The sequence below is a fragment of the Cyclobacterium plantarum genome (assembly GCF_011290685.1).
Classification (GTDB): Bacteria; Bacteroidota; Bacteroidia; order Cytophagales; family Cyclobacteriaceae; genus Cyclobacterium; species Cyclobacterium plantarum.
Genome location: NZ_JAANYN010000011.1, coordinates 1 through 57671 on the forward strand (window position 1 = coordinate 1; position 57671 = coordinate 57671).

At 44.3% G+C, this 57671-nt stretch carries 59 protein-coding genes (1 of these 59 running past the window's edge); 30 read left to right on the forward strand and 29 right to left on the reverse strand.

The window, feature by feature from the left end:
- Positions 1-237: 237 nt before the first annotated feature.
- The 11 genes from G9Q97_RS20295 to G9Q97_RS20345 form a co-directional block, all read right to left on the reverse strand.
- The gene (locus G9Q97_RS20295; protein ID WP_166150280.1) at positions 238-621 is read right to left on the reverse strand and encodes a hypothetical protein; all 384 of its coding nucleotides are present in this window, start codon (positions 619-621) and stop codon (positions 238-240) included.
- Between the two features lie 95 nt (positions 622-716).
- Complete coding sequence (locus tag G9Q97_RS20300; RefSeq protein ID WP_166150282.1) at positions 717-1292, reverse strand: OmpH family outer membrane protein; 576 nt, start codon at positions 1290-1292, stop codon at positions 717-719.
- Between the two features lie 15 nt (positions 1293-1307).
- Positions 1308-1838 (reverse strand): OmpH family outer membrane protein, encoded by a 531-nt coding sequence (locus G9Q97_RS20305; protein WP_166150284.1) that lies wholly within the window; start codon positions 1836-1838, stop codon positions 1308-1310.
- Between the two features lie 2 nt (positions 1839-1840).
- Positions 1841-4552 (reverse strand): BamA/OMP85 family outer membrane protein, encoded by a 2712-nt coding sequence (locus tag G9Q97_RS20310; RefSeq protein ID WP_166150286.1) that lies wholly within the window; start codon positions 4550-4552, stop codon positions 1841-1843.
- Between the two features lie 85 nt (positions 4553-4637).
- A complete protein-coding gene (locus tag G9Q97_RS20315; protein WP_166150288.1) occupies positions 4638-5381 on the reverse strand; it encodes an isoprenyl transferase in 744 nt (247 codons plus the stop codon).
- A gap of 71 nt (positions 5382-5452) precedes the next feature.
- Positions 5453-6217, reverse strand: coding sequence for a type IX secretion system protein PorG (gene porG, locus G9Q97_RS20320; protein WP_166150290.1), 765 nt, complete (start codon positions 6215-6217; stop codon positions 5453-5455).
- Positions 6218-6291: 74 nt separating this feature from the next.
- On the reverse strand, positions 6292-7167 hold the full coding sequence (locus G9Q97_RS20325) for an NAD kinase (protein WP_166150292.1): 876 nt from the start codon (positions 7165-7167) through the stop codon (positions 6292-6294).
- Positions 7168-7173: 6 nt separating this feature from the next.
- Positions 7174-7839 carry a CBS domain-containing protein gene (locus tag G9Q97_RS20330; RefSeq protein ID WP_166150294.1) on the reverse strand — a complete coding sequence of 222 codons (666 nt, stop codon included), beginning with the start codon at positions 7837-7839 and terminating at the stop codon, positions 7174-7176.
- A 129-nt stretch (positions 7840-7968) separates the two neighbouring features.
- The gene (locus tag G9Q97_RS20335) at positions 7969-8562 is read right to left on the reverse strand and encodes an anthranilate synthase component II (RefSeq protein ID WP_166150296.1); all 594 of its coding nucleotides are present in this window, start codon (positions 8560-8562) and stop codon (positions 7969-7971) included.
- Entirely contained in the window at positions 8546-9091 is a 546-nt protein-coding gene (locus G9Q97_RS20340; RefSeq protein WP_166150297.1) for a CvpA family protein, read from the reverse strand. The genes G9Q97_RS20335 and G9Q97_RS20340 overlap by 17 nt, the downstream gene beginning before the upstream one ends.
- A 13-nt stretch (positions 9092-9104) precedes the next feature.
- Positions 9105-9554 carry a GatB/YqeY domain-containing protein gene (locus tag G9Q97_RS20345; RefSeq protein WP_166150299.1) on the reverse strand — a complete coding sequence of 150 codons (450 nt, stop codon included), beginning with the start codon at positions 9552-9554 and terminating at the stop codon, positions 9105-9107.
- Between the two features lie 136 nt (positions 9555-9690).
- Between G9Q97_RS20345 and G9Q97_RS20350 the strand changes: the two genes are divergently transcribed.
- From G9Q97_RS20350 to G9Q97_RS20360, 3 genes are all read left to right on the forward strand, one after another.
- Positions 9691-10413 carry a pyridoxine 5'-phosphate synthase gene (locus tag G9Q97_RS20350; protein ID WP_166150301.1) on the forward strand — a complete coding sequence of 241 codons (723 nt, stop codon included), beginning with the start codon at positions 9691-9693 and terminating at the stop codon, positions 10411-10413.
- A 6-nt stretch (positions 10414-10419) separates the two neighbouring features.
- Entirely contained in the window at positions 10420-11181 is a 762-nt protein-coding gene (locus tag G9Q97_RS20355; RefSeq protein WP_166150303.1) for an alpha/beta fold hydrolase, read from the forward strand.
- Between the two features lie 475 nt (positions 11182-11656).
- Positions 11657-11956, forward strand: coding sequence for a hypothetical protein (locus tag G9Q97_RS20360; protein ID WP_166150305.1), 300 nt, complete (start codon positions 11657-11659; stop codon positions 11954-11956).
- Between the two features lie 345 nt (positions 11957-12301).
- Here the strand turns inward: G9Q97_RS20360 and G9Q97_RS20365 are convergent, their stop codons facing one another.
- Entirely contained in the window at positions 12302-12535 is a 234-nt protein-coding gene (locus G9Q97_RS20365; protein ID WP_246255798.1) for a DUF2905 family protein, read from the reverse strand.
- 11 nt (positions 12536-12546) lie between these two features.
- Here G9Q97_RS20365 and G9Q97_RS20370 point away from each other — a divergent pair, with 11 nt between their 5' ends.
- Positions 12547-13260, forward strand: coding sequence for an SAM-dependent methyltransferase (locus G9Q97_RS20370; RefSeq protein ID WP_166150307.1), 714 nt, complete (start codon positions 12547-12549; stop codon positions 13258-13260).
- 741 nt (positions 13261-14001) lie between these two features.
- On the opposite strand, the gene G9Q97_RS20375 is transcribed toward G9Q97_RS20370, so the two are convergent.
- From G9Q97_RS20375 to G9Q97_RS20395, 6 genes are all read right to left on the reverse strand, one after another.
- On the reverse strand, positions 14002-14562 hold the full coding sequence (locus G9Q97_RS20375; RefSeq protein WP_166150309.1) for a hypothetical protein: 561 nt from the start codon (positions 14560-14562) through the stop codon (positions 14002-14004).
- A 642-nt stretch (positions 14563-15204) separates the two neighbouring features.
- The gene (locus G9Q97_RS25420; RefSeq protein WP_222852042.1) at positions 15205-15363 is read right to left on the reverse strand and encodes a DUF4143 domain-containing protein; all 159 of its coding nucleotides are present in this window, start codon (positions 15361-15363) and stop codon (positions 15205-15207) included.
- A gap of 215 nt (positions 15364-15578) precedes the next feature.
- The gene (locus G9Q97_RS20380; RefSeq protein ID WP_166150311.1) at positions 15579-16889 is read right to left on the reverse strand and encodes a BF3164 family lipoprotein; all 1311 of its coding nucleotides are present in this window, start codon (positions 16887-16889) and stop codon (positions 15579-15581) included.
- Positions 16890-16949: 60 nt separating this feature from the next.
- Positions 16950-17195 (reverse strand): hypothetical protein, encoded by a 246-nt coding sequence (locus G9Q97_RS20385; RefSeq protein ID WP_166150313.1) that lies wholly within the window; start codon positions 17193-17195, stop codon positions 16950-16952.
- A gap of 157 nt (positions 17196-17352) precedes the next feature.
- Positions 17353-18066: a hypothetical protein gene (locus G9Q97_RS20390; protein WP_166150315.1), complete on the reverse strand. Its 714-nt coding sequence runs from the start codon at positions 18064-18066 to the stop codon at positions 17353-17355.
- Entirely contained in the window at positions 18067-19164 is a 1098-nt protein-coding gene (locus G9Q97_RS20395) for a BF3164 family lipoprotein (RefSeq protein WP_166150317.1), read from the reverse strand. It abuts the gene before it with no gap.
- Positions 19165-20198: 1034 nt separating this feature from the next.
- Between G9Q97_RS20395 and G9Q97_RS20400 the strand changes: the two genes are divergently transcribed.
- The 4 genes from G9Q97_RS20400 to G9Q97_RS20415 all read left to right on the forward strand — a co-directional run bounded on the left by G9Q97_RS20400 (position 20199) and on the right by G9Q97_RS20415 (position 24388).
- A complete protein-coding gene (locus G9Q97_RS20400; RefSeq protein WP_222852043.1) occupies positions 20199-21311 on the forward strand; it encodes a Fic family protein in 1113 nt (370 codons plus the stop codon).
- Between the two features lie 383 nt (positions 21312-21694).
- Positions 21695-22423 carry a (Fe-S)-binding protein gene (locus G9Q97_RS20405; RefSeq protein WP_166150319.1) on the forward strand — a complete coding sequence of 243 codons (729 nt, stop codon included), beginning with the start codon at positions 21695-21697 and terminating at the stop codon, positions 22421-22423.
- Between the two features lie 13 nt (positions 22424-22436).
- Entirely contained in the window at positions 22437-23813 is a 1377-nt protein-coding gene (locus tag G9Q97_RS20410; RefSeq protein ID WP_166150320.1) for a lactate utilization protein B, read from the forward strand.
- Positions 23810-24388: a LutC/YkgG family protein gene (locus tag G9Q97_RS20415; RefSeq protein ID WP_166150322.1), complete on the forward strand. Its 579-nt coding sequence runs from the start codon at positions 23810-23812 to the stop codon at positions 24386-24388. The genes G9Q97_RS20410 and G9Q97_RS20415 overlap by 4 nt, the downstream gene beginning before the upstream one ends.
- On the opposite strand, the gene G9Q97_RS20420 is transcribed toward G9Q97_RS20415, so the two are convergent.
- The 5 genes from G9Q97_RS20420 to G9Q97_RS20440 all read right to left on the reverse strand — a co-directional run bounded on the left by G9Q97_RS20420 (position 24385) and on the right by G9Q97_RS20440 (position 29442).
- Positions 24385-25338 (reverse strand): sugar phosphate isomerase/epimerase family protein, encoded by a 954-nt coding sequence (locus tag G9Q97_RS20420; protein WP_166150324.1) that lies wholly within the window; start codon positions 25336-25338, stop codon positions 24385-24387. The genes G9Q97_RS20415 and G9Q97_RS20420 overlap by 4 nt on opposite strands.
- Before the next feature lie 96 nt (positions 25339-25434).
- Positions 25435-26007, reverse strand: coding sequence for a pyridoxamine 5'-phosphate oxidase family protein (locus G9Q97_RS20425; protein ID WP_166150326.1), 573 nt, complete (start codon positions 26005-26007; stop codon positions 25435-25437).
- A gap of 7 nt (positions 26008-26014) precedes the next feature.
- Positions 26015-27949 carry a heavy metal translocating P-type ATPase gene (locus G9Q97_RS20430; RefSeq protein ID WP_166150328.1) on the reverse strand — a complete coding sequence of 645 codons (1935 nt, stop codon included), beginning with the start codon at positions 27947-27949 and terminating at the stop codon, positions 26015-26017.
- Between the two features lie 76 nt (positions 27950-28025).
- On the reverse strand, positions 28026-28694 hold the full coding sequence (locus G9Q97_RS20435) for a glycosyltransferase family 2 protein (RefSeq protein WP_166150330.1): 669 nt from the start codon (positions 28692-28694) through the stop codon (positions 28026-28028).
- Between the two features lie 118 nt (positions 28695-28812).
- Complete coding sequence (locus G9Q97_RS20440) at positions 28813-29442, reverse strand: peroxiredoxin (RefSeq protein WP_073095534.1); 630 nt, start codon at positions 29440-29442, stop codon at positions 28813-28815.
- 270 nt (positions 29443-29712) lie between these two features.
- Here G9Q97_RS20440 and G9Q97_RS20445 point away from each other — a divergent pair, with 270 nt between their 5' ends.
- The gene (locus tag G9Q97_RS20445) at positions 29713-30204 is read left to right on the forward strand and encodes a low molecular weight protein-tyrosine-phosphatase (protein ID WP_166150332.1); all 492 of its coding nucleotides are present in this window, start codon (positions 29713-29715) and stop codon (positions 30202-30204) included.
- Positions 30191-31066, forward strand: a complete 876-nt coding sequence (locus G9Q97_RS20450; protein ID WP_166150334.1) for a fructosamine kinase family protein — start codon at positions 30191-30193, stop codon at positions 31064-31066. The genes G9Q97_RS20445 and G9Q97_RS20450 overlap by 14 nt, the downstream gene beginning before the upstream one ends.
- On the opposite strand, the gene G9Q97_RS20455 is transcribed toward G9Q97_RS20450, so the two are convergent.
- Positions 31063-32346 carry an aspartate kinase gene (locus G9Q97_RS20455; RefSeq protein WP_166150336.1) on the reverse strand — a complete coding sequence of 428 codons (1284 nt, stop codon included), beginning with the start codon at positions 32344-32346 and terminating at the stop codon, positions 31063-31065. The two genes, G9Q97_RS20450 and G9Q97_RS20455, sit on opposite strands and share 4 nt — an antisense overlap.
- Before the next feature lie 55 nt (positions 32347-32401).
- Between G9Q97_RS20455 and fbp the strand changes: the two genes are divergently transcribed.
- Positions 32402-33418 carry a class 1 fructose-bisphosphatase gene (gene fbp / locus G9Q97_RS20460; protein WP_166150338.1) on the forward strand — a complete coding sequence of 339 codons (1017 nt, stop codon included), beginning with the start codon at positions 32402-32404 and terminating at the stop codon, positions 33416-33418.
- A gap of 6 nt (positions 33419-33424) precedes the next feature.
- Here the strand turns inward: fbp and G9Q97_RS20465 are convergent, their stop codons facing one another.
- Genes G9Q97_RS20465 through yihA form a run of 3 tightly spaced genes read right to left on the reverse strand, consistent with a single transcriptional unit; the run spans position 33425 to position 34855 of the window.
- Positions 33425-33748 (reverse strand): hypothetical protein, encoded by a 324-nt coding sequence (locus tag G9Q97_RS20465; RefSeq protein WP_317168790.1) that lies wholly within the window; start codon positions 33746-33748, stop codon positions 33425-33427.
- The gene (locus G9Q97_RS20470; protein ID WP_166150340.1) at positions 33745-34191 is read right to left on the reverse strand and encodes a DUF5606 family protein; all 447 of its coding nucleotides are present in this window, start codon (positions 34189-34191) and stop codon (positions 33745-33747) included. Before G9Q97_RS20470 ends, G9Q97_RS20465 begins: the two co-directional genes overlap by 4 nt.
- A 58-nt stretch (positions 34192-34249) precedes the next feature.
- The gene (yihA, locus tag G9Q97_RS20475; RefSeq protein ID WP_166150342.1) at positions 34250-34855 is read right to left on the reverse strand and encodes a ribosome biogenesis GTP-binding protein YihA/YsxC; all 606 of its coding nucleotides are present in this window, start codon (positions 34853-34855) and stop codon (positions 34250-34252) included.
- A 116-nt stretch (positions 34856-34971) separates the two neighbouring features.
- Between yihA and ubiE the strand changes: the two genes are divergently transcribed.
- From ubiE to G9Q97_RS20500, 5 genes are read left to right on the forward strand one after another with little or no spacing between them, the layout of a single operon-like run.
- A complete protein-coding gene (ubiE, locus tag G9Q97_RS20480) occupies positions 34972-35694 on the forward strand; it encodes a bifunctional demethylmenaquinone methyltransferase/2-methoxy-6-polyprenyl-1,4-benzoquinol methylase UbiE (RefSeq protein ID WP_166150344.1) in 723 nt (240 codons plus the stop codon).
- Entirely contained in the window at positions 35643-36422 is a 780-nt protein-coding gene (gene porT / locus G9Q97_RS20485; protein WP_166150346.1) for a type IX secretion/gliding motility protein PorT/SprT, read from the forward strand. The genes ubiE and porT overlap by 52 nt, the downstream gene beginning before the upstream one ends.
- 60 nt (positions 36423-36482) lie before the next feature.
- Positions 36483-37244, forward strand: coding sequence for an SDR family NAD(P)-dependent oxidoreductase (locus tag G9Q97_RS20490; protein WP_166150348.1), 762 nt, complete (start codon positions 36483-36485; stop codon positions 37242-37244).
- An 8-nt stretch (positions 37245-37252) separates the two neighbouring features.
- On the forward strand, positions 37253-38092 hold the full coding sequence (locus G9Q97_RS20495; protein WP_317168791.1) for a M15 family metallopeptidase: 840 nt from the start codon (positions 37253-37255) through the stop codon (positions 38090-38092).
- A gap of 39 nt (positions 38093-38131) precedes the next feature.
- On the forward strand, positions 38132-38902 hold the full coding sequence (locus G9Q97_RS20500; protein WP_166150350.1) for a ThuA domain-containing protein: 771 nt from the start codon (positions 38132-38134) through the stop codon (positions 38900-38902).
- 134 nt (positions 38903-39036) lie between these two features.
- Here the strand turns inward: G9Q97_RS20500 and G9Q97_RS20505 are convergent, their stop codons facing one another.
- Positions 39037-39810, reverse strand: coding sequence for a hypothetical protein (locus G9Q97_RS20505; RefSeq protein ID WP_166150352.1), 774 nt, complete (start codon positions 39808-39810; stop codon positions 39037-39039).
- 319 nt (positions 39811-40129) lie between these two features.
- On the reverse strand, positions 40130-41179 hold the full coding sequence (locus G9Q97_RS20510) for an amidohydrolase family protein (protein WP_394353001.1): 1050 nt from the start codon (positions 41177-41179) through the stop codon (positions 40130-40132).
- A 317-nt stretch (positions 41180-41496) separates the two neighbouring features.
- Here G9Q97_RS20510 and rnhA point away from each other — a divergent pair, with 317 nt between their 5' ends.
- From rnhA to G9Q97_RS20580, 14 genes are all read left to right on the forward strand, one after another.
- Positions 41497-41964 (forward strand): ribonuclease HI, encoded by a 468-nt coding sequence (gene rnhA / locus G9Q97_RS20515; protein WP_166150354.1) that lies wholly within the window; start codon positions 41497-41499, stop codon positions 41962-41964.
- 1 nt (position 41965) lies between these two features.
- Positions 41966-42679, forward strand: a complete 714-nt coding sequence (locus tag G9Q97_RS20520; RefSeq protein WP_166150356.1) for a tRNA1(Val) (adenine(37)-N6)-methyltransferase — start codon at positions 41966-41968, stop codon at positions 42677-42679.
- 251 nt (positions 42680-42930) lie between these two features.
- Positions 42931-45213: a glycosyltransferase family 4 protein gene (locus tag G9Q97_RS20525; protein WP_166150358.1), complete on the forward strand. Its 2283-nt coding sequence runs from the start codon at positions 42931-42933 to the stop codon at positions 45211-45213.
- Between the two features lie 29 nt (positions 45214-45242).
- Positions 45243-46262, forward strand: coding sequence for a glycosyltransferase family 4 protein (locus G9Q97_RS20530; RefSeq protein ID WP_166150360.1), 1020 nt, complete (start codon positions 45243-45245; stop codon positions 46260-46262).
- Positions 46263-46363: 101 nt separating this feature from the next.
- Positions 46364-47779, forward strand: coding sequence for a glycoside hydrolase family 130 protein (locus G9Q97_RS25315; protein WP_222852044.1), 1416 nt, complete (start codon positions 46364-46366; stop codon positions 47777-47779).
- Positions 47780-47936: 157 nt separating this feature from the next.
- Positions 47937-48170: a bestrophin family protein gene (locus G9Q97_RS20540; RefSeq protein WP_166150364.1), complete on the forward strand. Its 234-nt coding sequence runs from the start codon at positions 47937-47939 to the stop codon at positions 48168-48170.
- A 72-nt stretch (positions 48171-48242) separates the two neighbouring features.
- Positions 48243-49130, forward strand: coding sequence for an endonuclease/exonuclease/phosphatase family protein (locus tag G9Q97_RS20545; RefSeq protein WP_166150366.1), 888 nt, complete (start codon positions 48243-48245; stop codon positions 49128-49130).
- A 32-nt stretch (positions 49131-49162) separates the two neighbouring features.
- Positions 49163-49777 carry a bifunctional nicotinamidase/pyrazinamidase gene (pncA, locus tag G9Q97_RS20550; protein WP_166150368.1) on the forward strand — a complete coding sequence of 205 codons (615 nt, stop codon included), beginning with the start codon at positions 49163-49165 and terminating at the stop codon, positions 49775-49777.
- 449 nt (positions 49778-50226) lie between these two features.
- Positions 50227-51438: a hypothetical protein gene (locus tag G9Q97_RS20555; protein ID WP_166150370.1), complete on the forward strand. Its 1212-nt coding sequence runs from the start codon at positions 50227-50229 to the stop codon at positions 51436-51438.
- Entirely contained in the window at positions 51435-52049 is a 615-nt protein-coding gene (locus tag G9Q97_RS20560) for a hypothetical protein (RefSeq protein ID WP_166150372.1), read from the forward strand. Before G9Q97_RS20555 ends, G9Q97_RS20560 begins: the two co-directional genes overlap by 4 nt.
- A gap of 63 nt (positions 52050-52112) precedes the next feature.
- Complete coding sequence (locus G9Q97_RS20565; protein WP_166150374.1) at positions 52113-52844, forward strand: hypothetical protein; 732 nt, start codon at positions 52113-52115, stop codon at positions 52842-52844.
- Positions 52845-52918: 74 nt separating this feature from the next.
- On the forward strand, positions 52919-54004 hold the full coding sequence (locus tag G9Q97_RS20570) for a nickel-binding protein (RefSeq protein WP_166150376.1): 1086 nt from the start codon (positions 52919-52921) through the stop codon (positions 54002-54004).
- Between the two features lie 116 nt (positions 54005-54120).
- Entirely contained in the window at positions 54121-54507 is a 387-nt protein-coding gene (locus G9Q97_RS20575) for a group I truncated hemoglobin (protein ID WP_166150378.1), read from the forward strand.
- Between the two features lie 502 nt (positions 54508-55009).
- Positions 55010-57671 carry the 5' portion of a hypothetical protein gene (locus G9Q97_RS20580; protein WP_166150380.1) on the forward strand. 125 nt of this gene lie beyond the right edge of the window, so the window shows 2662 of its 2787 coding nt (coding positions 1-2662); its start codon is at positions 55010-55012; the stop codon falls past the right edge of the window.

The window sequence follows — 57671 nt, forward strand, 5'->3', positions numbered from 1 at the left end:
TCTCTTCTTTATCAAAAAGAACTGATTCAATTACGTCACCGGTAGGCTAAGCATTTAGAAAATACACCAATCAGGATCATATTGTTTGTTTTTCAACACATTGATTTAACAAACACGTCATCGGTAGGCTTTGAGGGTGGAAGCCATGTAAAACGGGAGGGTATCACCCAAGCTCCATAAAAGGAATCACAGTGACGAAATAGCCGGTTTCAAAGACGTTATTAAACTGAAATCACGTTACAAAATAATTTCCCCCTTCAGCTGGTTATTGCTTTTGTCCGCATCTTTGGTATGGATGATCAACCTGTATTTAAGTTTCTTTCCGGGTTGATTGGCCGGGATTTTTTCTCCTGAGGTATAAATCAATGATTTGCCTGCATCCAGGGCTGAGGTATTGATCTCAAAACTCTGCATCTTTCCATTGACTTTAAAAAAAACCCGGTAGCTACCTGCTGGAGCCGTCTTTTCTCCGGCATTTTTGACCGTAAACTTGAACTCCCTGAAACCTTCCTTTTCCACATCCAGGTACACCTCATCCGCAATCAGGTCAAATGAAGGTTCTTCCTGCCCGAAAGCAACAAACATGGGTAAAATCAAAAAAATTAAAGTGCGTAAAAACATACCCTTAGCAATTATTTGGTTGGCATAAAGATAAAAAAAGCCCGGAAGCTATAACAACCGGGCTTGATTTTTTTAGGAAAATAAATGACTTATTATCACGGAAGAGGGTTAGCATTTTGGATGGAAGGATTATCTGGTTGTCCTCCAGCCGGAGCCTCAAGTCCCAATTTACTTAATACCAAATCTGTAAAAGGATCATTGTCCTTGGTATAAAGGAGTACGGGAGCCTGTCCTGCGGATTCTGAGAAAACATGGGTATAGTTGTTTTCTGCAGCTACCGAATTGATGGCATTGTATACCTTGGTTTGCACGGGTTCCAGCAATTCCTGCAATTTTCTCTGATAAGAAGACTGTGCATCCTGTTGGAATTTTTGAATTTCCTGCTCCATGTTCTGCAGTTCTTGCTGCTTGGTCGCACGTGCTTCCTCAGTCATTGTTTGCGCTGCTTGCTGGTAGGTTTGTACCTGCTGCTGAAAACTCTGAGTTTTGGTCTGGATTTGCTGACCCAATTGATTGCTATAATCTTGGATATCAGCATCTATTTGCTCCATCTCCGGCATCAGGCTCATGATGTATTCTACATTGGTGTAACCGATCTTGATATCCTGTGCCTGGGCGACAAATCCAAAGCACAAGATGGCTATCGCTGATAAGATGATTCTTGCTTTCATAATTGTTAAACTTTGTTAATTTTGATTGTTTTCTTCTAAACCTAATTCTTCTATGATAAAATCCGAGTAATCATGTCTTGGATCTGTATAAATTATAGACGTGGGACTTGATGCCTTGTCGAATAAAATAGCCAACCCATTTCTTTTGGAAACCCGGTCAATCGCATCGTATATGGTCGATTGCAGGGGTTGAAGCAATTCGGATTGTTTTTGATAAAGCTGACCGTTTTCTCCAAATATCCTGTTATTGAAGGCCCTGGCCTCTTTTTGCTTCTCTCTGATCAGTTCCAGTCTTTCCTGGTACATTTCATCAGTGAGCAATACCTGTTCTCCCTGAAGGTCACTATACATCTGCTGAATCTCTTCTTCCAAATTTTGTGCCTCTTTTCTCCATTCCAGGCTAAGTGCTTCCATTTCATCCTGTATCTTCTTGTAATCCGGATGTTTGTTCAGGATATACTCGGTATCCACATAGCCCATCTTCTGTCCCATAAGGGCCATTGGCAAAAGGGAAAGCAAAAGTAACAATTTCAGTGATTTTTCCATAATTATCTGAACTGTTGCCCGATGGTAAAGTGGAACATGCCTCCACTTGGTCCCGGGTTTGGATTGCTTATAGAAGGGACTTCATCAAACCCGTAACCCCAATCTATACCCAATAATCCAAAAGCAGGCATAAATATCCTGGCACCAAAGCCTGCGGATTTTTTCAGGTCATACGGATTGTAATCGGCATAGTTGCCCCAGTTGTTGCCGGCCTCGGCAAAACCCAATAGGAAGATGGTGGCGGAAGGATTAGGTGAGACCAAAAACCGCAGCTCCATCACGTGTTTGTTATACACCACTCCTCCGTAGGGTACGGGGGCATTGGCCTGTCCACGAAAATCCCTACCTGGGGTGATGGACTGGTTTTCGTAGCCTCTCAGGCCAATGATTTCCTGGCCCAGGGCAAAGTTGTTCATGTTCATACCATCTCCTCCCAGTACAAAGCGCTCCAGAGGAATGATGCCAATACGATCTCCATAGGATCCAACGAATCCCAGGTGCGTTCGGGCACTCAATACCAGTTTGTTTGATCCGAATACAGGTGTGTATAGTGAGGCATCAAACATCCACTTGTGGTATTCCAGCCACTGGTATTTTTCCTCATCCGGAGATTCCGGATTGATCTCCTTATTCATGGAGGTGTATGGAGGAGTCAATGAGGCACTCAGCGTGATATTGGAGCCAAACCTGGGATAAATGGGATTGTCTATATTGTTTCTGGCAATGGTGGTGTTGAGCGCAATACTTCTGGCAGTACCGGTATTGTAGCTCAAACCGAAGAAATTACCATACTCATCAAAATCGTATACCTGAAACTGCAGGCTGTTGCTGACCTGAAAGTAATCGTCCGGCCAGGTAACCCTTTTGGCCAGACCTATGGTAGCACCCGTGATCTTGAACGCACCAAGTTCATTACCGAAATTATTGCGGTTGAAGAAATCAATTTGCCGCTGTACCGAATGGTTGAAGCTAAAGCTCAAGGCATTGGGTTTTTTGCCGCCAAACCAGGGTTCTGTAAAGGACATGCTGTAATTCTGGAAGCTACGGCCATTGGCCTGCACCCTGAGTGATACCTTCTGCCCGTCACCGACCGGCAGGGGTCTCCACTTGGAGAAATCCTTTATGTTTTTGATGGAAAAGTTGTTGAAAGTCAATCCCACGGTTCCTACAAAACCAAACAAACCACCCCATCCTCCGGAAAGCTCAATCTGGTCATTGGGCCTTTCTTCGAGCTTAAAGGTGATGTCCACGGTGGCATCCTCAAAGTTTGGCCGCATGTCGGGTTCTATGTTTTCAGGGTTGAAGTAGCCGATTTGGGAAAGCTCACGAATGGTTCTTACCAGGGCACTTCTGTCAAATTTCTGGCCCGGAAGAATCCTGATTTCGCGCATGACCACATGGTCACTGGTTCGCTCATTCCCTTCTATGGAAACAGAATTTACTGTCACCTGGGGTCCTTCGAAAATCCGCAACTCAACGTCAATGGAATCAGCCTTTACGTTTACTTCGACATCGTCTATGGTGAAAAACAAGTATCCGTTATCCTGGTAAAGCGAACTGACATCATCCCCTCTTTGGGGATCGTAGTTCAGTCTTTTGTCCATCTTTTCCTTGTTGTAGATGTCGCCTTTATAGATACCCAGTTTTGCCTGTAATTCGGCGTCAGTGTGGATGTAATTTCCAGAAAAGGTAATGTTTCGATAGTAATATTGCTGCCCTTCCTCGATGTCCAGGTCAATATTGATGCGACTGTCATCGAATCGATAGATGCTATCGGAGAGGATCTCCGCATCCCGGTAACCCCGGCTGTTATAAAAATCAATGACTGAGTTTTTATCATCGCGGTAGTCGCTTCGGACAAACTTGGAACCATTAAAGAAATTAAGTTTAAAATTTTTGTTGATGTATTCCCTGACCTGCTCATCCGTCACAGGATTACTTTTGGTGATGACATCTCCCAGGTTTTTGCCACTGAGGTTGAGAAAACGGGATACCAAATCTTTAAAAATATACACCCTCGCGTGTTCATTTGTCCCCTTCATTTTTTTCTTGATCCGGGGATCGGTGATATTTTCATTTCCGGATATACGAATTTCGTTAATACGTACCTTGCTTTTTTTCTCCACATCAAAGCGTAATTTCACGCTATTGGGCAGGGTGGTATCCCTTTCCTGGATGACTTTTACTTCTGCGTTGAGAAAGCCCTTATCTACAAAATACTCGCGGATATTTCTTTGAGCATTGTTCAGCACATCATCTCTCACGACCCTTCCACGGATATTGACTTTGTCCTTCAGCTCGCCCTCCTGGGTTTTATTGACCCCTGAAAATTCCACCCGGCTAAAACGGGGCCTTTCTGTCAGGTCCAGCAGCAAATAGATGTCATCTCCTTCAATTTTGGTCACCAGGATTTTCACATCTCCTATGATTCCCTGCGCCCAAAGTTTTTTCAATGCCCCGGAAATGGCATCACCCGGAACAGTAATTTCATCGTCCAGGCGCAGTCCTGCCAGGGAAATAATTGCCGTTTCATCTAAAGTGCTCAACCCAACAGCCTCAATGCCGGCAATCCGGTACGTTTTGGGATTGGAATAATCCAGATCTATAATATCTACCGGCTCCTGACGGGTATACCGGCTTTGCCCCAATCTGATCTGGGCCTCTGCCACTCCGGTTAACAGCAGCAAATAGATAATCAATAAATGTTTTTTCATTTCGAATGATAATTTTTAATCCATTGTCCTCAGGACTTTTGGATTGAACCAACCCGGATAACCCGGATTTTAATGGTGCCTGACCTTAAAATGAAGGCTTTATTTGAGCACCTGTTTTCCCGAATCTTCTCTCCCTTTTCTGGAAAGCCAATATGGCTTCATGAAGATGCTTTTTACGAAAATCCGGCCACAATACTTCTGTAAAATACAACTCCGTATAGGCCAACTGCCACAACATAAAATTACTGATCCTGATTTCACCACTGGTGCGGATCAGCAATTCCGGATCCGGAATTCCTGCGGTGTTGAGACAGGATGCAATCATTTCCTGGCTGACATCTGCTTCAGCAATTTCACCGCTGACTACTTTATTGACAATTTTCCTGACTGCCTGACTGATTTCCCAGCGGCCGCTGTAGCTTAAGGCAAGCACTACTGTCATGCCGGTATTGCCTTTGGTCTCTTCCTTGCCCATTCGCAGGTGTTCTCTGCAAGCCGGGGGAAGGCTATCCGTATCTCCTATAGTGGACAGGCGGATATTGTTTTTCATCATGGTGGGCACTTCATCGGTGATGGCCTGTACCAGAATTTCCATAAGCGCATCCACTTCTTCCTTTGGCCTGGACCAGTTTTCGGTAGAAAAGGCATACAGGGTGATGTATTTTACTCCCAGCTCCGCTGATCCTTCTATGGCATCCCTTACTGCAGCAATCGCATTGCGGTGCCCAAAGATCCGCATAGCACCTTTTTTCTGGGCCCAGCGTCCGTTGCCGTCCATGATTACTGCAATATGTTTTGGAATTTTTCCCTTATCAATCGCTTCCTTCATTCAAATGTATTCTACTGATTGGAATTGAATTACAAAAATGACACTTCTTTTTCAAAAATTCTATCCTGAGGTCAATTATTGTACGGATAGCATTTGACCTGGTGGAAGGAATAGCTGAGCGTAACACCTAAAAAATAGTACCAATCCCTGTCGGAATGGTTGCCAAAGTTGATGGCTGAGGGGTCAAGTACCTGATTTCCTGTACCAGGATCGGTCCTGAACCGGGGGAAATAATTGGCATCGGAACTGATCTTGTCCAGATGATCGGAGAAGGTAGCCTTAGCCCCACCCTCTACGGATAAAAACAATCGGTCTTTCAATTTGTATTTGATACCCAATCCAAAGGGGATGAGGGCTGTCCCAACCGAGTAACTTCCTGGTTGAGGATCAGCCGAGTAGGATTGCCCATTGCCGAAGAACATCCCATAACCCAAACCAAAAAACCCAAAAGGTGAAAACCTGGTATTGGACTGATGGCTCAGGTAATCCAGAAAGTGAAATTCCATGGTAGCTCCCAATTCAATCATGGTACCATTGAAATGTGCATCTCTGGCCAGGGCTACCGGGTCTATCGGCCGGATACTGTCTGCAGCATTGAGCCTTGCTACGGAAATGCCAGCCCTTAAGCTCCAGGCATTGTCAAAATTTCGTCTGCCAAATAACGTTCCCTGAATTCCCAGTTGGGTCGGATCTATGGTCCGGATGATATCTCCGGTATAGCTGCCTGCTCCCAATCCGATGCCTACCTCATATTGCTGAGCATTAGAAGTGCTGACTACACCTAAAATGGCCAGTATTACCGAAAGACATCTTGTATAAAACCTGGTTTTGTTCAAGTCGCTGCAATTTATAAACTACCCAACGAATAAAAAACCCATCGCAGTATATGCCGGGTTAAATATTGTTAAAACTAATTTCTCATGTCATATCCCCAGTTCAATTTCTGTCTCAGGGTGTCAAAGAAACTGTAATTGTGGAACTTAACCAGTCTGGCCACAAATTTTTCCTTTTTCACTTTTAAGGTTACCCTGGCATCAATGGGGGTGGACCGGGAATCTAAAGATACCAGAAATTTTTCGCTTCTCCCCTCAATTTTAAAGGAGATTTCGCTATCGTCTGAAACCACTATAGGCCTGACATTCAGGTTATGAGGACTAACTGGTGTGATCACGAAATTTTTGGCCAATGGGGAAATCAAGGGGCCTCCACAGCTTAAGGAATAACCCGTAGAACCGGTAGGGGTAGAAACAATCAGACCGTCTGCCCAGTAACTGTTCAGGTAATCCCCATCGATGTAGGTATGTACCGTAATCATAGAGGAAGTGTCCCGCTTGTGTATGGTAAATTCATTGAGGCCAAAATTCATGCCGCCAAAAAGGGGAATATTGGACTCCAGACAAACCAGGCTTCGGTCTTCCAGGGAATACCTGCCGGCCAGCAAGTCCTTTATGGCCAAATCGATTTCTTCTTTTGCGATGGTTGCCAGAAACCCCATCCTCCCGGTGTTGATGCCGAGTATTGGTGTCTGATGAGCCCCAATGAGGGAAATGGTATCCAGTAGGGTCCCATCTCCTCCTATAGAAAGCACAAAATCCAGACCTGAAACTGGTTCATTGGCGTTTAGTAATGGAGGCAAAGCATTTTTTTTTGCTCCTTTACCCATGCTTTGGTGGAGACTTTTGGTTATTACCACCCTGATCCCCTGCCTTTCTAAAGTTTGTATTAACTGCTGAATGTATGTTTGAAACTCCGGTAGGATATTGATGCCGTGAAGTAAAACGTTCATGTGGGTTTAAATATCTAAAAATCGCAACAAGTTGCCCAAACGGTCTTGTTCGCTGGTGATTCCTCCTTCTTCTTCGTAATGGTCGATGATTTTGTAACCAAAGCGCTCCAGGGTGGCTTTAATGTGCCGCAATTCCATCTGATCTATTTTAAGGGTGACCTTAATCTTACTGTCATCCAGGGGATCGTTAGAAATAAAACTGCTCAGTACTTTGGCATTTTCCGATTCCACTACCCTGGCAATATCATAAAGGCTGTAATCGGTCATAAGCATGGACAAAACCAACACGCCTCCGGGAGACTGAATGGAAATGGTATCTGTAAATGCCGTGATGGCGTCTTCCTCGGAAACCACCCCAAGGTATTTTTGATCCCTATCCAGGACAGCCACCATACTCACCTGGTTTTCCGAGGCTATTCTCAGCACCTCGTATATGTGCTTCTCCATCTGAACCACGCAGGAACTGGCAAGCAATTCTACCTCAGCTATGCTCAGGTCGGGATTATTGATCTCGTAGATGATCTCATCAGTGATAAAACCTTTGAAACTCCCTTTTTCCACCACAGGCAAAATATTAGTCCTGATCTCCTCCATCCAGGAAAGCGCCAGCCTCACCCTGTCCGTAAATTTCAGGGGTGGAATCAGATTATTGATAAAGTCATTTGCCCGCATATAGCTAAAGGTATTAAAAGGATTCGTAAAATAAAACGGCTTCTCGTCTTCCTTTGTTCAATTAGCATAAAATCGTACTGATATTTGTGAAAAAGGCAACAAATTTTTCCTAAATCTATCCTAATTCCCTTATTCTGTAAGCAATTTGCTGCTGTTTTCTAGTGCAAACAGCTTCACCCAGTTCCGGATAATTTTTTCTCCATATTTGGTGAGATGGGCCTCAGGATGGAATTGTAGTCCGATTACAGGTAGGCTTTTGTGACAAATCGCCATGACTTCACCCTGGTCTGTTTCCAAAACCACTTCCAGTTCAGGTGGAAGAGCCGTCAGTTCAAGGGAATGGTAACGGGTAACCTGAAACCTGCCAGGTACCTGCTGTAAAAAAGGTTGCGGTGATGTCTGATTAACCCAGGATACCTTGCCGTGCATGGGACGGATGCTTCTTTGCAAACCGGCACCGAAAAGGGTACCAATGGCCTGGTGCCCCAGGCAAACTCCCAATACCGGTACCTTGTCTACAAAATGTTCCAGTATTTGCATCAGGTTACCTGCATCTTCAGGTCTTCCAGGTCCGGGGGAGAGCACGAGCGCAGCAAATTCCAGATCAAACAAGGCAGTTAGCGGTACATCATTGCGGACCACCATGACTGCTTCCCCGGACCTTTTGAAATAATCTGCCAGGATATGGGAAAAAGAATCAAAATTGTCAATTAGAAGGATCACTACCTGCGTCGTTTACGAGTTCCCTAACGGTAGCTATGGCGGCGTCAATCACAGGGGTATAATCATCCAGAAGAGAAACCAAAGTAGGCGCGACCGGCACTACCAGTGGATACACTACTGCCCCCTCTTGCATTTCTTCCGGTACATCAAACTCAAATGAATGCGCTACCCAAATCAGTAAACTGATCATGATGGCCCATTTTGCAATCCCCAAAATACTTCCGGCAAAACTATCAAAAGTACCCAAAATGGTAAGGTTAAGGGCTTTTTTTACCAAATAGGCCAAAATCCGAATGGTGATGGTGACGGCTAAAAAAATAAGTATAAATGCCACAAATGGAAGCATAAAGGTCAGGCTTTCTACTCTATCTGCTAAAATTTCGGCTCCCCAATGCATGAAGCGAAACGCCAGAATGATGCCAATAAAGAAGGCCAGAATAGACAACAACCCTATAAACAGCCCCTGCTTGTAGCCGCTGAACGCCCCTACAGCGAGCATGCCCAATATGATGATGTCTACGGTACTCAAATCGGCCTATTTTTTAGTTTAGCATTTCCTTTACTTTTTGGGAAATGACCTTTCCATCTGCCTTGCCTGCCAGTTTTTTGGTAGCTGCTCCCATGACCTTTCCCATATCCTTGGGTCCATCTGCTCCCGTTTCAGCGATAATGGCTTTCAATTCGGCTTCCAGTTCCGCTTCGCTCAACTGTTTGGGCAGGAATTCCTGAATGACCTGCAACTCGGAATTTTCCAGAGCGGCCAGATCCTTGCGGTCCTGTTTCTCAAAAATCTCAATAGAGTCCTTGCGTTGCTTGGCGGCTTTGGTCAAGAGCTGGATTTCCTCCGCCTCAGCCAAACCTTTCTCTCCGCTTCCCTTTGTTTCTTCCAGCATTATCAGCGACTTAATGGCACGGAGCGCACGGAGCCTGTCCTTATCTTTGGCCAGCATGGCTTGTTTGATTTCTTTTTCTATGTTGATTTTTAAACTCATGGCTTTGAAATTTAGATTTTAGGTACCTTTGCTTCTCTGATTTCTATTTAAAATTAAAAACGCCTTACCTTTAACGGTATTACCAATGTTGCAGCAATATATTTAATTTAGTGCAAAATTAGCTGATATTTGGAACATGACGAAATTAAGTGTTAACATAAATAAAATTGCGACCCTCAGGAATGCCCGTGGTGCCAATAACCCGGATGTGGTCAAAGTTGCCCTGGATGCCGAGCGCTTTGGAGCCCAGGGCATCACTGTTCACCCCAGACCGGATGAAAGGCACATCCGGTACGCTGATGTGATGGAACTGAAAGACAAGGTACATACAGAGTTTAATATAGAAGGCTATCCCGATCAGCGGTATATGGAGATCATCCGGCTTGCGCGCCCGGCCCAGGCCACCCTGGTTCCTGATCCGCCTGAAGCCCTGACTTCCAATACAGGCTGGGACACCTTAAAACACCAGGATATGCTGAGGGATATTATCGCAGAATTGCATGAATATGGAGTAAGAACCTCCATTTTCATCAATCCGGAAGCCAAATACTTTGAAGCAGCCAAAGCCACCGGCACCGACCGGGTGGAGCTGTACACGGAACCCTATGCCAGCCTGTATCTTCAAGATAAGGAAATGGCGGTGGCCCCCTATGTGGAAGTGGCTAATTTGGCCCGGGAGCTTAACCTTGGCATTAATGCCGGGCATGATCTGGACCTGCATAACCTCAAATACCTGAAAGAAAAAATTCCCTTTCTGGACGAGGTATCCATCGGCCATGCCCTGGTTTGTGATGCCTTGTATTATGGCCTGGAAAACACCATCCAAATGTACCGGAGACAACTGGAAACCGAAAACTAAACACCAATGAAACTTAACTTTAAAAAAAGTGGGCAAGGCAAGCCACTGATCATCCTTCATGGACTGTTTGGCTCTGCGGATAACTGGATGGGAATTGCCAAAAGCCTGGAAGAAAACTATACCCTGTATCTCGTTGACCAGCGCAATCATGGCGATTCTCCCCATGCTGAAGAATGGAATTATGCGGCAATGGCAGCCGATCTCCATGAATTGCTGGAAGCAGAGGGTCTGGATCGCGTGTACCTGCTGGGGCATTCGATGGGAGGAAAAACAGCTATGAAAATGGCCCTGATGTACCCGGAAAGGGTTGAAAAATTAGTCGTGGCAGATATCGCCCCCAGGCCTTACCCCGTTCATCACCAAACCATCCTGGAAGCCCTGAATGCAGTACATCCCGGAAAACTGGCTTCCAGAAAGGAAGCAGAAGATATATTGGCCAAATACATCAGCGAAAAGGGTATCCGGCAGTTTTTATTGAAAAACCTGACCAGAGTGGACGGGGCTTTTGCCTGGAAGATCAACCTGCCGGTGATCACCCAACAAATAGAAAATGTAGGTGAGGCCATCGATTCGGACAAGCCTTTTGAAAAGCCCGTTTTGTTTATGGGAGGGGCCAATTCGGATTATATCAAAAACAGTGACAAAGAAGCTATAGAAAAGCTTTTTCCTGACAACCGGATTATTCACATCAAAAATGCAGGGCATTGGTTGCATGCGGAGCAGCCAGATGCAGTAGTGGCCACTTTGAAAGCCTTTCTTGACGCTTAGGGCATTCCGCCATTGAAAAAAAGCAGTAAAATTGGAAATGGGCCTCCGTATCCGTTCGGACTGTTGCGGGTGCGTAAGCTATTTTCAATAAGTTATACTATTTAATATCGCAGCCTACCGATGACAACACCTACCGTCATCACGAGCACAGCGGGCTTCGGCAGGCTCAGCCTAAAAAGCGAATCGATTCGGAGCGGCGGCATTAATCCATCGGGAAATGGGAATAGGATCGAAAGGTCGTCCACGTACCCCCCTCGGACTGCCGCGGGTGCATGGCTATTTCAGATTCCTTTTTATTCCCGTCTTCACCCTCTCAGAGACGACCAAACCCATCATTGGTAGACCTAACATTTTAAAAAACGCAGAAACTAGGAATGATTAAGAGCTTTTTGTAATATATGGGAATCCTCCAGGCGGATATTTTTTTAATTCCTTATCAATTGGTTACATTTAAAATATTCGCAAAAAAAGAATCATGAACGGCATAATTAAAAGCAGGGAACAGCTTAAGAAATGGAACATTCGTAGCAGTACGCTAACCCTGGCCATCTACATCCTTTATGGGGTCTTTTATCGCTTGGATCTGCCTTTATGGTATGAGTACTCCCTGATTGCCATTACCCTTTTTAACCTGCTGCTGGTAAGTATACTTCTTTACATTAGTTTGGTAAACAGGCAGCTGGTGGATCATTTAAAAACGGCTGTTTTTTTAGGTATTTTCAGATTGGCAATCAATTTGGTATTGTTGATGCTGATTGTGAATAATAGCTTTTAACCTGGGTTCTCTCAGTGACGTTGGAACCCCTCATTGCGAGACCTGACATTTTAAAAAACGCAGAAATCGGGATGACGGTGGATTTTCGACGGGGGTTATCATGTTGAAAATCAAATACCTAACAAATACGTCATCGGTAGCCCCGCAAAGCAATCTAAACCGGAGTGCTCACATAAGTTCATCCAAGAAAAACAGTAAAATCGGAAAATTTCCTGGCCTACGTTAATAACAGATGCCAAAGCGGGTAAAAGTGCATGTTTTTTCTGGGTGCGGGTTTTCCAGGGTCAGCAGAAGCTCATTTTTTTTATGAAGTATTCATTCGGGCAAATATTGTTCTTTGACCTATTATCCCCCAAATTTTCTCCACAAATAAATCAATAAGGTCAAGAGCAAACTAAGCAGAATACTTGTTCCCAGGGGAAAATAGAAGGTGAAATTTTCTCTCTTGAAGACCATATCTCCGGGTATGCCTTTAAAACCAGGAAATTTGGGCAGCCACCAGAGCAGCAATCCGGCGACCAATAACAGCAGTCCGACAAAAATAAGTACTTTTGCCAGTGAAGGCATTCCATTTTCCATAAACAAAAATAATGAAAGCTAAGGGAATATTATACCTGATACCAAATGTATTGGTGCTTGAAACAGGCCTTGATATGATGGCCCCGGTGGTCAAAAATGTAATTGCGGCCACTTCCTATTACCTGGTGGAGGATTTCCGGACAGTCAGAAGATTCATCAGCAGCCTGAAATTGGGACTTAATCTCGAAGAGATTCATATGGAAAAGCTGGACAAAAAGACGCCTGACCCTCAGGTTAGGAAACTCCTTGATCCTGTATTGAATGGACAGGATGCCGGAATTATTTCAGAAGCCGGTTGCCCGGGCATTGCCGATCCCGGGGCCAGGGCCGTGGCCTGGGCCCATCAGCTGGGCATCAGGGTGGTGCCTTTACCAGGCCCCTCGTCCATGTTTCTGGCGCTGATGGGCTCCGGGTTTAACGGGCAGGCCTTCACATTTAGTGGGTACCTGCCCATCGAGCGAAAAGAGCGGATCAAGGCCATCAAAGAACTGGAAACAAGGGCACTAAAGGAAAACACCACCCAACTGTTTATGGAAACTCCTTTCCGAAACAACCGCCTGCTGGAAGATTTGCTGGAGCAGCTGGATGCAAAGACCCTGCTTTGTATTGCCAGTGAGCTGACCGGGGAAGGGGAGATGATCCGTACCAGGAAAGTGGCGGACTGGCGTAAGGAAAAACCGGATTTGCACAAGATACCGGCGGTATTTTTGATTGGGTTGTCTTAAATAAAAACTAAAAATCGACCGCTACTGGGTGAAGCATGTCACTTCACCCTGCTATCTTCGCTGTTGTAAAAAGAAAAAAGCCGCCTAAAAGCCATTTGCAATGGCTGAACGTACATGTTTCCGGGAAAGAGTTTTAAACGGTCTGTCCAACGGATCCGGCATTACAAATGCCTCGCTGGCGTAAACTAAATACTACAAGGGATGTAGTTACACCTACACCCAGTCCTGGGAAAAGAATAGAGACTGGGTGAAGTATGCCACTTCACCCTGATATCTTCGCTATCGTAAAAAGAAAAAAGCCGCTTAAAAGCCATTTGCAATGGCTGAACGTACACGTTTCCGGGAAAGATTTTTAAACGGTCTGTCCAATGTATCCGGCATTACAAATGCCTCGCTAGCGTTAAAAATTTAATAAAAGGGATGTAGTTGCAAACTACACCCAGTCCCGTAAAAAGAATAGAGACTGGGTGAAGCATGTCACTTCACCCTGCTATCTTCGCTATCGTAAAAAGTAAAAAGCCGCCTAAAAGCCATTTGCAATGGCTAAACGTACACGTTTCCGGGAAAGATTTTTAAACGGTCTGTACAACGGATCCGGCATTACAAATGCCTCTTCGGCGTTAAAAAATAGGATAAAAGGAATGTAGTTACACACCCAGCCAAGGAGAGCTTCCGGATTTAATCACCTTTTTCGCTTTGTCGTAATAAAAGGGATCGTCCAGGTTCCGGTCGGAAAACCAATTAAAAACTCTTCCCTAAACTTATTCCTCCCCAAAGCGGAACAAATTTTCGGAATCCTTCATTATTGAAATCAAGCGAAATAAAGGGTGTATAGCCTATCCTGAAAAAGAATCCGCCCTCAGGTTTTTGGTACCTGTAGCCTACCCTCAGGGGTACCACCGCATCCAACGTAACTTTATCTCTGAATTCTGAAGTATTCTGATTTTGTTCACCGATTACCGTTAAATAGGTCATAAAGCCAGTACCTATTTCCAAATGATGGGAGGACCTGCCAAATAGGGCGTTAATTTCTAACGGTAGTGTGGGAAGCCAATGGACCGATTTGGATGTATTGTAAGGCAGTTCCGATCGGTCGTCTCGCCACATCGAAAAACCAGCACTGGCTGACAACTTAAGTTCTCCTTTTTGGTGAAAGATACGGGCATAGCTGGCCGCATACCTCCCCGCATTTCCTCCTACCTCGAGATAAACCGCATTTTTGGCGGTAAAGGCCTTGGAATCGGCTTGGGAGAAGCCTTCAAAGACAAAGGCAAATGTTAGCAATAGGAGAAAAAGTCGCATTTTGAATTTAACAAGAAGAAAATTATCCCCCCTCCATGGCGTTGGGCTTTTTCTGGATTCAGCGTATCAACTAGCTTCAAAGTGAGTCTGTTAGATAAATTAAAACGTTAATTCTAAAGTAAAACTAAAAGCCCAATAAAACAAATGGATCGACTTGATTTTTAGGCATATTATAAAAATACCAAGATGATTTATTATTATTTTATTCAAATAGGGATAATATAAATTTTAATTGAGTATAAATCTATTCATTCCAATAATTACAACGGTGATATCCTGATATATGCGGCATTAATCTGTTGAACATCTGGGTAATACGGTTCTTTATTAGTTTTAGGCCCTTGCAATGCCGGATTGCATTAGAAATGCGTAAATGGATAAGGATTTTTGAAAATGGATGTGCATAGCCAGTGCAAATGGCTTTTGGTCGGTACCATCAGGTTGACATCATCGAAAATACAAGGGTGAGGAGGCATACTCACCCAGCCAGAGATAAAATTTTACATTCAGCGTATGGGTGTAATTTTCACTTTTTCTTGTAAACCTATTTTAAATGGTTCTAAGGTATGGAATCGGCCTGGATAAAAACATATCCCGCCCTTCCAGGGCTTACGAATAATCGGCTATCAATTCACGATGGGCTTACACCCATCGCTTTGGTATTTCGCCCTTGAAGGGCTTGATCCAATTTTTAATGCCTAAGAGGTAATGAAGCTTTGCAGTATCCCGAAAATAAATTTTAGAAGATTTTACCAGTTGCTTTTTGACATTGATATGCCATGAGGGTAGTTCTGTTGTCAAAAAAGCATTTAGTACTCAATGGATTTTGCAAAGGTTGATTTGCCAACCTGCCTCGGTCCAATGAGTCCGGTAACGGGAAAGTGGGTTACCGAAAACAAAAATTCCGAATACAAGCTTCGCCCTATCATCCCTGCAAATTTATTATTTGATTTAAAATTGCAGGGATAAATAAAATTCGCAACGGGTTTTTTAGGGGTCGGATCAAACCATGTTCACTACCCGGGCATGGCGTCTTTCAATGTCAGCGATTGAAAGGCTTTTCGAACTACTTCCTTGTACCGCTCAAAAAAGTCACAACTGGTAAATCTGGTCACAATTATCCGACCCTCTTTTTCAAAGAGCGTATGTTCATTCGTGCTAAGGTACGCTTCACCCTTCGGATCCACAAATCGGCGTTTGTAGGTAATGGTGTAGCCATTTATCCCATTAGCCAGTTTCTCAATAGAGAGCTCGTCCAGTTGGTCGTTTGATCGATAATCCTCTGCACGTGAAGACAAATATTCCTCAACATCAAATGTTTCTTCTTTGGGAACCCCAACGGTAAGTTGCATCGAAGCGCCGCAAACGGATTTATCAGCCGGGTTTTCTCTGACAAAAGTTGCCCCTGTGAGGTACAAACCGTCTCGCTCCCCCACCGATTTCTTTTCTTCCAATGTCCAGCTGGGGGGATAGTTCCATCCTGCCGGCGGTTCTATCCGGAAATAATCATTCTCCGCGATAATTTTCTTGTCGGGTTGACGAATGGGGTCTTGTTCTTTGCTGTTTTTCCCGTTCCCGGCGGATGACGCTTTCTCATTATCGGTGATTACGCCTTGATTTAAATCGTATTCGTAAAGCACATCCTCCTTAAAAAAAGAAATCCCATACAATTTTTTGAATTCCTCAGAGTAAGTAAATGTAGTGATAGGCTGGTCCAGCCTAAAGCGGTCCAGTAAATTTCCCTCCCAATCCCAGACTTCCAGGTGGGGTCGGAAGGTCTGAGAATTCTCTTCCACTTCCTTTTTGGGCATTCCTATATATAGCACATAAATGCGTTCCCTGCTGGCAAATGGATCCGCCCGGTAAATCCACATTTCCTCATCGGATGCGCTGTTGGAGGAGCTCTCCACGGCTATTCCCTGAAGAAGTTCCCCATCTCCACCATACAATCTGATTTGATTTTGGAACAAGTAGAATGCCGCCAACCTTCCATCTTCGGGGTTGGCCACCGTTCTTTTCCCATAATCCCGGAACAGGTTTGCCTGATCCTTATTTTCCCATGCGGCTGGCTCTGGGTATTCACCGAATCGGACCAATTCCTCATTTCGTCCCAGGTGGACCAAGCGGTGCTCCGGTGCTCCCGGTTTTGCATCCCCGATATCAGCAACATACACGGAGTCATTAACCAGGTGCAGCCCGTTAATCGGCCCGCCGGTATCGGAAATCAATGTATGTTGCTCTTCCCAGGTTGCTTTTTCCGCATGCAGTTTTATTTTGATCAACTGTGTACCCGAAAGCACCACGAGGTGCTCCCCATGGATTTTCAAGGAATTTCCATTCACAAACTGGAACTCATCGGGGCCCTCACCGATGTTGCCAAATGCGTACTAGAAGGAAAAATCGGGCAGGTCATAGACTTTGAATAGATTTTCTTTCCCCTGGTCTAAGACCTCGGCTTTGTCAGCAGACACGACGATTTTATAAGGCATAAGTGCCGCATTGGCCAGGCCTACTTCTCTGGATTTCAGGGTTCCTGATTCCGGAATTTGGCGGATTATTTTTTTGCCTTCCTCCCGGGGTTGGCAGGAAAAAAGAGCGAGGATAAAGGGAATGATAATTAGGTGGATTTTCATAGTGCTATAACAATACATGAGGCAGGCCATTTAGTCAAATTTATGTGATGGAATGGGCATTGTCCGTGACGAAAACAGCATCTTTCGCATCATTATTCGAAAGAGAGCCACCATGTGCCTCCGCACCGGCTCTTCGCCGGCAGAATTTAGTGGAGGCTTAAGGACTCCTTTTAACCAAACGAACGGTGTCCGAAAGCGGGCTGATGGCGGGAACCCATTTTTTGGAGCGAATCCCCGCGTCGGCCTGGTTTTTAGGTATCACCTCTCCTTGCTCAGTCAAGTAGACCGGCTCATTGGCATAAAACCATTTCATACCTGTATCTGTTAATTCTACAATCACTCCCCTTATGGCCCCTTCCATCCCCATTTCCACGGTCTGTTTGTACAGTTTGGCTCGGTAGCGGTTATAGGGATCCGTATTGATAGGACTGCCTCCTGACAAAATGATGGTGTTATTTTCATCCAACAGTAAAGTCTGCCCAGGACTATCGATTGATAGCCCATTCGCCTCAATTACCTTTCGCTCTGTATCGTAATAAAAGGGGTAATCCATCTTCCGGTCGGTAAACCAATACCGCTTGAACTGTTCGATATCTTCCGTGTCCTGCACCAGAAAAATATAGCCGATGGAATCCCTATCCATACTGCCCATTAAGCCATTCCAAACTTCCAGTTCCCGGTCAATTGAGGAGCCTTTTGGGTCCAATACCGTCACCAATTTTAGGGGTTTTAGCAAGGGGTCGACTTTGGTTTGGCCACTAACTTTTATTGCATTTCCAGGTGGTTTGAAAATTTTGGAACCCCCGGCTTCCTGGGCATACCCGAAATGGGATAGCGCAAGGACTACTAAAAGTAAATAAAATCGTATCATTTAAGGTTTGTTTAATGGATAGGCGATTAAACCGGGTTCTTTCTCAAAAGAAGCAGCATACAGCATTTTGGCTTGATCATCTACCGCGATGGAGCGGACATGCTGATCCAGTAGGTATCTTTTTACAGGCTTTCCTTCCCAATCCAACACAAATACCTCATTGGAAAGACCTGATTGGATGATGGTTTCCCGGGAAGTTTCATCGATGGTCTTCCCATTGTACAGGAAATAAATATGGTCGGCTGTCACCGCCACAGCTGTGTATTCAAAGGTAGATCCTTCCTTATCCACGACATGCATGCCCGTCGGGCCATGTTGCACATCCATTGGCGTATCTCCCCAAGCATATTTATTGACTTCGATGGTATCCTGTAAAACGGTAAGAATCCCAAATTCCGGCACCCTGGACATGCCGTATACGGCCAAATTCTTTGTGGGGTGGTTCATAAAAAATGACTGGTTGGCCATCGCCATGGAGGGCCCTCCCGGATACTCACCCACTTCGATAAATTCCCCGCTTTCAATATTGTAGGCACAAAATCGTTTGTGATGCATGCTGCCTACGATGTATCCATCCACATGGACGGTACTCCCCATAAAGCGCTTTTCCTGTTGATCGATGGTAAACTTCGCTGCGGGCTCATCCATGCCGCTTTTCAAGTCATCGATGTCATGGATGTAATAGTGTACCTGATCTGTCAGATAGAGCAGGTTTTCTTTCCGGTCCACCGAGAAATAAAAAGCATCGCTTAGCAACTGGTTAGGTCCCTCTCCCTTTTTTCCAAATGGCCTGACAGACTTGTCCCTCAAATTAATTAGTTTGTAGGTATACTCCCGATCCGGAAATTCATTGACCAGTATCAGGCTGTCAAAAAAAGTCATATTGAATAGGTAACTCAGCGGCTTTTCTCCTTCGGTCAAAGCTACCGTTTCTCCACTTAGCGCTACTACCTCTGTTTTCGAAAAGTACTCCCTGAAGTTTGCGCCAAGTGGGGGTTCCGAGCATGCGGTAAATAGGGCGATGCCAACAATAAGGGAGGGAAAGCCTGCCTGGGTTTTATGGACGGTCCAATTCAGAAGTCGGCTAATGGTATACACTTGGAGTATGATTTAGCGTTAGGCTAAGCGGCAGATAGGGAGCCGAATAGATTCTTTCTCAATATATAACTAAATCGTTATAAATCAAATGCAATGGGTGGAAAGGGGCTTTCCTTACTATCGGTTTTCGTATCGTTCGCTGAAAATGAGCTGCTGCTACTGGGTGAAGTATGTCACTTCACCCTGCTATCATCGCTATCGTAGAAAGAAAAAAGCCGCCCTAAAGCCATTTGCAATGGCTAAAGGTACACGTTTCCGGGAAAGATTTTTTAACGGTCTGTGCAACGGACCCGGCATTACAAATGCCTCGTCGGCGTTGAAAAATAGGATAAAAGGGATGTAGATGCAATCTACACCCAGACCAGTAAAAAGAATAGAGACTGGGTGAAGTATGTCACTTCACCCTGCTATCTTCGGTAACATAAACAGATAGGAACCGCCCGAAAGCCATTTGAAATGGCTAAAACTGACCGTTTTATAGATAGAAATTCAATATAGCTTTTCAATGGATCCGGCATTACAAGTGCCCCGGTGCTCGTTCATCAGTGGATACCAGGGCTGTAATTGCAAACTCACCCAGCTCAGGGAAAATACAAAGGTGCCTCGTAAAGGGTTCTTGGTCTTGTTGACGGATAAGGAGAGGCCATTGAAAATGGCCTATTGGTGCATATTTTCTGTTTACAATTTCGAAAATAGTTGGGCGAAGTTACAAACTTCGCCCAACTTAGGGGACCAGGATAAGCGGTAATTCGTGAATCCAGATTTTATTGTTTAGTATCGGTTGAATGGCTAAGATGCATGGTACTGAAAAAGCTAGTTGATATTTCTCAAAATTTTTCTATATTTAAGGAAGTTAAATCCGCCGCCCAAAGGGTAAATAACCGCAATGCCTGCGGTTAGCCAGTAGTATCGGGTATTTGACAGAAAACCAAGATCATTACAAAAATGGCAGGACAATGAACTAACGAGAGTAGTTTTTACCCATATCAGTAAAACAAGTGTAAAATTTGTGTATTTTTACCCTTATTGGATGTATGAGCGTAAAACTTACCCTTGATAAAATGGGCGAATTTGACAGAGAAATACCATACAATGACCTGCCGCTGCTACCGCCAAAAGCAGACATTGAAACCAAAACAATACTTCGAAAGACTATTTCTGCAGGGAGAGCACTGGCAATGCTGAACGGAACATTGATGAATTTGCCCAACCCTACTTTGTTTTTAGATACAATATACTTACAGGAGGCAAAGGCAAGTTCTGAGGTGGAAAATATTATTACCACCAATGACGAACTTTACAAATCAATGGTAGCGGACAAAAAAGTGGGAAACGCTGCAACTAAAGAAGTGCTGAGTTACAAAGAGGCACTTTGGTTGGGTCTGGAACAGCTCAAAAAAAAGCCATTTATTACGACAAACCTTTGTATAAAAATAGTCCAGTGCGTTAAAGGAAATAAAGCTTCTATACGTGTTACACCAGGAACAACATTGAGCAACACGCAAGGGGAAGTGATCTATACTCCGCCAAGTGGGGAAACCGTTATCCGTGATAAATTAGCGAATCTGGAAAAATTTATCAACGAGGATAACAGCATTGACCCTTTAATAAAAATGGCTTTAATGCACTATCAATTTGAAGCTATACACCCTTTTTCTGATGGTAACGGAAGAGCAGGACGTATTTTATTACTGCTATATCTCAAATTATCAGGTTTATTGGACACACCAGCCATATATTTGAGTGGATATATCATCAAAAATAAAACGGAATACTATCAAAGATTGCAGGATGTCACCGAAAATGGCGAATGGGAAGTCTACCTTTTATATATGTTGGATATGATTGAAGAGACAGCAAGGAAAGGCTTGGAAAGATTGAATAAAATCATAACAACAATGGATGCAATTGGAAGCGAAATCAAAATGAAACTACCAAAAATATATTCCAAAGATTTAATAGAGATTTTATTTCGTTTACCATACACCAAACGTCAACATTTGATTGACGAAAAACTAGGTAATCCGAAAACAGTTGGGAATTACTTGCTAGCATTGGAGAAAAACGGATTTTTACAATCAGTGAGGGTTGGTAAAGAAAAATTATACCTTAACAATCACTTGCTGAAAATATTGGAAGAAAAATAACAGCAGGTAATAACACCTATACGCAATGCCCTTCGGGACACCGCGCATAGCCAAGCCAGACAGCGTTGAGCTAATCCTCCCAAAACGGCATGCAACAACGAAAGATTGCATTCATTCAGGTAAGGCAGACTCCGGATTCCAAAAGATCCCTGCTTCCGCCCCTACCATCAGCACAGTGCAGGATGGTTGCTTTTTTGTTTTACCGTACTTTTAAAATGAGTTTAAGTAAACAGAGGATTACCTTCCCGGTAAGCCGCCCAGCATCGGAATGGAAAAGTTTGGTATGAAAATACTGGCGAATTACCTTCTGATGCTTATCTTTATCTGCTGTTGCCAACAAAGGCAGCCTTATTTTGTTAGATAGCCAATAACACCTGCCCTGAATGAAAGTCGGATTATTTATTCCCTGTTACGTAGAGCAATTTTACCCCAATGCAGCCATTGCCAGCCTTCAGTTACTGGAAAAAGCCGGAGTGACAGTGGAATACCCCCTTGAACAAACCTGCTGCGGTCAACCAATGGCCAATTCCGGTTACCAGCAGTATGGAGAGGGTGCTGCCCAATTGTTTCGTAAAAATTTTGAAGCCTACGATTATGTGGTTTGCCCTTCCGGTAGCTGTACCCTGCATGCGAAAGAACATATTCTTTCAGACCAGGAAGGCGGACCCAAAATATATGAGTTGTGTGAATTTCTTACCGATGTACTACAGGTAAAAACCCTGGATGCCAGCTTCCCTTTTCGTGTTGGTTTGCATGCCAGTTGCCACGGTTTAAGGGGTCTGCACCTGGCCAAGCCTTCCGAGTTGATGATACCGGAATTTAACAAACCGCTGGGATTGCTGGAGATGGTCAAGGACATAGACCTGGTTCAGCTGACAAGAAAGGACGAATGCTGTGGCTTCGGCGGTACATTTGCCGTTTTTGAAGAGGCCGTTTCTGTCGACATGGGCAGGGACCGCATCAAAGACCACGAACAACAAGGGGTTCAGGTAATTACCGGAGCAGACATGTCCTGCCTCATGCACCTGGAAGGCCTGCTTCGCAGAGAAAAGAAAACCATCAAAGTCATGCACATTGCAGAGATATTGAATGGGCATACACCCGAAAATTAAAGACCGATACCGAATGAAACTTCCTCAGACACATGCGGATGCTGCAGCCGAATTCCTGAAAGACACTGACAGGAGCCATTGGCACGATGACACCCTCTGGCATGTCAGAAGCAAAAGAGACGCCTCTGCGCAGAAAATTCCGGAATGGGAACAATTGCGTACCCTGGCTTCCCAGATCAAGGACCATGTGCTCTCCAATCTCGATACCCTGCTGCTTCAGTTTGAAAAAAATGCGCAAGCCAACGGCATAGAGGTACTGTGGGCCAAAGATGCCCAAGAGCACAATGAGCATGTTTTGCGTATCCTGGAGGAAAACCAGGTGAAGCAGCTGGTAAAAAGCAAATCCATCCTGACGGAAGAATGCGGTTTAAACCATTTCCTGGAGGACAAAGGCTACGACGTGGTCGACACGGATCTAGGTGAGCGCATCATTCAGTTTAACAAGCAGGTGCCCAGCCATATCGTGATGCCGGCCATTCACCTGAAGAAAAAAGAAATCGGGGATATTTTTCACAAACACCTGGGCACTGAGGCCGGTTCGGACGATCCCCAATACCTCACTGAGGCAGCCCGGCAGCATTTGAGGCAAAAATTCATCCAAGCCCATGCGGCCATTACCGGTGTAAACTTCGGTATTGCCGAAACCGGTGGCTTTGTGGTCTGTACCAATGAGGGCAATGCCGATATGGGTACCCACCTGGCCGATATCCACATTGCCTGCATGGGCATAGAAAAATTGATTCCCAGAGCTGCAGATTTGGGGGTGTTCCTCAGGCTGTTGGCACGCAGTGCTACCGGACAGAGCATTACCAATTACAACTCGCATTTCCACCGGCCCAGGAAAGACAAGAAAATGTACCTGATTTTGGTAGATAATGGTAGGACAAAGCAATTGGGCAGAGAAGATTTCAGAAATTCTCTTAAGTGTATCCGTTGTGGTGCCTGCATGAATACCTGCCCCATTTACCGCAGGAGCAGTGGATTCAGCTATAACTCTACCGTACCGGGTCCTATTGGTTCCATACTCTCTCCGGGTATGGACCTGAAGAAACACAGTACGCTGCCCTTTGCCTCCACCCTTTGTGGCTCCTGTTCGGATGTATGTCCAGTAAAGATCAATATCCACGAACAGCTGTACAAGTGGCGGCAGGTGATCACCAAAGAAGGCCCTTCCCAGCCATCCAAAAAATGGGCCATGCGCTTTGGAGGAAATGTAATGTCCAAACCCAAACTCTTTGACCTGATGGGCAAAATGGCCCGAAAGTCGCTTTCCATCAGCCCCAGAGGCTTTGTCTACAACAGTTTCAATGCCTGGGGTAAACACCGGGAACTACCGGAGGTACCGAAGGAAAGTTTCAAAGATTGGTACAAGAAAAACAGGAATAAATGAGCAGTAAAGAAAGCATTTTAGCAGCCATACAAAAAAATAAACCGGATTTGCTTCCCCTGCCGGAGCATCCGGAGTTTCCCGTTGAAGGCGATCTGGTGGAACGGTATAAAAGCAGTATCAAATCAAATGGTGGTGAGGCACTGGAGGTGAGTGATCCTGCCGAAATCCGGGATTACCTGGAATTACATTTCCAGGACAGCCAAATGATTCTCTCCCTTTCCGAAGTGGTGAAGGGGAATTACGATATCGCTCTGGCAGAAGATCCTCATGACCTGGAACATGTAGAATTAGCTATTCTGGAAGGAGAATGGGGCGTGGCAGAAAATGCGGCCATCTGGCTTCCTGAGGAAAGCCTGAAACACCGTGCCCTCCCATTTATTGCCCAGCACCTGATCGTTTTGTTAAAGAAGGACCGGTTACTGGGCAATATGCATGAGGTATATCAATCGATCAATGTATCGGATTCCGGCTATGGAGTATTTATCGCCGGACCCTCCAAGACTGCCGATATTGAGCAATCATTGGTTATCGGGGCACATGGTCCCCGCAGCATGACCGTTTTCTTGCTGGATTAAACGGAAAAGGAGCCTTGAAGTGCCGCTTCAGTAGCCTCAAGCTGCTCCCTGACTTCCACAATGCTTTCCCATTCCCGACCTGCTTCACCGTATTCAATGCCACACCAGGAGTGGTAATCTGCTTTCAGCACAATGCGCATCATTTTTTCATAGTCCAAAGGAGACTGATTGCCTTTACCATCCCATACAGTTGTTTTCACACTGACTCCCTGGGCATAGGGCATCAATTCCTTTACCCCTTTGTAAGAATCATAGGAAATGGGATTACCATCGTTAGGACTGATCTGGAAATTGCCAAAATCCGGTAAGGTGCCTGCCCGGGGATGATCAGCAGCTTTCATTACGCCAGATAGCCATTTGCCGTTGCTGGAAAAGCCTCCGTGATTTTCAATGGTGACACCAATATCCATGGTATCGGCAAATTCACAAAGTTGCCTCAAACCATCTGCTACCAGTTTCTGGGATTCGCTAAATGCTTTTCTGTCCTGGCTGTATTCGACAGAAGAGTATCCATTTACCCGGATGGCATGGCAACCCAGGAACTTGGCGGCTTCCACCCATTTTTTGTGGTTTTCTACTGTTTCCATACGTTCAGCGGCATCAGCGGCTCCGAGCTGCCCTTCCCTGTCACACATGATCAATACCGAAGTTACTCCCTCTCCTTCTGCCCGACTTTTCATTTCCCTGAGGTAGCTCATGTCTTTGGCCTTGTCCATAAAAAACTGGTTGACATATTCCACGGCATGAATGCCATGTTTTTTGGCCAGCATCGGAAAGTCCAGGTGATCCATTTTTTTGGAAAAAAGGAGCTTGTTGACTGACCATTCGGCCAGGGATATTTTGTACAAGGATGCTTTGGGCGATAAAGCAAAAGCCTCACTTCCCAGGCCCAAACCGAAAAAAGCGGTAGCTAATCCGGTTTTTTTGATAAAATCTCTTCTGTTATGCATGTTTTTTTGAATAAATGATGCTACCTGTAAATATAGGAATTCAAGATACTACATTTATTTTTTAACAACAATGCCTTTCAGAAGATCGGGTTAGCTTTAGGGAGCCAGCCAACTGCCTGCCCAGGAATTTTCCTTCCTTTTGAAAATTGCCCTCAAATGGCGCAATCCATCGAGCTGCAGACATTCCACTATTTTGGGCTGAATTTCCAGCACTACGAAATGGCTGTCGTCTTTTTCTTCATCCCAGTTATGGGCATCTGTTGGGGCATCAATCTCTTTTGCGGGATCAATGCTGGCCTGATAGGCTTTCCGGGCCTCTCCCTGTACTTTTTGCCAATGTTTTTGACTTATCTTGTTTTGATGATGGATGGCAGTGGTACCATGCACCTTTACCTGACAGCGTTTTTTGGGATGGTAAAACAAAAGGCTTAAGGTTGGATTTTTGTTGAGCTGCACTATTTTTTGGCTACGGCTATCGGTATAGCAGTAAAATTGATGCTGTTCATCCATTTCACGTAATACCACATACCGCATATCGGGCTGATCGCCTGAAAGGGTGGCCAACGTGACAAAGCGAAAAGGATGTTTCTTATCCAGTACAGCGCGATGCAATTCATGCATTACCGTTTCCCAAATACCGTCCAACGAATCCGTTTCTTTAAAAAGCATGTTTTTTTCAATTGTAAATGGTATTGATCCGGATGGCATTCAGTATGGCCAGCAAGGCCACACCCACATCTGCAAAAACGGCTTCCCACATGCCTGCCAGACCTGCTGCACCCAGGCTTAATACCAGGAATTTAACCCCGAATGCCAGTGCAATGTTTTGCCAGACAATGCGACGAGTAGTTTTCCCTATGCGGATGGCCAGGGCCACTCTCGATGGTTGATCGGTTTGGATCACCACGTCTGCAGTTTCTATGGCCAGGTCGCTACCCATTCCTCCCATGGCAATGCCCAGATCCGCTGCTGCAAGGGCCGGGGCATCATTGATTCCGTCTCCTACGAATGCAATTAGTTTACCCGGCTCTTGTTTCAACTTCTCCAGGATGACAAGCTTGTCTTCCGGTAAAAGTCCTCCAATGGCCTGCCTGGCTGACAGCGCCTCTCCTACAGCTTCGACCACCTCTCGCTTGTCCCCGGAAAGTATGATTAGTTCGTGTATCCCCATCTTTTTTAAGGCATCAAAAGCCGCTGCTGCATCTTCCTTGACCTGATCAGCCAGGACAAAATAACCGCATAAAACATCATTTACTGCACAAAAAATTAATGTCTCCTCAGCCCCATTTACCTGAGACAGCCCTTTGATGTTATGGCTTTCCATCAGAGGTTGATTGCCTACCAAAACTTGCTTACCCTGCACCAATCCCAACAAACCTTTCCCTGCATACTCCTTTAAATCGGAAACGGGGTAAGGCTCTCCTTCCACATATTCTAACAGGGCCCTGGCTATGGGGTGATTGGACTTTGCTTCCAGGGAGGCAGCAAGAAGCTCCCAGTCTTTGTCCGCCCCCGCCATTTCTTCCATCTTGCTGACGGAGAAAACGCCCCTGGTCAGCGTACCGGTTTTATCAAAAATAACCGTATTGACCTTGGTGATCAGATCCAGGTAATTGGAACCTTTAAACAAGATGCCCTTTCTGGAAGCCGCTCCAATGCCGCCAAAGTAGCCTAAAGGTATGGAAATCACCAGGGCACAAGGGCAGGAAATGACCAGAAATACCAAAGCCCGGTACAACCAATCTCTGAATTGATAGTCTGTCACAAAAAAATAGGGCAATACCACCAGGGCAAGGGCCAGATAAGTAACAATAGGGGTGTATATCCGGGCAAACTTGCGGATAAACTGTTCCGTTTTGGCTTTTTTGGACATGGCCTGCTGAACGGTACGGATAATTTTTGACAGGGAGCTGTCCTGAAAGGTACGGGATACCTGTATGGTCAGCAGATTTTCAAGATTGACCATACCTGCCAAAACCTCTTCACCCGGCTGAATAATTGCCGGCATGCTTTCTCCTGATATGGCTGAAGTATTGAAACTTCCTGCGCGATGCAGCAGTGTCCCATCCAGAGGTACTCTTTCTCCAGCCTGTACTTCAAGGATCTCACCTATTTTTACATTTTCAGGTTTTACCCATAACCGCTCTCCTTCCCTTACAATTCTGGCCTGGTCTGGCCGGATATCCAAAAGTGCCTGAATATTCCCCTTTGCCTTACTTACAGCCTGGTGTTGAAGCAGTTCGCCGATAGTATAAAAAAGCATGACCACTACAGCTTCAGGATACTCTCCAATGGCAAAGGCTCCTATGGTAGCAATTCCCATCAGAAAAAATTCAGTAAATACCTCTCCCTGCCGGATCAGCTCCCATCCTTTTTTCAACACCGGATAGCCAACCAGACCATAGGATAGCAGGTATACCGGCAGCCATAAACTGATGCCGGCAACATGTGTAGGTAAATGGTATTCCCCCAGTATGGCCAGCAGCAGGGAGGCCAGACTTAGTATACTGCTTCTCCACATAGACCATAAGCCGGACCATTTACCAGGTTCTTTTGGTTTTTTCGCTTGCGGTGATTCGCAGCATGATACAGCGGGGGAAGAAGCTTCCATTGTCTTTGGATTTTAGCGTTGGCCAAATGTACAATTAAAAACCATGCACAGAAATTGCAAAAAGAAAGGTGCAGATTTATTTAATTTGAGGGGAATTGCTTTTTTTCCCTAACTTAACCTTCATTTGTTCGCAGGTACTTTCCGGATTGTTCCGGTAATAAACGTAAGTTCGCAAATCTACTTTTCCTAACCGAAAATGTTTTTTTGCCCAATCATAAAAGTCCGCATCGGCACCATAGCCGTCTATAAACTTACGCTTCAGGAATACCTCCCTTTTCCCAAAGAGGGTAGCAAATAAAACACAATCATCTACATGGATCAGCCGTTCAGGATCGAGCCTGTCCGGTACAAAATAATCTCCGGGCTGATCAACTATGGTTTGGGTGGTGGAGGCGATTAAGTCGTAAACAGTCATTTGTTCCTTACAAGACTGCAGGTGTTGGGGAAGGTATTCATCATCCGCATCAAGAACCGAAAGAAAGGTACCCTGGCTTAAAGCAACAGCCTTATTGATAGCGTTGGATTGTCCTTTGTTTTCCTGTCGGAAAAAGTGGATGCGGGATGCATGTTTTTTGCAAAATGCTTCCAGCTTTTTACCCGGATCATTAGTGGATCCATCATCCACCAGGATAATTTCAAAATCCTGTATGCTTTGGTTGAAAACAGAATTGATAGCCCTTTGGAGTTGCTGAAACGGCGTATTATAAGTAGCAATCAAAACAGAAATCTCCGGTATACTAGACATATCGCCTTAATTAACCTTCAATTTCAACAAAAAGTTGTAAAAATTATCCTTTTAAATGTGTAAAAACAAAAATAGCCCTGCCGGAAGGCAGGGCTTCAGGTTATGGGTATCGGCTGGATTAATTTTTAGACAAGTAAGAAGCGACTCCTTCTCTACTGGCAGTCATGGCTTCTTTTCCTTCTTCCCAGTTTGCGGGACAAACTTCTCCAAATTTTTCCACATGTCTCAAAGCATCGATCAGCCTGAGCATTTCATCGATGTTTCTTCCCAGGGGCAGGTCATTTACGGTTTCATGTCTGATGGTTCCTTCCTTGTCGATAAGGAATGTGGCCCTGTAAGCCACAGGAAGACCTTCATAAGTCAGTTCTCCCTCTTCGTTGTAGTTCCAGTCTCCCGCCAATACACCAAAATTATGGGCAATGGTTTTTACCGGATCAGCTACGATAGGATAGGTTACTCCCTGGATTCCACCTTCTTCCTTTGGCGTGTTTAACCATGCCAGATGAGACTCTTCGGTATCACAGGAAGCTCCAACTACAGCCACACCTCTTTTTTCAAATGCTTCGAGTTTTTCCTGGAAAGCCAGAATTTCAGTGGGACATACGAATGTAAAATCCTTTGGATAGAAAAAGAAAACAACATCTTTATTTCCGATGTACTGCTCCAGAGAAAAGTTCTCAACAATTTCCTCTCCATCCACTACAGCAGGGGCGTTAAATAAAGGTGCTTTTTTTCCAACTAATGACATAAAATAGATTTTAATTGTTTACAGATAATTTAACGATTGATCTTAGAAAATTATATTGTTTTTTTCCTAATTTCCAACGATACTTCTTCAACTTCAAAACCGCTGATTTGGTTCTCTGTTATCAGAATATTTGTAATTTTTTACAAACCGCAAAAATACGGAATATTTAAAGAGATTCATATGGATACTGCTTTCATTTTTTTAAATTAACATTTTGATAACCATGGCTGTCTGAAAAAACATCATTAAAAGGGGATTACCGGAATTTATATGATTAAGGTTTTATTTATTTGTTTGGGAAACATTTGCCGTTCGCCTTTGGCGGAGGCTTTATTCAATCATAAAATTTCCCAAAAGGACTATAAAGACCTGATTACAGCAGACAGCTGTGGCACTTCGGATTACCATATTGGGGAGCTGGCCGATGAAAGGGCACTGGCTTGTGCCGGGAACAACGGCATTGAAATCCACCACAGGGGAAGACAGCTGCACCGCACGGATTTCAGGGATTTTGATTACCTGGTGGCCATGGATTATTCCAATTTGGAAAACATCAAAAAACTATCTCATGAGGTTCAGCTTCCTGTAAAAAATCTCCATTTGGTTCGGGAATTCCAGCAAAATGCCGAATTTCCGGAGGTGCCGGATCCTTATTACGGTGGAGAGGATGGTTTCCAAAAGGTGTATGATATCCTGGATGAATCTTTGGACGGTTTTATCCGGGAACTTGAACAGAAACACAAGCTAAATGGATTCTCCTGATGAACTGTTTGACCATATTTGCCTGACTGTTTTCGGAGGAGCTAACAGCATCCTGAACTATCGCCTGGTAGCGGCAGGTAGCATGAATCAGGCCATTTACCTAAATACCGAAAAAGGAGCCTTTTTTTTGAAAAGCAACTTTGAGCAGGAAGCAGATATCTTTCCCAGAGAACGTGAAGGTTTGGACTTGCTTCGGGAAAATTGTAACCTGTATGTTCCCGATACAGTGGCAGTGGGGCAATTTGAAGACAGGCATTATTTGCTGATGCATTGGATAAGTAGTTCATTTCCCAAACCGGATTACTCCAGCAGGCTGGGAGAAGGCCTGGCCGAGTTGCACATGTGCACCAGCAGGCAATTTGGCCTGGATAATGACAACTATATCGCCGTTCTTCCCCAAAAAAACACCTGGAAATCTTCCTGGACATCGTTTTTTATTGAAAACAGGCTGGAACCCCAACTGCAGTTGGCCTTTTATAATGGACTGATAGATCAGGAGTTTCTTCAATATTTTCGATCCATTTATGATGTATTGCAAGACTTTTTCCCCTCAGAAAAACCGGCATTGCTTCACGGTGACTTCTGGACTGGAAATATTATGGTAGATTCAAAAGGGCTGCCTGCCCTCATCGATCCTGCGGTTTATTTTGGAAACAGGGAAATGGATTTGGCTTTTTCGCGGCTGTTTGGGGGATCCACCAACGGTTTTTTTGAGGCCTATCAGCAGGTGTTTCCACTAGAACCCGGTTTTGAAGAACGGGTGCCTGTGTACAACCTGTATCCCCTATTGGTACATCTCAACCTTTTTGGAAAAGCCTACCTGCCTGGCATACAAAAGACGCTAAAACGATTTGCAGGTTAAGCTTCGGGAGATGATTCCTCATAAACCCATTGTATCAATTCCGGTCCGTTTTGCTCCAGGTAAAGTTTTTCGGCCACTTGCCGGTAGTGGCTCCGCTCAGCGACAGTAGGGTTTTTCACGGTGATCATTTTCAGTCCGCTTTTGCTTTTTACCTTAAAAACCTCCCTAAAGGGCCTGGCCAATTGCTCTTCTGTGGAAGGCATATCATCGATAAGTACAGCGATGTGGGCAGCTGATGCCTGCACCAACTGTATGCGCCAATTCATTTTTTTGGCCACCTCATAAATCAATTCAAAATGGAAACCTCCGATCATGGACAGGTCCAGAATGCGCAGTTCGATCAGGGTGAGCTTGCTTTTAAAAATCGTAATTGGTATTCTGGGTGCCTGTCCAAAGGAACCAATGACTGTTCCTGCTGCATCCGGATTGAGGAAGGACTTGACATAAAGGGGAATGCCGTGCTTGGCAAGTGGCTTGATGGTTTTTGGATGAATTACCTTGGCCCCATAATAAGTCATTTCAGCCGCTTCTTCAAAGTCCAGGTATTCAAATTTGACGGCTTCCGGAAAAATATCAGGGTCACCGTTGAGTATACCAGCCACATCTTTCCAAATCGTGACCGAAGAAGCCCCCAGGCTTACACCCATGATGGCAGCCGTAAAATCCGAGCCTTCTCTGCCCAGCGTAGTGGTGTTTCCCAGCAAATCAGTGCCAATAAAGCCCTGTGTAACCACGGGAAATTTTTCCAGTTTGGGAAACAATGCCCTCCTGCAATATTGCATGGTCAGGGCCCAGTCTACTTTGGCCATTTTGGTTTGTGAGTCCGTTCGGACCAGCTCACGGGCATCCTGCCAGAGGCAGGCACAACCCAACTCACACAGGTATTCCTGTATGATACGGGTTGATATCAGTTCTCCAAAACCGATCACCTGGTCATAAAAAAAATCCCCATCGGCTTTGAGGGACAGGTTTTCCAGCGTTCTCCGCAATTGGGCAAATTGATTGTCCACCCGTGCGAAAACACCGTGACCTGGGTGGAACAGCCCCCGGCAGATATCCTCATGATAATCCAGCAATTGAATCAGTTCTTTGTCAAAACTTTGCTGCTTTAAGGCCAGATCGATCAGGTGTTCCAGTCTGTCGGTGGTATCCCCGGCGGCAGAAACCACCATGACCAGGCCAGTGGTCCAGCGTTTTTTGACAAGGGCACCGATGTTTTTGATGGCGTTTGCGTCTTTAATGGAGGCACCTCCAAATTTATAAACCAGGGGTTGAATCATGAAAAATGGTTAGAAAAAGCGAATAAATTGATGATAATGAATTATCTTCAAAGGTATGAAGACACAGCCTTACAAACAAGACACCGGAAACCTTGCTTATAAAGTTGGGGTTACACTAGACAGATTTATTAAAAGCAAACAAGCCGATTTCCCTTACGCCACGGGTGAACTTTCGCAGATTTTAAGGGATATAGCCCTGGCATCAAAAATTGTTTCCAGGGAAATCAGCCGGGCCGGGCTTTCGGATGTAACCGGAGCGTTTGGACAGACCAATGTACAGGGAGAGGAGCAGCAAAAGCTGGATGTGGTAGCCAATGTCCGTTTTACCCGTGCCCTGACCAAGGGAGGGGAAGTCTGTGCGGTGGTGTCAGAGGAAGAAGACCTGGTCATTGACCTGCACAACAGCAAGGGAAAATATATAGTGGCTATAGATCCCCTGGATGGTTCTTCCAATATTGATGTCAATGTATCTATAGGTACCATTTTTTCCATTTACCGCCGGCAGACTCCTTCAGGTTCTCCCATTCAGGAAAAAGATGTTTTGCAGAAGGGATCCGATCAAGTGGCTGCAGGGTATGTATTGTACGGTTCTTCTACCATGTTGGTGTATTCCACCGGAAAAGGTGCAAATGGCTTTACTTACGAGAGGTCCCTTGGAGAGTTTTTTCTTTCCCATCCGGAAATGCGCATGCCCGAAGATGGTGCCATCTACACCATCAACGAAGGGCTTACCCCTCATATTAACACCAATATCTTATCCTACCTGGAAGCCTGCAAAAGACAGGGTGCTTCTGCACGGTACATAGGCAGTCTGGTGGCTGATTTTCACAGAAATTTACTGAAAGGCGGCATTTACCTGTACCCTGCCACAACTCAGGCAAAAGAAGGTAAAATCAGGCTGATGTATGAGGCCAATGCCCTGGCTTTTATTGCCGAACAGGTGGGGGGAGCGGCTTCCGATGGCAAGCAACGCATAATGGATATCGAACCCAAGAGCCTGCACCAACGTACCCCGCTTTTTATCGGATCAAAAAATATGGTTAAGGGACTGGAGGAAGCTTTGGGCGGCTAACTGCAATCAGACAGAGCGGTATTTATTGCGGTAATATATTTTTAATAATTGTCTGTCAACTATGGCTGTGGAAAGCAGAAGGCTTACTTCTTCAGGAGGACTTTCGGTAAGGATTTCCTGGAGTTTTTGCTCTCCCAGATCCAGGCGGTAGCACAGTTGTAGCAGTTTTTCAAAATCTCTGTTGAGCATTTGACTCACATGCGGTACTATGGCCATTATCAGACTTTGACGGTCAGTGACCCGGGGAAGAGCGGGCAATTGCAGCAGCTCTTCCAGGTCTGCTGCTCCTGATTGTATATCGGTTATATCCTTATTTTCCGGATCAATCACGATTTGTCCTTTTCCGATTCATCATCTTTCGCCTCATCTCCCTCTGGCTTCTCCTCCAATACCTCGGGACATTCTTTGCGAAGGATATGGTACCAGCTGATCAATTTTTTTACATCAGAGGCGTAAACGCGGTCTGCATCGAATTCCGGAAGGATATGCTTCATAAAAGCCTGGTATTCATCTTTGTCTGCTCCTTCCAGTCCGGTATCCCCTTCAAATTCCTTTTCTATTTTGATCAGCACTTCCTTCAGAGAGGTGGCACCTTCCTCGGTAAGGGTGTAGATGGAGATTTCACTCAGCAAGGAAACCCTTTGGGCGGCCCCCACCACCATTTTGCCCTTTTTATCGTCAAGCGATTCCAAAATTACCCCGCTGCGGCTGGGCTTCAATATTTTATAAAGACCGGGTTTTCCGGAAACGGTAGCAATGTCTTTAAATTCCATGGTAACTTTTTGTTTTCAGGCTGCAAATATAAGGTTTCCCCAGGAATGGCCAAGCTGCCTAGCCAGCTTCATAATATTCGGTTACATTTTCTTCAATAAATTGGATCAATTCCTCTCTGCCTTCAAAAGTAACGGCTGAAGTAACAAAAAACTCGGGCAATTCCACAAATAACCTTTCCATTTCATCCAAAAACTGATGGACATTTTCTGAAGTTCTGGAATGTGACTGCTTGTCTGCCTTGGTAAAAAGCAATACCACCGGGAGCTGTAGTTGCCCGCACCACTGAATAAAATCAAGGTCAATCTTTTGTGGACCGTGTCTGCTATCTATCAGGACGAATACCGCAGCAAGGTTTTCTCTTTCCGTAAGGTAAGCGCGGATCATTTTATCCCAGTCTGATTTCAGCTTTTTGTTTACCTTGGCAAAACCATATCCAGGAAGATCCACCATGTACCAACGCCCGTCAATATCAAAATGATTGATCAGTTGGGTCTTTCCAGGTTTTCCCGAAATTTTCGCCAGGTGCTTGTGATTGGTTAACATATTGATCAGCGAGCTTTTGCCCACATTTGACCGGCCGATAAAGGCAAATTCCGGCCTGTTTGCCGGAGGGCATTTTTTGTGGTCCGTATTACTGGTTAAAAAGCGTGCGTTTTTCAACATGTCCTGTTTTTTTTACAAAGGTAAGCAATTTCCGCAAACAGCTGCCTGCCAATAAATCATTAACAATTTTCCTTTGCTCAGGTTTACTTAGTAATATTGTAGCGAAAATAATAACCATGTCCGTAGTCCCATACAAAGATCAAAAAGGAGGCAAAAAGCAGCAGGTTGCCAGCATGTTTGACAATATCAGCAAAAAGTACGACTTGCTGAACCATCTCCTGAGCCTTGGAATAGATATCATATGGAGGAAGAAAGCCATCCGCCTGCTCAAAAATGACAAGCCCCGTCTGATTTTGGATATTGCCACCGGAACAGGTGATTTTGCCATTGAAGCCCTGGCCTTGAAACCGGAAAAGGTTATCGGTGTGGACATTTCCGAGGGTATGCTCAATGAAGGCAGAAAGAAAATGAAGCAAAGAAAACTGGATCACCTCATTGAACTCCAACTCGGAGATTCAGAAAAGTTGCTCTTTGAGGAAAATAAGTTTGATGCTGTGATCGTTTCTTTTGGTGTCAGGAATTTTGAAAATCTGGAAAAAGGACTGACCGATATGCACCGGGTATTGAAACCAGGTGGAAAAACGGTCATTCTGGAATTTTCCAAACCAAAAAAATTCCCTATGAAGCAAGCTTATTCCTTTTATTTTAGATATATTTTGCCTCAAATCGGTAAAATCATCTCTAAAGACCAATCTGCCTATACCTATTTGCCCGAATCGGTAAAGGCTTTTCCGGATGGAAGGGATTTTCTTGACATTCTGGAAAAGGTAGGTTTCAAAAAAACGCAATGCAAAACACTCACATTTGGCATCAGTTCCATATACACTGGCATAAAGTAAGCCCGCTTGCCTTTCTTTTGCTGATCACCTTTGCTTTTCAACTACAGGCACAGCAGAAAAGCCTGATATTCAATCGCTCAGGTAGTGATGATCAATCGCTATCCTATGGCTTTTTCCTTGCCGCACACAACAGCAGTCTGAGGATCAAATATTCAGATAATTTTATGGACCCCACTTACCCAGGACTGGATAATGTTAGGGCCATTATGCCAGTTTTCTCTCCCGGATTTGCACTGGGTTTTCTGGTAACCGGGAGGTTGCACGATCAGGTAAACGTAATATTTACTCCTAAGGTAGGTTTTTATGAATACCGGACCGAACTGCAGCTCTTTACTGATGATGGCAATGCTGCCAATGGAATTGGAATCAGCACCGTTCCCCTGCTTACAGAAGAGACACTGGTAGAATTCCCCCTTTTGGTCAAATACAAATCTGAGCGCTTTAACAACACCCGAATGTTTTTTGTTGGAGGCCTGAACGGGCAGATCCGTACCAAAAACCAGGAAGAAGCCAACGAAGACCCCGTGGTGCTGAAGGGTAAAGATCTGGCAGTTGAGATGGGTTTGGGTTTTGATTTGTATTTTCAGTACTTTAAATTTTCGCCCGAAATACGTTTTTCCCATGGTTTGATGAACCTGTACCAACCCGGACATTCCGACGAAAGATTGGCCGGCGCCATCAGTGATATCCGGCGCAAATCCATCACCCTTTACCTGAATTTTCAGTAAAACCTGCCTGAAGAAGGGCTATTGGCTTTTTATCTCCGGGGAAAAATTTTAAATTCCCTCATGGAAAAAAAGATAGCATTTATCACCGGCGCTACTTCCGGTATCGGGAAAGCCTGTGCCCATTACCTGGCTCAGGAGGGCTTTGCCATTATCGGTTGTGGCCGTAGAAAAGAAAGACTCGAACAACTTAAGGACGAACTACCCTCCGGTACGCCCTACCAATACCTGGTCTTTGATGTACGGGATAAGCAGGCTGTGTACGCTGCAGTGGACTCCCTTCCCAAAGAGTGGCAGGCCATTGAGGTGCTAATCAACAATGCCGGCAATGCCCACGGCCTGGATCCCATACATGAGGGTAGTGAGGAAGACTGGGATGCCATGATGGATATCAATGTAAAAGGACTGCTATACGTGTCCAAAAAAATCATTCCAGGAATGGTGGCCAGAAAAAGCGGCCAAATCATCAATATTGGTTCCACTGCAGGCAAAGAAGTATACCCCAAAGGCAATGTTTACTGTGGCTCCAAGCATGCCGTAGATGCCATCACCAACGGCATGCGCCTGGACCTGAACCCCTATGGTATCAAAGTCATGGCGATCAACCCGGGATTAGTGGATACGGAGTTTTCCCTGGTTCGCTTCAAGGGTGATGACCAAAAAGCGGCTAATGTGTACAAGGGCTTCCAGCCCCTGAAAGCAGAGGACATTGCTGACGTGGTACGCTTTGCAGTCACACGGCCTCCACATGTGGTACTGGCCGATGTGATCGTATTGCCCACAGCCCAGGCCAGCACCACCCTGCTGAACAAAAACGATTCATGAAATTAAGCATGAAGAGAATTTCACCCGGAAGGATGATTTTGAAGCCTGCGAGCTTCCATATGGCCTTTGAAAAACTTAGGAAAGCCAAATTCATTTGCTTGCTGCTTTTCCCCTTATTGGCATGCAGTTCAGGTAAAAAAGAACATCCTGAGGACAAGCTTACCGAAGCAGACCTTGTCGCAAAGCATCACGATACAACTGTACTGGAGGCACATACAATGGCTGCACTGGATACAGGCAAATTGGAAAAGCGGCTCATCGATGCGGGTTTGGTCAATATTCAGGAGCTGCTCCCTGAAGTGAAGGTAGCACTAAAGTATTCCACGGAGGATAACTTTTTTGGCAAGGATGTTTACGGAGAACTCAGCAGGTGCTACATGCAACCGGAAGTGGGGGAGATGCTGAAAAATGCTTACCGGGAACTGAAGTCCAGGCATCCCGACCTTACCTTTTTGGTCTATGATGCGGTGAGGCCACAATCGGTGCAGCAGATTCTATGGGATGAGCTGGACAAACCCGACAGCATCAAACCCCTTTATGTAGCCGATCCACAAAAAGGCAGTTTGCATAATTTTGGGGTGGCGGTGGACCTGACCCTGGCTTATGCAGGAAGCGGCGAACCTTTGGATATGGGTACAGGCTATGATTTTTTTGGTTATGCCGCTTATCCGGACAGGGAGGAAGAGATGTTGGCATCCGGCAAGATCAGTGAAGAGCAGGTTGCGAACAGAAAGATCCTGAGAGAGGTCATGCTGGCTGCGGGATTTTCGGGTATAGGATCAGAATGGTGGCACTTTAATGCCTATAGCAGAAAAGTTGCCGGAGAGAAATTCGACATTGTGAAATAATAATTGTATAATCGTCCTTTAAAATAATTAATACAACCTATGCATTCAATAAACAATAAACTCAAAGCCTTAAGCATCCTTGCTTTAGGTTTGGCCCTGATCCTGTTGCCTGCTCTCAGTCAGGCCCAGCAATTCCGGGCTTTGGTGATCAGCAAGACATCGGGCTTCCGTCACCAATCCATTCCGGAAGGAGTGTCAGCCATTAAAAAATTGGGACAAAAGCACCGTTTTCAGGTCTATGCTACAGAAGATGCCGGACAGGTCAATGACAAGAACCTGGAGCGCTATGATGTGATCATCCTGATGAGTACCACAGGCACCATTTTCAATGAGGATGAAAAAGCTGCTTTTGAACGCTTTGTGCAAAGTGGCAAGGGCGTGGTTGGGGTACACAGTGCCACCGATACGGAGTATGACTGGCCCTGGTATACCAAGCTCATCGGCGGGCAGTTTAATCACCATCCCCAGCAGCAAACCGCCAGGATGCAAGTGGTCAATCGGGATCATCCCGCTACCTACCACCTGAATGACAAGTGGCTGCGTACCGATGAATGGTATGAGTTTAAAAACTTCAATGATGATGTCAATATCCTGGTACAGCTGGATGAGACTTCCTACGAAGTAGGTGAGCGAAACGGCAATAAAATGGGCATGGGTGCCGTGCATCCCATTTCCTGGTACCATGAATATGATGGAGGAAGGGTTTTCTACACCGGCCTTGGCCATGTGGAAGAAGCCTTTGAAGATGCCGATTTTCTAGACCACCTGTATGGGGGCATCTGGTATGCGGCTTTGGGCAAGCCTTTTTAGAAAGAGTTAATCATTCAATCATTTAAGAAACCCTCTCCGGAGGGTTTCTTTGTTCTGGGCCAATTTTTAAGTCAGGTAAAGGTTTGTCATTTAACGTCTCATCGCCCAGATCCAAAAAATATTGGTAAATACCGTTAGTACTTTGCCGTTCCAGTTAAATATAAAAGTTTTAAAGGTCCTGAATTTATTTTTCCCACTTTCCAATTATATTTTTCTGACCCATCTAATTCACTAATAAGTTTTTCCATTTCTTTTTGAGAATAGGTCCTTAATGAGGAAACTACACCATCCCAAAGGACGCATATTGGAACAATTGGAATAAGATAAGTAAAAATAATTCTGTTTAATTTAAAGGGAGCAATAAAAGGGGTTGCCAATAAAACAGTAACTGGCGAAAATAGCATTGCCGTAATACTTGGGAGGCTTCTTTCTTGTGCTTCAAATATGGCAATACCACTATTTGCGTCAATTGCATTTTGTAAAATTAATTTGGCATCAATTGGTTTGAAATGATGAAATGAAAGAAATTGAGTCCTTAGCCCTTTAAGCTCAGAAGGAACATTTCTTGCGTCAACAGATTTTACCTCATAATCGAAGTTATCAGCAAGTTTTTTGGTGTGTTCAAAAGCAGTTAAATTAGGATAATAGTCCGTCAGAATAATTTTTAGATCCGGTATCATTTTCTTTAATTCTCTGTTCAGCCCTAAAAGCCCACCACCCCCGCCCGACCCGAGGTCAATAATTGTGTCTGTATGGTTTTTTCTTAATGATCCTACCAGGATAGGAATAATAGGTTTATACATTCCTGACTTGTTTGATAAGAATTGTAAAAAATCGGTCAAATAGCTCCTTAAAAAAGAGGGAAACCAATTTTGATCTTCAAACTCAAATAAATGTATTCTTCCCATTTTAGGCTGTTTTATTTCTTTTATGGCTTACAGCTAAACATATTGGGGTTGCCGGAGCTTTTACCCGTCCATCGAGGACAAAAATGACTATCAACAACAAGTGTTGTGTGAGCCACTTATTGGCGTACTACATGTATTATTTCTGCTTATGGTCAGGATTTTTCCAATTGTTATGAAGATATCAAAGAATATTATCTAATAAAAGGCTACTATAAGATTACCCTATGAATCTTTCTTCCCTAAGCGAAAAGCTGATTATTCAAGCACAGAAAGAAATGGGTTATCACCATATAAAAACACACCAGAAAAATAGCTCCCATCATTCCGGAAACAAACTGGCATCCATATTTGGGATGATGCGCAAGGCATTCTTGTAATACACTTTTTTCAGCACCTCGTCCGGAAGATCCAGTCCGTACATGCGCCAGAAGGCATGGTATTTCTTGTAATAGGGGAAGTACTCATCTGCGGTCTCCAAAACCCGGAAATAGGTATAAAATTCTTCCTTGTTGTAGGCGTCTTTCCCAAACAGAACCCTGTCCTGGTACTTGATGAAAAATTCCCTGGCCATCCTGGGCTGCCGGCCAAACTCGGCGATTACCGCCCCAATACCGAAATTAACATTGGGGTATTCCTCCAGGTGCTTTCCCGCTTTGGCCAGGTCATTGGCCATCCAGCCCATATGAGCATTGATAAAAGTGGTACCGGGATGCTTTCGGAAGACATGGTGCTGTTCGGCAATGATCTGCTCGAAGGGAGCCGGATTATCAGCGCCTCTTTTACGATTGGGATTGATTTTCAGCTCCAGCCAGCGCTCGTTATTGGCATCCATGGGTTCCCAGAAGGGTGCCGGATCGGCAGCATGGATCAGAACGGGTATTCCCAGTTCACCACATTTGGCCCAGATGGGATCCAGATCAGGATGGTCTATGGGTACACGGTTACCATTGATATCATTTACCGATAGCCCCAGGCTTTTGTAGATTTTCAATCCATTGGCCCCGTTTTCCACATCAGTTTCCAGTTCTGCCACTGCTTTTTCCACCCATTCCTCACTGCCAAAACCTTCAAAGCCCAAATTGGTAAAAACGATAAATCTGCCTGGGGCCACGCCATTGAACCGGCGGATCATCGAATTCAGGTATTCCTGCGCATCGATTTCTGCCCTGCTACGGGCAAAACCTTTTCCGCTGAGGTTAACCATGGTGGCCATATTTAACTCATCCATTTCGGCTACCAGGCGATGAATCAATTCCTGGGTAACGTTCCACTGGTGGCTATGGATATCCACAAAGGGAAATTTGGCACGCATTACCGGATTTTCAGGTACTACCAGGGTAGACGTAGGATTGTATTCTTCAAAACCCATTTCCTGGGCTTTCAGCACCGGAGAATGAAAGGAAAATATCAAAACGAAACATAACTTTAAAGCAAAGCAGGGGGTAAATTTTATCATCATGAAAACAATAAGTGAATAAAGGCTTTAATTTAATATGGATTTCTGTAAAAACTCTGAATTTAAAAATTAAGGTGAAAAATATTCAAGGCAAATCCCAGACTGCAGCAAACAGGTTCAGTTTTATCCCCCGGGAATAATTGATGATATTTGCCCTGATTTTAGGGAGCTGGAAGGATTGACCTTGTCTTGATTTGAATTCCGGGCTTATCGTTCATTTTGAAAAATTTATGATAAAAATATACACAGACGGCGCCGCAAAAGGCAATCCGGGAAATGGAGGCTATGGCGTGGTATTGCTCTATAAAGACCTCAGAAAAGAGCTTTCCGAAGGCTACAGGCTGACCACCAACAACCGCATGGAACTGCTTGCGGTGATCAGGGGCCTGGAAGCCCTGAAGGTAGAAGGCCTTCCGGTAACCATTTATTCGGACAGCAAATATGTGGTAGATGCTGTTCAGAAGGGTTGGATCTGGAACTGGCAAAAAAAAGGTTTTAAGGACAAAAAAAATGTGGATCTCTGGAAAAAATACATTCCCCTTCACATCAAATACAAACCCAGATTTCTTTGGGTGAAAGGCCACGATGGCAACAGGGAAAACGAGCGTTGCGATGAGCTGGCAGTAGCTGCTGCCAGTGGTACACAGCTCAAGGCGGACCAGGGTTACGAAGCTGAAAAAAATCAGGGCATGTTCTGATATGGCAAACAGTTACTTTCAATTCAAGCAATTCCGCATAGAACAGGACCGCTGTGCCATGAAAATGGGTACTGATGCTGTAATATTGGGTGCTTTGGCTCATCTGGGCAATGCAAAAATAATTCTGGATATTGGTACGGGTACGGGAGTAATTGCACTGATGCTGGCCCAAAGGTTTCCGGATGCCCGGGTCCATGGAGTAGAAATTGAAGCCCAGGCATTTTCTCAGGCGGCACAAAACTTCCGGAAAAGTCCCTGGAATGATAGAATGGAGATCTTTCATGCCGCCTTTCAGGATTATTCCAAAAGCCATTCAAAAAAATACGATCTAATCGTCAGTAATCCTCCCTATTTTTCCAATCAGCTGAAATCCTCAAATGCCCGAAAAAATTGGGCCCGGCATGATGATCAATTATCCCTGAAGGACCTGTTGGGTGTCTGGCAACTGTTAAGTGAAGAGGGCTTGTTTTGGTTGATCCTGCCACTTAGAGAAATGAGACTTTTCAGGGATTTGGCAGGACAATCAGGTTTTAGCCTACAGCATGAATACCTGATCCGGGATCGGTCAGGGGTGAATCCCCACCGGGAGATCTGTTCTTTTGGCAAAAGGGATCAGTATCCCAAGACATCAGGTGAAATCATTTTAAAACAAGCATCCGGACAAGCTGACAGTTCCTACCGTGAGCTATTGAAAAATTTCCTGCTTCATTTTTGAAAAAATTACGTTTATCTTTTTCCTTCAGCCCAAAAAAATGCTTTCGAAGGCCATCAGGAGGTTATAGCGGGCTAATGGCTTAAAAACCTCAATCTGATAGAGCGTGCCAGCCATTGAAGGAGAATTAAAAACCCAAAAAATATGTAAATTATTTTTGAATAAATAAAATATTTAAGCAGTTTTAAAGAGAAAATACAGTTGATCATTTCAATAAATATTAGGAAGGCCTAATTATTGCTGTATGTTAGGTTATGAAAATTGTATATATCGGAACCTACCCCCCACGCGAATGCGGCATTGGAATTTTCACCCATAACCTATACCAATCCATGGTAACGGATCAAAGTGCTTCGTTAGATAAGCAGGCCAATGAAGCACCTGATGTTGAAGCCTTTGTGGTTGCTATGAGTGACCATGACCTGACTTATAATTACCCTGAAGAAGTAAAACTAACCATCCGTCAGGAACACCAGCGCGACTATTTGAAAGCGGTGAAATTCATCAATCTCAGTGATGCAGATGTTTGTATATTGGAGCATGAATTTGGTATTTTTGGCGGGCAGAATGGCATGTATATCCTACCCCTGTTGCATCGCCTGGAGATACCCCTTATCGTCACGCTTCACACCCTCCTGGAAAAACCCTCCTACAACGAAAAGGCGGTTTTGGAACAAATTTGCAAAATGGCACACAAGATAGTGGTGATGAGTCACAAGGCGATTGAGTTTCTCAGAACCATATATGAGGTGGATGTCAGTAAGGTGGTGCTTATAGCGCATGGCGTACCTGAAATCCATTTTGACCAGGAGCAGTCCAAAAAGAGACTAAAAGTTGAAAACAAAAAGTTTTTGCTCACCTTCGGCATTATCAGCCGGAACAAAGGCATAGAAACGGTAATCAAAGCCTTGCCCAAAGTGATCGAAAAACACCCGGAGGTAATCTATATGGTTTTGGGGAAAACCCACCCGAATGTGCTCCATCATTCGGGGGAAGAATACAGGAATTACCTTCATCTTTTGGTGAAAACCCTGAACCTGGAGGATCACGTTTTATTCCTGAATGAGTTTATCCCTCAGAATGAATTGTTTAAGTATTTATCGGCTTCTGACATTTACATCACCCCCTACCTGAATGAGGCTCAAATTACCAGCGGAACCCTTTCCTATGCGGTAGGAGTTGGTTCCGCCGTGATTTCTACCCCTTACTGGCATGCGACGGAATTGCTGGATGAGGGCAGGGGAAGGTTGTTTGACTTTAACGATTCCGGACAGCTTTCAAATATACTGATGGAGCTGCTGGATGATCCGGCAGCAATGAAAAGCATCCGGAAAAAAGCCCATGATTATGGGAAAACCATTACCTGGTCCAAATCCGGTGAAAAATACGTGTCACTCGCTAGAGAGGTATGTGCGGCTAATCCACAGGTCATTTCCAGGGCTGAAACCCTGATAGACCCCCTATTGCTGCCGCAGTTTTCCCTGGACCATATCAAACGCCTTACAGATGATACCGGAATTATCCAGCATGCCAAGTTTGGTATCCCAAACCTGAAGGAAGGTTATTGCCTGGACGATAATGCCAGAGCTTTGTTAATGGTATTGATGGACTACCAGCAAACCAAGGATAAGCAAGCCTTGAATTTGGCACCTATTTACCTGAGTTATATCCATTACATGCAAAACGAAGACGGGACTTTCAGAAATTTCCTCAGTTTCAGTCGTCAGTTTCTGGATGAGGTGGGTTCGGAAGACTCCTTTGGCAGAACCATATGGGCACTGGGATACCTCCTGGGCAATGCTCCTAACGATGCTTACTATCAAACGGGGAAACTGGTTTTCTTCGATGCTGCTCCAAATTTTGAAAAGATTCAATCTATCAGAGGTATTGCGAACACCATGCTGGGAATCAGTTATTACCTGAAAGCCAACCCCAATGACGAATCCATGGTGGAAAGATTGCGAAATCTTGCCGGTAAACTGCTCAAGCACTATGAGGACAACAGCTCCAAAGACTGGCATTGGTTTGAGCCTTTGCTGGCCTATGACAATGGCATTTTACCCCTGGCCCTGTTGCATGCTGCACAGATACTCAATGAGGAAAGGATAACACATGTGGCACTGGAAAGTATGGACTTTCTTACGGCATTGACCCTAAAGGATGGGTACTTATCGATTATCGGCAATGAAAACTGGTATGAAAAGGACGGGGAAAGGTCCATGTTTGCCCAACAGCCAATAGATGCTTTGGCCATGATATTGATGTATCAGCAGGCATTTCACCTGACCAGGGACAAAGCATTCCTTTCCAGGTTGTTTTCCTGCTTCATGTGGTTTTTGGGAGAAAATGACCTTCGCATGAGTTTATTCGATTTTGAAACCAAGGGATGTTGCGATGGCTTTGAAAGGTCTGGTATCAACCGAAACCAGGGTGCCGAAAGCTCATTGGCCTATTTAATTTCCTATTTGATCGTATTGCAGGCTTTTGAAGAATTTGAAGAGGTAGAAGAAAAAAGTCTGGTCCATTTATCTGCCTGATAACATGTTTTACAGGTCAATTTACAAAAATGAAAATAGCGATTCTTTCACCTATTGCATGGAGAACCCCGCCCCTTCAATACGGGCCTTGGGAGCAGGTGGCCGCCAACCTTGCGGAGGGCTTGATCGATAAAAAAATAGAAGTAACCTTATTTGCGACCGGGAATTCTATAACAAGGGCCAATTTGGAGCATGTTACGGAGACAGCCTATGCTGAAAACCCTGACATGGACCCCAAGGTTTGGGAGTGCCTGCACATCAGTCATTTGATGGAGCAGGCAGCTCATTTTGATTTGATTCACAATCACTTTGATTTTCTACCGCTTACTTACTCCCGGTTGATCCCAACACCGATGCTGACTACCATTCATGGTTTTTCTTCACCCAAGATTCTACCCGTCTTTAGGAAATATAATCCGGACAATTTTTACGTCTCCATCAGCGATTCCGACCGCCATCCTGACCTTGAATATATAGCTACCGTTTACAATGGCCTCAATTCGAATGAATTTACCCTTCAAAGTACCTCAAAGGATTACCTGTTGTTTTTCGGGAGAATCCACCCGGAAAAGGGTACTTACGAATCCATTCAGATTGCGAAACAATCCGGGCGAAAATTAATCATTTCCGGCCTGATACAGGATCAGGAATACTTTGACGTCAGGGTCAGGCCTTTCCTGAATGAGGAGGACGTGGTTTATGTGGGCAATTCGGGTCCCCGGGAAAGGGATAAACTGATGGGCGAAGCCTATGCACTACTCCACCCGATCAGCTTTCATGAACCATTTGGCCTGAGTGTAGCTGAGGCAATGCTTTGCGGGACGCCCGTTATCGCATTTGACCTGGGCTCCATGCCTGAATTGATACTGGATGGAAAAACAGGGTTTTTAGTGAATACCATTGAAGAAGCGGTGGCGGCAGTATACCGTATTGAATCCATCAGCAGGGATTACTGCCGGGAATGGGCACTATTAAAATTCAGCCGGGAAAGGATGACAGAAAATTACCTTCAGGTTTATCATCGAATCCTGGAAGGCGGTAGGGAATGATCATTTTTATTTAAAAATAGTAGCTATATACAGCAACAAAAGACAACATGTACAAAACGACAATAAAGAAACCAAAGGTCAAAAGGAACAGGATTAAAATCGTGCGGAACAGTTCCCGTGTCATCACCCGGGCACACATTCCCGATATTACACGAATACCCAGGATAATTGGTAGGGTATTGAAGTTGTCGGAGGAGAGCGCGGAAGATTTGTTACAGCATATCAACCAAAATTTTCTGGCCCGTCATAAGAATATTGAAAGCATTTTTACACGAAACTATGGTAAGGTATGCCAATATATCCTTCAGGAACAGGAATTGAGCAAAACCAGGAAATTATTGATAGGGGCATTTTTTACCATGGAGTATTCTATTGAATCAGCAGCCTTGTTCAATCCATCCATAGTTCTCCATCCTGACCAGGAAGGCCTCCCGGAGGGAGCCATTCGTTTTGTGATGAGTCTCCGGGCTACTGGGGAGGGGCACATTTCCTCTATCGTTTTTCGTAGTGGTGTCATTAAAGCGGATCACACTTTTCTCATCAATCCGGTGAGCGAATTTGTAGATACGCCCCGAATCAGACATGATCAATCCTATGACCGCCATTTGTTTCAACTCAAACTGGAGAGCATGCATGCCTGGAATGAAACGAGTATCAGGGTCTTTGAAAATCTGGAATCCACCTTCACCTTTGAAACATTAAAAAGCGCTGTGGTTTCCCTTCAATTGAATCCAGAGGATACTTTTGATAAAGAGGCCATCAAACACATTTACTGGCTGGCAGATTCCAATTACTTCATAAGATTCGAGCCTCATCATGATATTTCCGAACATGTGATTTTCCCCTTGTCCGAGAACGAAATCCGGGGTATCGAGGATGCCCGTTTCGTAAAGTTTTCGGGTGAAGATGGCAGGATCACCTATTATGCTACCTACACAGCTTACAATGGGATATGCATCCTTCCCCAGCTCCTGGAAACGAAAGATTTCATCAATTTTGACATCAGTACCTTGAATGGTAAGGCCGCACTCAACAAGGGCATGGCCCTTTTCCCCCGTAAAATCAACGGCAGGTACGTCATGTTATCACGGGTGGACGGGGAAAACAATTACATCATGTTTTCGGATCACCTGCATTTCTGGGATGAAGCCATCATGATACAGGAACCCGCAATGCCCTGGGAATTTTTCCAGATTGGAAATTGTGGCTCCCCTCTTGAAATAAAGGAGGGCTGGCTGGTGCTTACCCATGGGGTGGGTGCCATGCGGCAGTATTTCATTGGCGCTATTTTGCTTGATCTCGAAGATCCTAGCAAGGTCATCAGCCGACTGGAGGAGCCCCTGATTACCCCAAATGAGGAAGAACGCGAAGGCTACGTGCCCAATGTGGTGTATTCCTGTGGGGCCATGATCCATAATGGCAGGCTGATTGTACCTTATGCCATGTCAGATATCACCTCCGGCGTTGCTTCTGTCGGCTTAAGTGATTTGATCGCATGCATGAAACCCTGCAGCTGAAGTGTCCCATACGGGGATGGATGCTGAACTTCTTAGGGACACTGGATCGGTAAAAAACAGGTATATATCAGGTAGTATTCGCTTCATTATTAAAAGGAGATGATGATTGGGTACTGTACCCGCATTAATGATTTGCTTTAACCTTAACAATGACTACATGATCGTAAGAAGAAATCTCAAACTTAGCTCCATTTTATTTTATACCTGGAGAGAGCTATTGTATTATCTCCTGCTTTCCAGCAGCATTTACATTTTGCATTACAAATTCCAGGTGTTGTTTTTTGATATACCATTTTATACCATCGCAGCATTGGGAACAGCACTGGCCATTTTCCTGGGTTTTAAAAACAACAATGTCTATTCTCCCATATACCGACTGTTTCGGTTGTAAGCACTTCCAGAGGCTTTGGGTTTGAAGCCAGGCCTGTTTCAGGTTCAGGATGTTTTTTATAAATTGGTATCCATGAAAGGCATAGTAACATCCTTCCTGTGCGGGTTGCTTTTTTTCCTGGCTTTAAAACCCGATCCTGACACTGAAATGACAGTGGTCAACCTGAACATCCGATATGACAATCCGGAGGATGGCAAAAATAAATGGGAAAACCGGATACCTATAGTCCGTTCCTATTTCAACCAGGCCAATCCTGACCTTATTGGCTTTCAGGAAGTGACCTACAGGCAGCTAAAGGACCTGGAAAAAATATTACCAGCATATGGATTTGTAGGTAAAGGCCGAAAGGATGGGATAAAGGGCGGTGAGTACAATCCCATTTTTTACCGTAAAGACCGGTTTCAGCTATTGGCCAATGCCACCTTTTGGCTATCTGAGACCCCTGAAAAACCCGGAAGTATTGGTTGGGATGCGCAGCTTCCCCGGATAGTTAGCTGGGCCAAATTAAAGGATGGGGAAAGCGGGAAGATTATCTTTCATTTCAATACTCATTTTGACAACAAGGGGATGGACTCCCGCTTCAAAAGTGTAGACTTGCTGGCCGGTAAAATCGATGAAATTGCCGGAGCATCACCGGTTATTTGTACTGGGGATTTTAACATCCGCAAAGACCATCCCCGATACGGGAAACAACCTTACAGGCACTTGATAGACTCCTTCAGCCGCCGTTTGCAGATGGAAAGTGCGGAATTTGCAGCCGAAAAGGTCATTTCTGCTGGTGCTACGGGTAATGGATTTGAAGAAAACTGGCAGGAAAGACCTCCCAATGCTGTGGACTATATTTTCGTAAATCCCCAATTTAAAATCGGTACCTACCAGGTGGATAAAATCATCGATAAGGGTGTTTTCATTGCAGACCATTGGCCTGTTGTGGCTAAAATGGTATTTTCTAACCCATAAATAAATTGAATAACCGACTTAAAAACCAAAATATGAATAGAATGGATGCATTACTGATTATTGACGTTCAAAATGATTTCATTCCGGGTGGATCATTGCCTGTACCTGGCGGTGAGGAAATCATTCCGGTTATCAACAGCCTGATGGACCGTTTTGACCTGGTGCTGGCCACACAAGACTGGCACCCTCAAGACCACATGAGTTTTGCCTCCAACCACAAGGGTAAAAAGCCCTTTGAACAAATAGTGCATCAGGGTCTGGATCAAATCCTCTGGCCGGATCATTGTGTTCAGGGGAGTTCCGGGGCGGCGTTTCATTCAAAGTTGAAAACAAATGCTGTAGAAGCCATTATCCGGAAGGGCATGGATTCGGATATTGACAGTTATAGTGGTTTTTATGACAATGGCCATAAAAAAAGTACGGGCCTTACAGGTTATTTGAAAGAAAAGGGCAGTCCGGTGCTTTATTGTTGTGGATTGGCTGCAGACGTTTGTGTTTATTTTACCATTAAAGATGCCCTGAAGGAAGGATTTAAGGTTAAATTAATTGCTGATGCTACAAGGGCATTAGATGAAGAGAAATTTGCCGAAATGGCAGAAGAATTGAAAGGGCTTGGCATGGAGTCGGTGTTAAGTGGATCACTGTGATAATGCCGGATATGAATTTTCCTTTGACGAAATTCTCATAGGAATTTACCGCAGCATGTATTATATCAAAAAAATGCTATTTCAAAATGAAAGATAGTTGATCGATTTTCGAACATCACTCCATAATAATGGGGTACTGCCCGTTCCAAAATCACGAATTTCACAATGCTGGATTGACTATTTTTTTGCGTGAAGACTCCAGATCGCCTGCATCCGGCAAACGGGTTTTATCAGAAAAGCCATTATTTTTCAAATCACTAAAGGGTTACAAACAATTTTTTCTATTCGCATATGGGTATCCTCCTGCTGATTAATTAGTTCTTTTGAAAATTTGTTCATGAGTCATTTTAATTGTCTTACATTTTAATTAAATTATATCTCCTTAACAATCAAGTGACTAGAAATGCCAGTGAAATTGATCTTTTGAAACGCCTGTAAAATAGAGCATCATGAAAAAGCCAAAATATCTTACTGCCAGAATCTGCTTTTTTATGCATATTTTGCTTACTCATCACTTTACGGTTTTTAGTCAGCGGCCGCCTACGAGTGGTCCAAACCCTGAGGAGTCAAATTTAACTCCCTTTATTATTGGGGGAACCGGTTTGGTAGTGGCGGCTGGATCTTATTTTTACCTCAAAAGCAGGGGACCAAAAGTACCGGTCACTGATAATTTACAGGATTATTTATGGCGACAGAACATCATGCCTACACCGGATGCCCTGAACCTGATGTACGCTCTTAATCCCGGGCTTCGCGGCCAGGACATGATGCGGAAAAAAAAGAAGCTGGTCGATCCGGAATTTCCCGAAATTCCGGAAGAAATGAGAAAGGCAGCTGCTGCTGTTCCCTCTCCTACCTTCATCATGCCCGAAAATTTAAAAGGGTTGATAGATGAATTTATATCCAGCATGGATGCTTTCAGCGGCATGACCTTGAAAACGATTAATCCGAATGTCCCAAAAGAGGCTTTCCGTGAAATCCTGACCAATTTAGAGCGTATGCTTACCGCTCCGGAACGGTTTACGGAGTCCAGAAATGCGATTAAGGACCAGATGATGACAGATCTTATCACTGTCATCAATCAAACCGTTAATGGTGCCATCGATACCCAGGAGTTGTCAGCCGATAAGCTGGATCTTTTACAAGCCATTTCAGCCGATTTAGAGGATTTGTTGTATCCTGATCCCAGCCCACCTCAAATGGAAGTAGTTACTACCAAAGGAGATGGAAATCGGGAAGACTGGGGCTTGTTTTTGGCATCGGCGGGTAAAAATTTCAACGATAAATTGATATTCAATCGCAGATTGGTCAATCAGACTTCCCGGGAAAATGCAGATCTTAAGTGGTTTGCCCTTGCTGTTTATAAATATGGTGCTGATGGCGACCTAATTACCAAAGGGAAGGAAGTAGAAAAAAGGTACCAAATAGCTTATGCTTCACCCGCCCTTAAAGATAGAGAAGAAAGCTTCCATTCCATCCAGGGAAATGCCTCCTATGGAATGGCACTCCTGGGTAATGGAAAATATTTTATAAAAGTGAAGGAAGGGGATGAAGAGGTGCCGGTTCAAAACCCAATAATCCATTTTGGACAGGCTTTTCACAACCCCGTAAAAGAATTACACAATGATTTGACTAAGGTTATTATTTATTTACTGGAGTGATTAAATTATTGCAATATAGGGCCGCATTGGTGACAGTTATGTTTGGACTGTTTGGTGGGGCTATTTCCAATTTTTTGGTGATAGAAGAGTATTCATGGCTTTATTTTGGAATAGCGAGTATACTTGGTTTGACGGTCAATCTGCTCGTTTCATTTCTATTGAAAAGCAAATGGTCTAAGGGAATCAAAAATAACATCAAAATCGTATGCCTCTTTTTATTTACGGCTTTGGTGGTGAATTTGTATATGCACACCAAGTTCTTTTTGGAAAGAACTTTTGCCTATAAGGATTTTAACAATGAGGTAACCTATTATGTGAAAGGAACGGAATATACAAGCCTCGCGAAAGCTTTTAAACTGGCTAACCCACAAATTGAAAGTGATGCCGATTTAATCATGGAGGGGTTTGGGTCTCCATTGGAAAAAGGAAAAGTTTGGACAGAGGCTTCTATCATTGAAAGTTGGTTGAAATTAATTTCTTCCTATGCCCTGTTTATCATATTTTTTGTTGCCCTTATCTCGGTTCTGATCGAAGTCCTGGTGTCGCAATACGGCAAAACAACTACAAAAACAATAGAAATCCTATCTGAAAAAAGTGCCGATTCGGGATAGTTGGATTCGGATAGTAAACGGTATTGCGTTTCCAAATATAACAATTGAAATAGAAGAAAACCGATGAATACCTTAGCCATGTATCCTTTCCTGCGAATCTATTGGGGCTTGATCCTTTTTATTTTGGTCAGCTGTGAAAAATTTGATGATTTGTCCAATCCTGTTTTGAACAGATACGAGGTCCCTGCGGAGGTTCTCGAAGAAGTTTTTACTGCTGACATCCCCCAAAATTTGAGAAACGTAGATAATTTTTTTGATAGAATCAAGGAGCAGGGGATGGTCATTCATGAGGGAAACCAACCTCCCTATATGGTTGGTCCGACTGGCGCAGGGGTGCTAAAATTTACAATAGCAAACAATTGCATTTACGATGATAAAAACCCAAATAATGAGGGCTTTAGTTATGGTAAATATGAAGAATTGATTCAGGTTTATTCAGATCAGAATCAAGATAATTTTCTGGCTGATATTGCCTATACTTCTATCTTCAACCCTGATTATCCTGAATTCCAAAGGGGTCTTGACAGTGGGTCAGCCACCGGTTACGTGTCTGGAAACCAAAACAGGGATTTTACCATTTTCTTAAAAATTACAAATGGGAAATACGATGCTGTCAACTACAGCGCGATATGGATCATTTCTGGTACGTATGTGTTAATGGATAGAAAAAGCGAATTGACCAATGTTACAAAATGTATGGTAATGCTTGAGAAAAGTGAGGACCCGGAGGACAAGGTGGCCGACAGAGGAACGGTTAGGATTTTCAGGGATGATGCCCCACAATGGTCGCCCTGATTATTTTACCCGAATTGATTTTGATAAAAGCAAATTAATATTAATATGGTGTATAGAAACAAAGCTGATGCGATATGCCAATTTTCATGGATCGTCATGACATACCGGGAGTTTCAGCAGAAGATGTGGCAGAAGCCCATCAAAAAGACTTGTTGATACAGGAAAAGTTTGATTGCAGGGCGTTGACTTATTGGTTTGATGAAGAAAAGGGCATGGCCTTTTGTTTAATTGAGGCTCCAAATAAGCAGGCGGTCCAGAATCTCCATGATCATGCCCATGGGTTAATTCCCAATCAGGTAATAGAAGTTGAACCAGATTTGGTAGCATCATTTTTGGGTAGAATAGAGGATCCCGTTAAAAAGGGATTATCCGGATCCGGTATCATCAATGATCCTGCCTTCAGGTGCGTAATCGGCATATTAATAGATGGATCAGCGATTTTTGAGTTTGGCAATCATATCGATAAGATCAAATCAAAAATTCGAAAAGCGTTTAACCGGCACAGGGGTTTGGAGGTAATCCCGGAGGGGGAAGGTTTTTTGGCCTCTTTTGAATCCATAGATGATGCTGTGCGCTGCGCATTATTTTTCCAGGACTACTTTGATTCATCCAAAATTCCCATCAAAAACCCATTGCAAATAGGATTGGCAGCTGGCATGCCTGTTTCTGGTGATAAGGAATTTTTTGGGCCTACCATAAAATTGGCAAAAAGATTAGGGATGATGGCCAAACCAGGTCAAGTCATTTCTTCAGCAATTGTAGGTGAGCGGTTGGCCGATAAGGCTGTCGACTTTAATAGACTGGCTAAAGGCAATATTTTAACGCTAAATCCTGAGCAGGAGGAGTTTTTTAACCTGCTCATGGAAATCCTGGAGGAGGATGGCTGTGATGCTGCATTTGGTATCAATGCTTTTGCCAAAAAGACAGGAATGAGTAAGTCCAAGCTTTACAGAAAAATCACAAAACTTACCGGTTATTCTCCCAATGATTTCATCAAAGAATACCGTTTGAAAATGGCTGTAAGGTTCATCCATAAACAAGCTGGTAACATTTCTGAAATTGCCTATGCCTCCGGTTTTAGTAGTCTTTCCTATTTTTCAAGGTGCTTCCAGGACAGGTTTGGAATTCTTCCGTCCATTTACGCCAATGCCATTGCCTGAAGCAAACGAAAGATGAATCAGGATTGAAAATTTTTGAATGAATTGTTTTAAAACCCTTACTACTATCCTTTTACATTTGATTATAATTGAAATTTATAACAAAACCCAATGTAATTATGAATACCGTAGCACAGAAAACATTGTTTGAAAGGCTGGGAGGAAAAAAAGGAATTACTTCACTGGTGGATGATATTGTAGAGGCCCATATGCAAAATCCGGTCATTCAGGTAAGGTTTCTTCCCTACAAGGAAGACCCTGAAAACCTGAAAAAAATCAAAGGTCACCTGGTAGATTTTTTCTCTGCTGGAAGTGGGGGAAATGTTGCCTATTTGGGTCGCGATATGGAAACTACCCACAGAGGCATGAATATCAATGAGGAAGAGTATATGGCAGCAACTGATGATATCATGAACACGCTGGAGAAGCATGGTATTGATGAGGAATCCCAGAAGGATGTACTCGCAATTGCCTATTCCCTGAAGGAACAAATTATGAAGCAATAGGGCGGTTTTTATAATGAACACTATTCCAAAACAGAATCTGCGTGGCCAGTTTCACAGTAAAACACATTCCTGCCTGAATAGGTAGTCCAAGCACTCGCCATTGGCAGTCAGCCGTTTTAGGTAATCCAGGAATATATGGGCGGATGATTGACCCCTTATCTGGCGTCACCATGGGGCCATGATTAGTTGAATGGTAGCTTAATCGAATCATTCTACATCGCTTAATCAGACGCTAATTCCACTCATTATGGTTCTGGCTTTTTCCCTGAAAAAGGGCCTGTTCACATAAGTGCTCTTCCGTTAGGCTGTAGTATACCGATTTATTCTCACGCCAAACTTCGGTATGGGCAGGGGTGACCGCACTTAGTGAGGCCCCGCTATCCATCCATCAGGTCATCGCTGAACTGGGATTTCGCCATTCAACATACCCTATTCACATCACAGTTTGAGTTAAGTGAAATCGTTTAGGAGGAAATTCTTTCTACAAAATGGATAAAAGGAGATGAAGACGTTATTCACATTAGCCAGGTTATCAATTTTATTAGTAATTACATGCTGCCACCTACCATTCTTAAAGGCGCAGGACCAGGTGCCGGTACAGCATTCTTTCCAAACACTGCAATTCCTACTTCCCGAGAAGGAAGACCGGCCCAGCGAGGAGGAAGCGGAGGTGCTTATCGACAAGCTTGTGGATAGGATGGAATATTGGAATGAGCTTTCAAAAGAAAACGATCCGGGATGGAAGAATGTAGCGTTGAAATCCCTGGTAGGTTATGGCGTGGAGGGGTTGACAGGCATGGCCGCCCGAACATCAATTCTGGGAAAGTACCCGCGTTTTAGTGGACCTGTAGAGAGAGCAGGAGGCTGGCTTAGTGAACAAGTAACGAACTATCTTTTTGAAAGGGAGGCTCAGGAATATGCCCTTCAGCGAGAATTTAAAATTCGCCAAATTTTCGAACGTACTGCTACCGCTATTGTGGAAGACCATTGTTCTGGAAACCAAGGTTGTTCAGAAGCAGTGTTCAGGCAGGTATTAGATGATTCCGAAGTGCAGGAACAGATGCAGGAAGCGGATGCGTTGGGAGCCTTTGATGAGGCTCAGACCAGAGCATACGTGAAAAATGCCCAAGAGAATTCGCTGAATAATTACGAAGGGACCGTCCTTGAAATTGAAAATCTGGCTGCAACGGTTACAGCCGCTGTGGCGGATGTAAAAACAACGGTGGTCAATAATTTTGAGGAGTTAATCCAAAACCAGCAGCATATCAACAACACCACGGCCGAAATCCTGCATTCCCAGCAGGAAAATACGATTGCACTGGTAAATCTTCGGGAGATGGTACTCAACAGCCTTGAAGATATAGATAATATCACCACAAATCAGCAGGAAATCCTATTTATTTCCAATGCGATTCAGGATGGAATTGTAGCAATTGATAACAGAATCATTGCCCTTTCCGAATCTTTTGCAGCCATGCAGAAAGAAGAAAAGATCAAAGAAATCCATCAAATTTTCGAGAATTCACCGCTCAACAAAAAGATTGAGGCCCTGGAAAATGAAAACAGTGCCATCAGTATGGTTATGAGCGAAGAGAAAAGACATACCGTTTTAGAGAATTTAAGGATAGTTAAAAAGGAGCAGGATATAATTAAAGCGACCGAGATCATCGGTAAGGTTGGAACAGTGGGCCGGGAGGCACTCCGTGTTTTTTGCCAGAGCCGGGAATGCCCGGGGGAAATCTCCAAAAGCATCGACCTGGGATTGGCCCTTACAGATATTGTCGGCAATTTCACAGCGGGAAACTGGGCCAAGGCCAGCTTATCGGTTCTGGGTATATTCAAGGAACCCCAACCGGGGCCCGAACTGAAAATGCTCAACCAAATCAGTGAACAACTGGAAGGGTTAGAGGCCAATATGAACCAGGGTTTTAAGAATGTGCATGAACACCTGTTTGCACTGGAGGACAATTTGGGGCAACGTCTTGATATCATTGATTTAAAATTAGATCAGATCGCCAGGGAATTGGTCGAAACCCGTCAGGTAATTCTACAGCGCTTGAGCCGGGTAGACACAAAATTAAACTATATCATTAACCAGAATGAATGCCTCGAGGAACTCATTCTGCAGGTGACTCTGGAGCAAAATCAGGACCTCTGCAGGCTTCCGGCGGAGACGTTCGGCAACCGGCTCGCAAACGATGAAATCGCTGATTATCAGGATCTGGAAAATTTCTTTCGGGGTGGGTCCTGCGGAAGCTGTATAGAAGGACTATTGAAGGTCAAAGAACCGATGCTTTCGCCTTTTTTTCGCTATGCTCAATGTGATCCGGAAGGAGAAAACAACAAAGCAGCACCCAGCCGGATTTATGACTATGCCTTTAATGAACTATTAGCCGGGGCCGGGACAGATAAACAAACGCTCCACTCACTCCTGTTTGTACCAAAAAATGTACGGGTACTTGATTCATTGAAAAATGCATTAGAACCACTGGAGGTTAGTATATCTTTTGATTTAAATAAAGAAGATAGTCACTATCGCAATTACAGTGCGGTGTTGGATTATGCCAACTATGTGCTCACCTTATTCCCCTTTTTGGAGCTGTACGACCGTGGGGAGTTGTTAAGTCCTGAGGAGATCCGGGAAAATCCGGGATTCTCAGAAGAGCGTACCCGGTTCCTGATCAGCCGGCTGGAGGGAATATTAAATCTAATTAACCATACTATTTCCCAGCAATCCTTGATGGCTGGCAATGGGGTAATAACTGCCGTTGACCAGATGTTAGAGCAGGGATTCTCCGGCTTGGACGAAAGTGGTGGTTTTACCCTTACGGATTTATTTTCCCATAACCCTTATTTCCGAAAAAATTATGGGGCTCATCTGCTGGACGAAGTAGTAGGTCTTGAACGAATAAAGAATTTGATTGATCATGACCAGCTTAAAAATGGCCCGCAACGAATCGTAATGAATGGCTTCAATATTCAAATCGCTGAGGAAAACAAGGAACCTGTTTTTAAAGTAAACCTCACGAATCGGGAGAATCCGGAACAACATACCCCATTGTTCGATGGATTCCTTCCGGTGGCAGATGGCGAGATTGATGAGGAGACATATCAAAGAAATCTGGAATTTGCGTATCCTTCTTCCATCACCGAGCTCTCAAAAA

What these genes read in the sequence shown, in the direction of transcription:
- G9Q97_RS20295 (WP_166150280.1), bottom strand. Translation starts at nt 621, where the DNA reads ATGTTTTTACGCACTTTAATTTTTTTGATTTTACCCATGTTTGTTGCT.
- G9Q97_RS20300 (WP_166150282.1), bottom strand. Translation starts at nt 1,292, where the DNA reads ATGAAAGCAAGAATCATCTTATCAGCGATAGCCATCTTGTGCTTTGGA.
- G9Q97_RS20305 (WP_166150284.1), bottom strand. Translation starts at nt 1,838, where the DNA reads ATGGAAAAATCACTGAAATTGTTACTTTTGCTTTCCCTTTTGCCAATG.
- G9Q97_RS20310 (WP_166150286.1), bottom strand. Translation starts at nt 4,552, where the DNA reads ATGAAAAAACATTTATTGATTATCTATTTGCTGCTGTTAACCGGAGTG.
- G9Q97_RS20315 (WP_166150288.1), bottom strand. Translation starts at nt 5,381, where the DNA reads ATGAAGGAAGCGATTGATAAGGGAAAAATTCCAAAACATATTGCAGTA.
- G9Q97_RS20325 (WP_166150292.1), bottom strand. Translation starts at nt 7,167, where the DNA reads ATGAACGTTTTACTTCACGGCATCAATATCCTACCGGAGTTTCAAACA.
- G9Q97_RS20330 (WP_166150294.1), bottom strand. Translation starts at nt 7,839, where the DNA reads ATGCGGGCAAATGACTTTATCAATAATCTGATTCCACCCCTGAAATTT.
- G9Q97_RS20345 (WP_166150299.1), bottom strand. Translation starts at nt 9,554, where the DNA reads ATGAGTTTAAAAATCAACATAGAAAAAGAAATCAAACAAGCCATGCTG.
- G9Q97_RS20350 (WP_166150301.1), top strand. Translation starts at nt 9,691, where the DNA reads ATGACGAAATTAAGTGTTAACATAAATAAAATTGCGACCCTCAGGAAT.
- G9Q97_RS20355 (WP_166150303.1), top strand. Translation starts at nt 10,420, where the DNA reads ATGAAACTTAACTTTAAAAAAAGTGGGCAAGGCAAGCCACTGATCATC.
- G9Q97_RS20360 (WP_166150305.1), top strand. Translation starts at nt 11,657, where the DNA reads ATGAACGGCATAATTAAAAGCAGGGAACAGCTTAAGAAATGGAACATT.
- G9Q97_RS20365 (WP_246255798.1), bottom strand. Translation starts at nt 12,535, where the DNA reads ATGGAAAATGGAATGCCTTCACTGGCAAAAGTACTTATTTTTGTCGGA.
- G9Q97_RS20370 (WP_166150307.1), top strand. Translation starts at nt 12,547, where the DNA reads ATGAAAGCTAAGGGAATATTATACCTGATACCAAATGTATTGGTGCTT.
- G9Q97_RS20375 (WP_166150309.1), bottom strand. Translation starts at nt 14,562, where the DNA reads ATGCGACTTTTTCTCCTATTGCTAACATTTGCCTTTGTCTTTGAAGGC.
- G9Q97_RS20385 (WP_166150313.1), bottom strand. Translation starts at nt 17,195, where the DNA reads ATGAAAATCCACCTAATTATCATTCCCTTTATCCTCGCTCTTTTTTCC.
- G9Q97_RS20390 (WP_166150315.1), bottom strand. Translation starts at nt 18,066, where the DNA reads ATGATACGATTTTATTTACTTTTAGTAGTCCTTGCGCTATCCCATTTC.
- G9Q97_RS20400 (WP_222852043.1), top strand. Translation starts at nt 20,199, where the DNA reads ATGAGCGTAAAACTTACCCTTGATAAAATGGGCGAATTTGACAGAGAA.
- G9Q97_RS20405 (WP_166150319.1), top strand. Translation starts at nt 21,695, where the DNA reads ATGAAAGTCGGATTATTTATTCCCTGTTACGTAGAGCAATTTTACCCC.
- G9Q97_RS20410 (WP_166150320.1), top strand. Translation starts at nt 22,437, where the DNA reads ATGAAACTTCCTCAGACACATGCGGATGCTGCAGCCGAATTCCTGAAA.
- G9Q97_RS20415 (WP_166150322.1), top strand. Translation starts at nt 23,810, where the DNA reads ATGAGCAGTAAAGAAAGCATTTTAGCAGCCATACAAAAAAATAAACCG.
- G9Q97_RS20420 (WP_166150324.1), bottom strand. Translation starts at nt 25,338, where the DNA reads ATGCATAACAGAAGAGATTTTATCAAAAAAACCGGATTAGCTACCGCT.
- G9Q97_RS20425 (WP_166150326.1), bottom strand. Translation starts at nt 26,007, where the DNA reads ATGCTTTTTAAAGAAACGGATTCGTTGGACGGTATTTGGGAAACGGTA.
- G9Q97_RS20430 (WP_166150328.1), bottom strand. Translation starts at nt 27,949, where the DNA reads ATGGAAGCTTCTTCCCCCGCTGTATCATGCTGCGAATCACCGCAAGCG.
- G9Q97_RS20435 (WP_166150330.1), bottom strand. Translation starts at nt 28,694, where the DNA reads ATGTCTAGTATACCGGAGATTTCTGTTTTGATTGCTACTTATAATACG.
- G9Q97_RS20440 (WP_073095534.1), bottom strand. Translation starts at nt 29,442, where the DNA reads ATGTCATTAGTTGGAAAAAAAGCACCTTTATTTAACGCCCCTGCTGTA.
- G9Q97_RS20445 (WP_166150332.1), top strand. Translation starts at nt 29,713, where the DNA reads ATGATTAAGGTTTTATTTATTTGTTTGGGAAACATTTGCCGTTCGCCT.
- G9Q97_RS20450 (WP_166150334.1), top strand. Translation starts at nt 30,191, where the DNA reads ATGGATTCTCCTGATGAACTGTTTGACCATATTTGCCTGACTGTTTTC.
- G9Q97_RS20455 (WP_166150336.1), bottom strand. Translation starts at nt 32,346, where the DNA reads ATGATTCAACCCCTGGTTTATAAATTTGGAGGTGCCTCCATTAAAGAC.
- fbp (WP_166150338.1), top strand. Translation starts at nt 32,402, where the DNA reads ATGAAGACACAGCCTTACAAACAAGACACCGGAAACCTTGCTTATAAA.
- G9Q97_RS20470 (WP_166150340.1), bottom strand. Translation starts at nt 34,191, where the DNA reads ATGGAATTTAAAGACATTGCTACCGTTTCCGGAAAACCCGGTCTTTAT.
- yihA (WP_166150342.1), bottom strand. Translation starts at nt 34,855, where the DNA reads ATGTTGAAAAACGCACGCTTTTTAACCAGTAATACGGACCACAAAAAA.
- ubiE (WP_166150344.1), top strand. Translation starts at nt 34,972, where the DNA reads ATGTCCGTAGTCCCATACAAAGATCAAAAAGGAGGCAAAAAGCAGCAG.
- porT (WP_166150346.1), top strand. Translation starts at nt 35,643, where the DNA reads ATGCAAAACACTCACATTTGGCATCAGTTCCATATACACTGGCATAAA.
- G9Q97_RS20490 (WP_166150348.1), top strand. Translation starts at nt 36,483, where the DNA reads ATGGAAAAAAAGATAGCATTTATCACCGGCGCTACTTCCGGTATCGGG.
- G9Q97_RS20495 (WP_317168791.1), top strand. Translation starts at nt 37,253, where the DNA reads ATGAAGAGAATTTCACCCGGAAGGATGATTTTGAAGCCTGCGAGCTTC.
- G9Q97_RS20500 (WP_166150350.1), top strand. Translation starts at nt 38,132, where the DNA reads ATGCATTCAATAAACAATAAACTCAAAGCCTTAAGCATCCTTGCTTTA.
- G9Q97_RS20505 (WP_166150352.1), bottom strand. Translation starts at nt 39,810, where the DNA reads ATGGGAAGAATACATTTATTTGAGTTTGAAGATCAAAATTGGTTTCCC.
- G9Q97_RS20510 (WP_394353001.1), bottom strand. Translation starts at nt 41,179, where the DNA reads ATGGGTTTTGAAGAATACAATCCTACGTCTACCCTGGTAGTACCTGAA.
- rnhA (WP_166150354.1), top strand. Translation starts at nt 41,497, where the DNA reads ATGATAAAAATATACACAGACGGCGCCGCAAAAGGCAATCCGGGAAAT.
- G9Q97_RS20520 (WP_166150356.1), top strand. Translation starts at nt 41,966, where the DNA reads ATGGCAAACAGTTACTTTCAATTCAAGCAATTCCGCATAGAACAGGAC.
- G9Q97_RS20525 (WP_166150358.1), top strand. Translation starts at nt 42,931, where the DNA reads ATGAAAATTGTATATATCGGAACCTACCCCCCACGCGAATGCGGCATT.
- G9Q97_RS20530 (WP_166150360.1), top strand. Translation starts at nt 45,243, where the DNA reads ATGAAAATAGCGATTCTTTCACCTATTGCATGGAGAACCCCGCCCCTT.
- G9Q97_RS20540 (WP_166150364.1), top strand. Translation starts at nt 47,937, where the DNA reads ATGATCGTAAGAAGAAATCTCAAACTTAGCTCCATTTTATTTTATACC.
- G9Q97_RS20545 (WP_166150366.1), top strand. Translation starts at nt 48,243, where the DNA reads ATGAAAGGCATAGTAACATCCTTCCTGTGCGGGTTGCTTTTTTTCCTG.
- pncA (WP_166150368.1), top strand. Translation starts at nt 49,163, where the DNA reads ATGAATAGAATGGATGCATTACTGATTATTGACGTTCAAAATGATTTC.
- G9Q97_RS20555 (WP_166150370.1), top strand. Translation starts at nt 50,227, where the DNA reads ATGAAAAAGCCAAAATATCTTACTGCCAGAATCTGCTTTTTTATGCAT.
- G9Q97_RS20565 (WP_166150374.1), top strand. Translation starts at nt 52,113, where the DNA reads ATGAATACCTTAGCCATGTATCCTTTCCTGCGAATCTATTGGGGCTTG.
- G9Q97_RS20570 (WP_166150376.1), top strand. Translation starts at nt 52,919, where the DNA reads ATGCCAATTTTCATGGATCGTCATGACATACCGGGAGTTTCAGCAGAA.
- G9Q97_RS20575 (WP_166150378.1), top strand. Translation starts at nt 54,121, where the DNA reads ATGAATACCGTAGCACAGAAAACATTGTTTGAAAGGCTGGGAGGAAAA.